Source organism: Streptomyces sp. NPDC002265, assembly GCF_040296125.1.
Taxonomy (GTDB): domain Bacteria; phylum Actinomycetota; class Actinomycetes; order Streptomycetales; family Streptomycetaceae; genus Streptomyces.
The window spans coordinates 1-53,275 of sequence record NZ_JBEOWS010000006.1 but is presented as its reverse complement, the minus strand read 5'-3'; the positions used below and the strand labels follow the sequence as shown (position 1 = coordinate 53,275).

Sequence of the window (53,275 nt, the reverse complement as noted above, 5' to 3'; positions counted from 1 at the left end):
TGATCCCCGGCAAACTCCCCCAGAACACGAGAGACCTGCTCATCGGAAACAGCAGACCCCCGCTCCCTCAACCAATCACGAACCCCAGCCTCGACACGGGACGTGCCGGACGTTGCCCTGGGCGCGTGAGCCGTCAGGTCGCGGACGTCAGACACGCCACGCTCCATAACCGCCTGCACCTGTACCTGCGCGTCGTGATCCGTCGAGGCGGCGGGGATGGCGCTCTTGGGCTCTTCGGGCCGCCCCTCAAGGGACGGGGGAAGGGAAGGGCCATCTCCGGCGGAGCCGGAGGGGTTGCCGGGCCGGCTCATGGGCTCGGGGCGGGGGGCCTGGAGATTGCCGAGCTCGGTCCCGAACCGGTCCGCATGGTGCTTCTCGAATGCGAGCCAGCGCTCTGCGTCGTGCCAAGGCGCGTACAGCTCGTCGTACTTCTTCACCCCTTCTGCCAGGTAACGGTCGCCCGCTCGGATGCGGGTGCTGTCCGCGAGGTGGAATGAAAACGCCTCGAGATCTTCGGGGTGCCCCACAATTCCGTGGAAGTCCCGTGCCAACTGGACAGCCTTGACCTGCAGGTTGCCCTCGTGGTCGGCCGCCTGGCCAAGGCCGGAGCGCAGATCGTCACGTACGGAGGTCCACTCCATCGCAGGGCCGCCGAGATCGCGGATATCGTCCAGTCGGTTGGTGAAGTGCCAGTCAGCAAGCTTCCGAACCTTGTCGATATATTCTCCGAGAACGCGCTGCGGCCCGTCATCGCCAACGAAATCCTCGTTCTTCAGGTAGGAATCGGCGTACTCCCTCTCCTCCTTCAGCCGGAAGAATATGTAATCCTCCCGCTCGATGCGGCCCGGGACTTCCTCGAAGACCTGGGCTGTCTCCTGCCTCCACCGTGCGAGCGATGCCGCGTTGACGCCGGCCGGGTACACCTCCTCATGCAGAGCCCGCAGGTCGGACCGAAGAGCCCACTCCACCCGATCCAGAACCGCTCCTGCAACCATTTCGGGGTTGTCGGACCTTATGGCTGCGAAGTGCTCCTCCATGGCCACCTGGACGTCGCGTTCCCGCACCGCCAACCGTTCGAGGTCCTGCCCCGCGCCCTCCAGCAGGCCGTCGAGCCGATCCCTCACCCACCGAGGTAGCGCGCCCCCGGTGTCCTCCGAGTTACGGTACGACGCAAAGGCCCCTTCGAACTCGGCCATTTTTTCGTAGGCCCACTGCTCAATGGGGTTGAAATCTTCTTCCTTGTTGCGGAAGACGTCAGGCTTTTCGCCGGTCTTATTGCCTCCGACCTCCAGACGGGCATCGTCCCTCACGAACATATTGAGTTCATGGTCATAGACGCGAGGCTGTGCCAAGTCGCCCAATGACGGTAGGTCTTCGCCGTGGAGGGAGCCGCGTGCCTCACCGACCACGTTCCTCAACTCGGTGACAAAGCGCCGGAGCTCGACGACCTGGATGTAGTGCTTGTATGCGTTCTGCCCCGCATGATCGAGAATGTGGTCAAGGGCCTCGCCGGAGACGTACGCCGAGCGGTCTACCTCTGCCTGGATCGCCTCAGAGATGTCACGGCGCCAGTTCAATCGGGCGCCGGCGATCTCGCGCTCGGAAAGCGGCTCTGTCTTATTGTACTGGGCCCACTTGTCCCGCCCCAGGTTCCAAGCCTCGTCGAGGGGCGCGCCGTCTGTCCGTGCTTCCGCCTCGACTACCGCCCCGGTCCGCGCATCATGCCCCTCCTTGAAGGCGTCCCATTCCTGTCGCAGCGTGGCTGCGTCGACAAGCCCGTGGTCGGGCACCAGGTCGTGACCGGGAGTGCCGCTTGCGTCATCGGCAGCGCCGTGGTCGGCCGTGTGCTCCGGGGCACCACCCTGGAGCGGGTCCTGGGCCCCGACGCTGTCCTCGCCGCCACGAGGCGCAGCAGCACCGGAACCGATGTCGTGGTGCTCGGCCGCAGGCGACCCGAAAGCTTCCGGAGCGGGCCCGGTGTCCGCCGATTCCTCCACCCTTGGCGTCTTGGAGCGCACACCCGTGCCACCCGGCGACACATGCCCGTCGCCGGAACCCACCTCAAGGCGCCGGTCACCACCGACACCGCCTGTGCCACTGTCCGTCGCAACCCGAGCGGCCTCTACGTCAGCGCTCTCCGACAGTCCCTTGACCAAGGCAGCGTCATCACCCACCACGCTGCCGCGGGCAGCCGCCGAGTCCGACGAGACGATTTCCCTACCGCCGCCGGCGTGTGAGGCCGGTGAGGCCGAGGGAACGTCCTCGCGGACATCGCCAGTGCGCGGTGTCACGGCCGGCTTCCCGGGGCCGGCCGTGACACCGCGGGACGGCGCGTCGAGGACCGCCTGCGGCTCATCATCCCTTCCGGGAAACTTCATTTTGGGCGGTGTGTACCCTCCTCTTCCTTCATCGAGGGACGCGGACGATGCAACCGGACGCACAGTCCTGGGCGTCGACCGGTCCGGGCTGGGGCCGGGGATGCCACTCTCGCCCTCTGTGGCACCGTGGCCGGACACGTCGTCCGTGCCCCCGCCGTGGACCTGGCGCGAGCCCTGGGTCTCGACGGTGACCCCGCCTCCACGGGGCGTCGCCGTATCGGAACCGATGTCGTGGGGCTTGCCGGCAGGCGAGCCGGACGCCGGCGACGCGAGGGAGCCCGGAGCACGTCCGGTGCCCTCGGGTTCCACTCCCGACGGCTTCGTGCGCACACCCGTGCCACCCGGCTCCGCGTGCCCGCGCCCAGCAGCCACCTCAAGGCGCCGGTCGCCGGGCGCGGGGCGTCCTCCCGCGGGCGGCGTCGAGGGGGAGGCCGCCTCCGCCTGGCTCCGCACACTGCTGGTCATGTCCGACGGACGGGCGGCACCGGCGGTCTCCGGGCCACCAGACCGCATCGGGGCGCCAGGTGCGGCATCAGCGCCACCGTGCCCGGCTACCGCAGCCAGGCCGTTGCCACTGCCCGCGGCGCCCGCGTTCGCCGCGCGCTCCTGCAGGCTTTCGAAGCCGTGTGCAGACGTGACCGTGCCTCGGCCGTTGCCGGTGCCTCCGCCTGGGGAGACCCCACGGTCGACCCCACTGCCAGCATGCATGCCGGTGGTCGCGGTCGGCGGGAGTCCATCCCGTACGGCGGGGCTGTCGGCCGGGGTCCGCAGGCTCCCCGTGTCGATGTCGTGCGAAGGCGGGGAAGTCTTGACACCGCTGGGAGTGCCTGGCCGCGGCTCGAGGAACGCGGAGCCGGGAGCACTCGGGATCCCGGACGTGGCATCGCCCTTGACGGGGTCCTTGGGAGCAGATGGGGTCCCGTTCTCCAGTGGCCCCCTGCCAGTGGTCCCGGGTACGGGCACATCGCGCCCGGTCCCGCCCGGAAGCGGCGTGCCGGGTCGTGCCGCGGCAGGTGTCGCGATGGCGCCACTGTCTTCGGGAGCAACGGCCCTCGGCGCCGATGAGCCCGTATGAAAACCCTGGGCACCGGCAGCGGAGCGCGGTACTTCGATCACCGAGTCCGAGAGGCTCCTCACAGGTATCGGCGTATGGCTTGTTGTGATCACAGAAGGGTCGAGCGAGCCCACGGAGGGGAAGCCCGGGGTCCCGGGGCGCGGTATTTCGACGTGGGCGGTGGTTGGCGGAACGTGCGGGACGGCCCCTTCCACCGATGGCACTGACGAAGGGCGCGGGGTTCCGACATGCGGCACCTCTCCGCTTGTGCCGACCTGGGGGTGCTGGAAGCCGAAGGTCGCACCCAGCCATGAGGCCAAGAGGACGCTTATGGACTCAAGGTTGTCAAGGTGGACGTCGATCGGCTCATGGGCGGCTGCCTTTGCCAGCACCTGGGAGATCACGTCGTTGACAAGCTGGATTGCCCCGTTGATGAAGGCATCGGCGGCGAAGGTGGCCGCGCGGCCGAGCGCTGCGGCAGCGGCGCCGACCCTGGAGATGGTGCTCAGGATGCTCGACGTCAGCTCACCGATGAACCCGGCGAACCGCCCCAGCAGACCTCCGATGGGGAACGTGAGGAAACCGAGGATCGTGCCGAAAATCGCGGCGAGGCCCTCGATCAGGTGGGCACGGTTGATTTCCTGGACCGTCTTCTGCAGCTCGTCGGCATAGCTCAGGATCGCTTCGCCGATCGCCTCAACGGCGGTGCCCGCCTCCCAGACGGCTTCGAAGATGTTGTGCTTGCCGTTGCCGTTCCAGACCACCTGTGCGGCGCGGCCGGCCTTGCCGGTCCATTCGGCGGCCATGGACTGCATGCTCCCGTGCATGGTCCGCAGCCCGTCGAGGAGGCTCCGACCGGCTTCGATCCACTGGTTGCCCAGAGCCCGTATTTGCGAGTCGTCGAATGCGGCCATGGGATGCGTGTCCTCACAGAGTGGGCTGCAGGTGGCGGCCGCCCACAGGTCATCGGGTGGGCGTCATACGGGAGGAGAGAGGGGACGGATCTCGGAGGGGGTGGTGTGGTGCCCCTATCCGTCCCCGGGGTCGTGGACGGTCTGGACGAGGGAGCCGCCGCTGCGGCGGGAGACGAGAACGCCGCGGCCAGGGGGCAGGCGCCGCGCGCGCTGGTCCGCCAGCACCGCGCCCTCACGGGGGTCGCCGGACAGGAGCAGTCCGCCGGAACCCAGTTCGCGGATCCGGCTGGCCACCGGGTCAGCGAGCGAGCGGCTCATCCCGCCGTTTCTGCGCGCGAGCACCACATGGAAGCCGATCTCGGCGGCGTGGGTGAGGTAGTCCCCCACCGCCGCCAGGGGCCCGCGTCCGGTCGTTCCGCCCCCGGCCACCAGGTCGTAGTCGTCCACGACCAGGTACAGCTCGGGGCCGTCCCACCAGTCACGCTGCTTCAGCTCGTGCGGAGTGATGTCCGGGGGCGGCATCCGCTCCTTGAGTTTGTCCACGACCTGTTCCATGTAGACGGCGGCGGAGTCCGCGTCCCCGGCCGCCGCGCCGACGTAGTCCCCGGGCACCGCGCCCAGCAGTCCGCGCCGGTAGTCGACGACGATGAAGCGCAGGTCCCAGGCCGACCGGCGGGCGGCCATGGCGCGCATCCATGACCGCAGGAACGAGGTCTTGCCAGAACCCGGATCGCCGTACACCAGGAAGTGCGGCCCGTCGGCGTCCAGGTCGAGGGTCGCCGGAGTCAAGTCGAAGTCCCTGATGCCGATGGGCACGGCGCCCTCGGGCAGCGAGGCCGCCCCGCCGGGGAGGGCCGCACAGGCCTGCTCCAGCTCCTGGGGGGTGACCACTTCGGCGAGCACGCGCAGCGGCGGGGCGACGGCGCCCTTCCAGCCCGCGACCAGCTCGTCCACCACGGCCTCCTGGGCCTTGGTCAGGTTGTCGGTGGACGATGTGCCGTCCAGGCGCGGCAGAGCGGCGTGGAAGACGCTGCCCGGAGCCACCAGACCGCGACCGGGTACGAACGCGCGCAGTTGCCTGGCCAGCGGCCGTGAGATCTCCGACTCGGCGGGCTCGGCCAAGCGAAGCTCCAGACGGCCGGTGATGGTGTCGCGGAGGTTTGCCCGCAGCTCGGCCCAGCGGTTCGCGGTGAGCACCAGGTGGACGCCGACGCCGAGGCCACGCACCGCGATGTCGGGCACAACCTGTTCGGCCTCCTCCATGGCCGCCCGCAGCGCGGCCCAGTTGTCGATGACGAGGACGATGTCGGCGGCGTTGACCCCGGCGGGCAGCGCCTTCTCGTCGCGGAGCCGGCGGAAGTCCGCGGCGGAGTCGATCCGCAGCTCCTGGAAGAGCCGCTCTCGGTCGTCGATCAGTTGCCGGACGACGGACAGGGCGCGCCGGGTGCGCGCCTCGTCGTGCCGGGTGGTGACGCCGGACACGTGCGGCGCCCGTTCCAAGCCGACGAGGCTGCCGCCGCCGAAGTCGATGCCGAGGAACTGGATCTCGTCGGGGGTGTGGGTGAGCATGGCGCTGGTCATGAGGGAGCGCAGCAGGGTGCTCTTGCCGGACTGCGGTGCGCCCACCAGGATCAGGTGGCCCTGCTGGCCTGAGATGTCCAGGAGGAGGGCGCGTTGTTCCTGGCGGCTGGGCAGGTCGACGACGCCGACCGGGAACGCGAGGTTGCCGCCCTGCGGCCACAGACGGGAGTGGTACCCGCGCTGGTCGTCGGTGGTGAGGGGGGCCAGCATCGAGTCGAGTTCGATGGCTGTGGGCAGTGGTGGCAGCCATACCTGATGGACGGGGGTGCCGTGGGCCCGCACCCGCTCCACGGCCACCTGCATCTCGGTGCGCTGGCCGGGCAGCGGACGGGAGAGTGTCACGGACGGCTCGCTCTCGTCGGCCTCCTCGGTCCCGGCGTCCTCGGCGGTGCGCACACCGAACGGCACAGGCACCGGTGGTGGGCCGGCGACCGGCTCTTGCCGGTTGTCCTCGTCGTATGCGCCGGAGATGTGGGCGACGCGGAAGCGTTCGTAGACGGACTCGTCGACCTTGAGGTAAGCAGAGCCCGGGATCGAGGGGAGCCGGTAGGCGTCGGGCGTCCCGATGACGGCACGGCTCTCTTGGGCGCTGAAGGTGCGCAGGCAGATCCGGTACGACAGGTGCGACTCCAGGCCGCGCAGACGGCCCTCGTCCAGCCGCTGCGTTGCCAGCAGCAGATGCATGCCCAGGCTTCGGCCGACCCGTCCGATCTGGACGAAGAGGTCGATGAAGTCGGATCTCTGGGCCAGGAGTTCACCGAACTCGTCAACGACGATCATCAGATACGGCATCGGCTCCAAGGGCCTGCCGTCCTCGTCGGTGCCGCCGGCCGCCTGCAGAATCTGGTACTCGCGGACCGAGTCCACGTTGCCGGCCTCGCGCAGCATCCGCTGCCGCCGCTGCTGCTCGCCCTGTAGGGCCGTGCGGACCCGGTCCACCATCGCCAGGTCGTCGGCGAGGTTGGTGATCAGGCCAGCCACGTGGGGCAGTTCGGTCACTCCAGCGAAGGTGGCACCGCCCTTGAAGTCGATGAGGACGAAGCCCAGGTGCTCCGGGGCGTGGGTCATGGTCAGCCCCGTGACGAGGGTGCGCAGCAGTTCGCTCTTGCCCGAACCGGTCGCGCCGACCACCAGGCCGTGCGGGCCGATTCCGCCCATCGCGGATTCCTTCAGGTCCAGTACCAGCGGCGCGCCATCGCCGGTGAATCCGATCGGCAACCGCAGCAGCGCCTCATCGTCCGGCTCCCGCCACAGGTCGGTGGGATCGAACGCGCCGAGGTCGGTCACGCCCAGCATCTCGGGCAGCGCGATGGTGCGGGCGAGCACCTGCTCCTGCTCGCCGGTCAGCTTCAGCGGGGCAAGCGCCCTGGCCACCTGCTCGCCGAGCTGCGGCGGACAGGCGTCGGCGACAGCGTCCTGGACCACCTGGACCAGGCCGGGGTGACGGGTCTCCAAGCTGAGGTTGCCGTCGGCGTCCACCCGGGCGCGCGCGTCGACCCGGCTGGGCTCCTCGCTCTCCTTGGTGACCAGGCAGACGACGTGGAGGCCGCTCTCCGGGCCGGCCTCGGCCAGCAGATCGGTCACCAGCGGCGAACGCGCCCAATCCGCTCCCGGCCGGAACGCGTCCAGGACCACCACCAGGTGGCGGGACGCCCCGCCCTCCCGCCGCATGCCCAAGGAGGCGGCACGCTCCGCGCGTTCCTCGCGGATCCGGTCGACCTGCGACTGCAGGAGGTCGGCGATACCATCCATGCTCTCCGCCACCATGGGCACGAGGCCCACCCGACCGGGCTGGCGGGCGTGCGGCAGCCACTTCACCCAGGCCCAGGAGTACTCCCCGTCCTCACCCGAGGTGAGGGCGGCGACCCGGACGTCGTCCGGGGCGTGCAGCACGGACAACTGCATCAGCAGGGATCCGGCGAGCTCGGCGGTGCGCTCCTCGGGGCCGAGCAGGCTGAGGACGCCGGTGTTCGCCAGATCGACCCAGGCCGGCTGGAGACTGACGGTCTCGAAGTCCCGGGTGAGCTTCTCGGCGCGCCGGTGCGCCTCAGCGTCGTGCTCCGTCATGGGGTCGCTGTGCCGGCCCAGGGCGATCCGCATCGCTGGCATGCCGTGGCCGATCCCCAGCCGCAGCTTCAGGAAGTCCGCGTCGGCCGGCCGGCGTTCCCACACCCGCCGCGGTCCGGTGGTGGCGATCGCCCACAGCCGCTGGGGGCCGGGGTACACGAAGGCGCTGACCGCCCGCTGGGCCGTCGCCGACTCCTGCGCCTGGTGCCGGATGTCGGCGAGGTACTCGACGTACCGGTCGCGCTGGCGGTACTGCGTGCGCCGACTCGCGTTCTTGGTCTGCGCCCTGACCATCACCATGACGCCGATGGAGATCACGACAAAGCCGACGCCGAGCGCCATCATCCACGGCCGGCCGAAGGTGAACATGTACGCGGCCATGCTGACGCTGCTGAGCAGCGGCAACAGCATGTACAGCCAGGTCTGGGCCTGGTTCTGCGTGGCCTTCTGCGGCGGCGCCGCCAGCGAGACCTGCTGTTCCGGGACCGCAGGCGGGAACGTCCTGGCGGGGCGGTGGAAATCTATCCTGGTCATTTAGTTCGGGAAATCCTGAGTGATAGGGAATTCGGGCCCGGTGTGGTCCTGGGGACCCCCGCCGCCACCTCCAGACGTGGACGCGAGCGCCTCGGAAAATGAGCGGAACGCGGCTTCCCGCGCGACCTCCGCCTGGCTGCTTCCGATGGCAGCCGCCTTGATTCCCCCGGCCAGAGCAGTAAGCACGCCGTCATCGCCGAACATCTGCGCCATCACGCGATTCCAGCGGTCACCGAACGCTTGCGCCTCATCCGCGCTCTCGGCCACCCATCCCAACGACAGTCCGCTCACGGTGTCGTTAATCCGGATGATCGAGTCAGCCATTTCGCCGGCGAGTGCGATGAGTTTATCGCCCACCCCGTCAAGCGCCTGCGGGTCCATGCTCAGCACGCCGATGTCGTAGTCACCGTATTCGGGCACGATCAGCCTCCGGAGTTGTGGGTGTTGGCGATCTCGGCCGTGGCGTAGTTGTCGTACGCGGTCTGCATGCGCCGGGCCATCTCCTGCAACAGGCTCTCCAGGTCACGAGAAGCGTCCGTGAACCAAGCGGAAATCGTGTGGAGTGTGGATGCGGCCGGACTCTTCCACGAGCTGTGAGCCGCTTCGAACTGGCTTTGGATCTGGTTGATCAAGCCCGATATGTGCTCGCTCTCCCCCCGCACTACACCGATAGCCCTGCCGAGGTCGCCCAATGCGACCCGAAACTCTTCGACGGTCATCGTTGCCACGGTAACGCTCCTTTCGCCAGAACGACCGCGCTTCGCGGGTCTCCGTCGGAATATCGAATGTTTGAAACAGGGCTTCCGCCCACCGATTCCGGTATGACAAACTGGCGCCTGCTGCCGGCTGAAATACCCCCTGCCCAACCGCCAGACGCGAACTCAGGAGATGAAAATGGCCGATCCCCAGCAACCCGACGATCCCGACGCGGGAAAGGACTTCAGCTATCTCGTCCCTACCATGACGGTCGGCTGGAACAGCCTGCCCAGCTTCAACGACACCGAGACCCCCCAGCCCGGTGGCGGGCCTTCCGCGTCCACCCTTGCCGACAGTGGGCCGTTCTACTTCGCCGCGGACACGGTGCGGGCGACCGAGACCACGCTGCTGACACAGGCCCGCATCGGCGTCTCTCACTACGAGGCGCTGCGCCAAAGCGTCAACACCGTGCTGCAGGGCAAGTTTTGGGGCCCCGCCCATCCCAGCGGGGTGGCGGTAAACGTGGATCCCAGCACCGGCGGAGGAGGCTCCCAGTTGGGCGACACCATGCATCGCGATGATGAGATCCTCGCCGGCATCGGTGACGAGTTCGCCCGGCACATCAACCCGGCGATGCAGAAGGTTCTGGCCTTGCTGAGCAACTCCCTCGAACTGCTCGGCAATTACATCGCGGTGGTCAACGCCACGGGCCAGTCCTACGCCACGGTCGACCGGCACTCGCGCTTCCCCGGCCCCCCGGGAACCATCAAGAAGTGAGCCGGTTGCCACGCCCAGTCCGGCGTGCCTGCGGGGCCGGGTCATCGGACCGCCACCACAGGCACGTCGGCCGGCAGCAGCACCGTCAGGGCCTCGTCGCCGGGATCGGCCAGGTCGGCCACGCGTAGGGCGTGCTGCTCGGTCATCTGCTGGAAGGCCTGGCGGGCGGTGCGCCCGTTGCCGAAGCGCTCCGTCCGGTCGATCGCGTCGAAGTGGGTCAGCAGCGCCGCCGCCGTGTCCTCGCCGATCCGGTACTCGTGCCGGGACGCCTGGTGCTCCACGATCCGCACCAGGTCCGCCGGCGTGTAGTCGTCGAAGCGCAGGGTGCGGGTGAAACGCGACGCCAGACCGGGGTTGGAGTCGATCAGGCGCTCCATGTCCTCTGGATAGCCCGCGGCTATCACCACCACGTCGTCCCGGTGGTCCTCCATCAGCTTCACCAGGGTGGAGATGGCCTCGTGCCCGAAGTCGCTGCTCTGCCCCGCCGGGACCAGCGCGTACGCCTCGTCGATGAACAGCACGCCGCCCAGCGCCTGCCGGAAGACCGCGGTGGTCTTCGGAGCGGTGTGCCCCACGTATTCGCCCACCAGCGCGCTGCGGTCGGCCTCCACAAGATGCCCGCTGGCCAGCAGCCCGAGGGCGGCCAGGAGCCGTCCGTACAACCGGGCCACCGTCGTCTTGCCGGTCCCGGGGTTGCCCGCGAAGATCAGGTGGCGGCTCAGCGGCGGCGGCTGCAGACCCGCCTCCTGACGGCGCTTGACCATCTGCATCAGCTTGGCCATGGAGGCCACTTCGCGCTTGACGCTCTCCAGGCCCACCAGCCGCTCCAGCTCGGCCAGCAGTTCGGGCAGCTGGTCCTCGCCTACCCGCTCCTTTCGGGCTCTCTTGGCCGCCGGCCCCCCGGCTGTGCCGCGCGGCGCCCCCACCGGCATCATCTCGCCCTCGGCCGCCGTTGGCATCGTGGCGACCTTCACATTGCTGGTGCGGCACTCCTCGAAGCTGGCCGCGGCGTCCTCGGCCTGCGACAGGTCCTCATCCGTGTCGTGCACCAGGCAGCGGCGCAGCACAGGCGCCGCCTTGGCCCCTACGTACACCGCGGGATAGCCGGTGGCGGAGATCGAGCAGTCCTCCAGCAGCCCTTCGGCGCCATCGCCCGCGTACACGCCGTTCTTCGCTGCGCCCGCGATGGTCACCGACCGCACCCGCGGCCTGGCGCCGGACCAGATCACCAGCCCGCTCCCCTTGGCATCGGCGATGGTCAGGTCCTCGATCCAGGACTCACTGCGCTCGTCGAGGAAGACCCCGGCGGACCCCGGGGCGTCGACCCGGCCGCCCAGTACCACGGCGCCGGTGCCGGCCGCGATCTCGATGCCCGTCCTGGCGGGCCGGACGACCTCACAGTCCTCCAGCAGCGGCCGGTGCCGGGTGTCCAGCCTGATGCCGGTCTCGGTCTCGCCGATCACGCACCGGCGCAGCACCACGTCGGCATCCTTGACGTCGACGCCCGTCATCTGCACCCGCTCCACCCGGGTGTCCTCGGCGGTGAGTTCCGCGGAGCCCTCCACCCGCACCGCGTGCTGCGCGCTGTCCCGCACCGTGCAGGAGACCAGCTCCACCCGGGCGCTCCCGCCGAAGTGGAGGGCCGTGTAGGCCGTGGTCGAGATCTCGCACTCGGTGAGACGGACGGTGCATCCGTCCGTCGCGTGCACCCCGTTGGCGCCGGTACGGGCCACGGTGCCACCGCGTACGTGCAACTCGGCGTTCTCCACGGCGGCCAGGCCGGTCCCGGGCACGTCGACCACCCGTGTCCCGTCGATCTCCACCCGGCCGGCACCTGCGGCGATCACGCCCGCTCCGCCCGTCTCCCGCACATGGCAGTCCCGGAGCCGGACGTCGCCCGCCCCCGACACCAGCACACCTTCCCGGCCGGTGCGGAAGACCTCGCACTTCTCCAAGCGAACCCGGACTTCGTCATGACCGGACGCGACCGCGTCGTCCCGGCCTGTCGCCGAGGTGGCCGGACCGGATCCGGGAGCGTCGCCCACACGCACCCCCTCGGCCTTCGCGTCGTGCAGCCGGCACCCGCGCAACAGGGGCCGCGCCAGGGCGTGCACCAGCAACGCAGCCTCACCGACGTGCCGGACGGTGCAGTCGTCGAAGGTGCCCGACGACTCCCCCGCCATCACCACCCCGCACCCGGCGACCCGCTCGATCGTGGTGCGGCGGACCTCCGCCCTGGCGGCGTCGCTCAACGTCAGGCCGTGGCCTGCTGACTCCCGGATCACGCAGTCCTCGACGACCGCCGCGGCCGTGCCCGTGACGTGGACTCCGGAGTCGGAGGCGTCCTCGACGGTGCAAGCCCGCAGTTCGGCGGCGGCATCGTGGATGACCTCCACACGGCCGCCGGACACCTGGCAGTGGTCGAACACCGGTGTGCCTCCGGCGACCAGCACCACCGGCCCCCGGTCGGAACCACTCTCGACCGTCACGTCCCGCAGCACGGGCGCCCCGCGGCTCACACTGACCGCGGGGCCCTGCACGGCCACGATGCGCACAGTGCCCGGGCCCTTCTCCGCCACGACGGAGACATCGATGTCGAGGATCAGGGACTCGCGGTAGACCCCCGGCTGGACGTGGATCACCGCGCCCTCGCCGGCCGCGCGGACCGCGGCCGTGATGGTGCGGTAGGTACCCCAGCCGCGGTCCGCCACCCGCAGCACACCGCGCTTTGCCGGCGCTGTCACGGCGTCTGCCCCGAGTTCATCATCGCGGCGTACATGCCGAAGACGCCCACCGCAAGCGGCACGGAGGCCACCAGGAAGAACCCTGCAACCGGATCGATCCAGGAGGGCCTCTCCTCGGAACCGTCCGCGCGGAAGGCCCGGCCCAAGCCGAACGCCAGCGCGATCACCGCCGCGCCTAGCAGGGCGACGGAGCCGGCCCAGCCGGGCGCCCCGAAGGCGCCCGGGGCGTGGATCAGCGTCGTCGCGAGACCGATCGTCCCCGCGATCACCATCGGCACCACCGCCAGCGCCATCGTCAGCCGTCCCGCGCGCAGGATGAGCGCGAGGCCGAGACAGCCGGCCAGGGCCACCGCGAAGACATGGTCCGCCATACCCAGCACCACCAGGCACGCGGCGGCAACGGCAGAGCCCAGCACGTTCGTCCCAATGAGCAGCCGCTGACCTCGCTTCACCAGATGCAGGACATCCGCCTCGTCCTCATAGCCCTCAACGCCCCCAGGCGTTCCCGCCAGCACAGCGAAATGCCCCGCGAGCTTCGGCGCGGCGCCGAGCACCCCCATCATGGCGACCGCCACCACCGCCGATGCCTCCAGCAGCGAGGCGTGACCAAGGCTCAGGCACACCGTCAACAGCAGGGCGAGCCCGGTGATCGCCACCGCCATCAGCGTCGTCGCGTGGCGGAGCGCCAGCAAGCCGGCGAAGGCCCCCACCAACGCCCCCACGCTCAACGCCGTCAACACGGCCGAGGTGCTCCTGGTGGCCGCCGGCAAGGAGACGGCCGCCACCGCGAGCAGCGGAACAGCCGAGTGCGCCAGGATCAGCCGCAGGCCCAGCGGGAGGGACCAGCCCTGGCGGGTGGCATGCCAGGCCAGCAGCGCCAGCGAGAAGGCCATCACCATCGCAACGGCGCCGGTCACCGGCAGCACGGCGGTCTCCCCGCCCGTCCACGCCAGTGTCACGAGACCGGCGATGAGGCCCAGCACACCGAGCACCAGGGTCGTGTAGGCCCGCGGTCGCCAACCCCAGGCGGCGAGGTCCCCCTCGGCCTGCTCGACCGACTCCTCGAGGTCGGTGACCACGGGTTCGTCGAACTCCCCCGCGGCCGCGTCCCGCAGATACAAGGTCGCGCCGTCCACGATGCCGCACTCCCGCAGGGAGGTCTCCGGCGAGAACGGCGGGGCGCCGGGCAGCGCGAGCGACCAGACCGGCGGGAAGGTGTCGTCGAACTCCACCTGTCCCACGAGCGTGAGCAGGGACGGGGTGTACTCGGCGATGGCCGCATCCACGGGCACCGCGAGGTCCACCCGCCGCCTGGCTCCCACCACGGTCACGTGGCAGCGTTCATTCTCCACTGGGCGTATTCCTTCTCACACGTCGACTGGGGGGCGCACTCGTCTGCTCCGCCGGGGTCAGGCCGAGGACGTCCACGTCCTGATGTTGGCTTCCTCGGCCCCCACGTAGTTGCCCCAGTTCACGCGCAGGGCGTGGGCGATCTCACCGAGCACGCCGCCCTCCTGCTCGCTGCCGAAGAGGCCGACAGCGGCCATGTCCCACTCGTGCATGCGTATTTGGTAGTCGGTCGCGGACTGGGCGTTCCACGTGTCGATCAGCGACTGGATCCGGCTCTTCAGGGCGTGCAGTTCGCCCATGATGTGCGCCGCCTGGGCGTTGAGGTAATCGCCTGCCCCCTCCAGGTCCCTGCCGACGTGGATGGGCGTGCCTTCGATATCGGGCATCTCGGATCCTCCGACGAGAAGTGTCGTTGCTACGTGCGGCGTACTGGCGTTCTCTGCGTCAGGACAAACGGGCCGGCGGGAGGGTCACGCTGTTGAGATTCATGAGGTTCACGTGCTCGCCCTGAATGTAGTTGTCCGCCGTGGTGTCCAGGCCGGTCGATATACCCAGCAGGGCCTCCTGGAGCTGCGCCGCGTGCGCGTCCCACTCCCGCATGAGCTCCTGGAAGGTGTTGGCGGCGATGCCTCCCCACACGGCCTCCAGGCCGACGACGTACGACTTCAGCCTGCCGAGTTCTCCCTGGACGGTCTCCTGAGTGTTGCGGATGTCGAGGGCCTTGTCCTTCAGCTCCGCGGGCGTCGCGTTGTACAGAACGCCGTCCGAGCCCTGGAAATTGGGAATCGTATCGCCGGTCGCCACCATGACGTCCGCCTTCCTGAATTGGTTACCAGAGACCGAAAGCTCGGCGCCTCGGCCCCGGAGGGAAAAAACTAGGCCCTCGCCAACGGGCGGAGAGGCCATACGGGGTGGGTACGGCGAACCGTCCAGGCGTAGAAATGGTTCGCAGAATGAGGATGCTAATGGGCGGCAGCTCTTGTTCAGGTCACGAGTACGCATGAGGTCTTTCCGGGCCAGAAGATTGCCCTCGAGTGCAAAACTCGAACTTGCCCGCACGTTCATCAGCCGTCTGGCTTGCGCCAACTGACCGCGAACGCCCCTGTTGGTGAGTTCCGAACGGACGTGACCCTACTTGGATCGGTTACGGGGACTTCGCGGACAGCCGTCACACGACCGCAGGCGACCGTCCCCGCTGAGACAGAGACCGGTCGACCGTCGTGTCGGCCACGAGACAGGGTCGAAGTACTCACGGGGAACGGCCGGCGGCCATCGTCGCCCCTGGCTCAGGAGGAGCGTTCCTCAATGGCGAGCGCGTGCTCCAAGGCGTTGATCAGTAGCTCCTTCACCGATCGGCGCTGCCGTGCGTCACAGATGAGGACAGGGACGTCCTTGTTCAAGTCGAGCGCGGCTCGCACCGTTTCGACCGGGTACGCACGAGGACCCGCGAACGAGTTGACGGCGACCACGAACGGCAGTCCGCGGCGCTCGAAGTAGTCGATGGACGGGAAGGACACCGTCAGCCGCCGAGTGTCGACGAGCACCACGGCACACAAGGCTCGGGCGGAAAGCTCGTCCCACATGAACCAGAAGCGATCCTGCCCCGGGGTTCCGAACAGAAACAAGTCGAGACTGTCGTTGATGGTGATGCGGCCGAAGTCCATGGCGACCGTGGTCGTGTCCTTCAGCTCCACCCCTGACGTGTCGTCGATCCCGATGCTCGAGTGGGTGAGGGTTTCCTCGGTGTGTAAGGGGATCACCTGCGGCACGACCTCCCGCACGCTGTCTTGCCTTCTTGTTCGGCGTCGGCCGGTCCACTCTTTACCCGCGGCGCTGTCGGGAAGGAAGACGTACTTGGCCGGCTCAGCGGAGCTGCGCGGCCCTCGACCGGCCTGGCCTGCGTCTACAGGCACCGGCCGACGTGTTCGCCTGCGCCCCGCCCAGGCCCAAGTCATCGAACCAGGCCTGGACGCCACCGAAATCCACGTCCGCCGACCCATCGCCGGCCAGGCCGCGGCGGACGGCGCCGCGTTCGTCTCCGGCAAGAAGGAGCAGAACACCGTCAAGGGCACTGCCCAGACAAGCTGCCCGCCACCTGCAGTGCCACCGCCGGTCTGGTGTCCGACGGCACCCGAGCGATCCACCACACGCCACTCCACCGCGCCCTCACCCCCTATCACGCACCAACTCAGGACGGTGCCGTAAGAAGCTGACGGTTCTCGTCCTGACATCGGTGGACTACAGGGACACTCACGTTGGAGTCTCACAGTGGACAGATCCTTCTGGGATCGGTACACAAGTGCATGAAGATTCGGAGGACACCCTGCGGCCGCAGACACGCGTCAATGGGACTTCCGTCCCCGAATACCCGTGGGTCAATTAATCGCTCAAAACGCCATCGACATGGACCGACCGGACACTGAGGTCGCTTCATTACTCCAGGGATGATCAATTTGCCACATCTGGCACACGCGGAAGATGATTCCAAAGAGATCACAACCGTCGAAATAAATTCAGGCCCGAGTGACCCAATCGGAGATGTTCTACGGCGGCTTACACAATCGCTTGAATCCCCCGACCCGATCGAGCGCGACCTCGATCGGCGCGAGATCCTACTGACCGAACTTGCCGATAAGTTCCTGCAAAATATAGCCACGCAAGGGTTCCCTTGGGCTCGCGAGAGCCGTATACCCGAAACCACCAGACTCGAAGTCAGGGTAAGCTCCGATTTCCCGTTCACTGTGGTCATCCTCGCAGCCCAACACCTCGTCACTTCACTCAATCACGGCATGTGGCTGACATATGGAAACCACAACAGCCCGCTCCATCTCTGCGCCCAAACTGTCGCTATATGCATATAGCGATTAAATCCGCTGGATAAGTATCGCCCGTACCCTGGGACGGTCGAAGTCAGACCAGTATCGGTGGGACATCACGGCTTCGGATCGCGGTACCAAAGACCCACTCGTCCGGCCCGTTCTGCCCGGTGGCCCGGAGGCAGACAGAGGTCTGCACCCCACCGCCTCGATCTCACACGCGAACGCCGCGGCGCCTTGTTTCATCGCTGCTGTGACAGCTTCGCAGCATGCCGCCTGAGCGAACGTGCAGTTCTTGTGCCCTTTGGGGAAGACGCCGCAGACGGTCTCCCCGGGCGAGTGGAAGACTCACCCCCGCACGGTTGGCGCTTCCGCTGATATCCCCGCTCCGTGAACCGAAGGCCGCCGTCGCCGTCAAGACCGGTTCAGGCGCATCCGGTTGTGCACGGACGTTCCGGGCCGCTTCCAATTCAGTGAGCAAGACCGCGAGCGAGCGCATGACCGCGTACGCCGGCCTGTCAGGAACTACACGGGTGCTGGCGCGAAGTCCGTGCGCCGAATGCCCGTCCGGCCACGGAGTGTCGCCAACCGCCCCACAAAACGGAGCGCCGCAGGCGGCAGGCTCACAGCTGACGAACAAGGGCGCGGACAGGGCCTCATTGAACGTCGTCATAGAATCCGCATGCCATACGATCACGTCGGACGGAACGGCATGACTGACATCTTGGCCCCGGTCGCAACGCCAGAGGATGCCGCAGCGGGCACTCGTCCTCAGCCGGATCGGCGGCTCGGCGTGATCGTAAACGGCCGCTCGCCACATCCGGAACCGGCAGGACGATGCGCCGCAGTGGTTCATCCCCGGCCGCCTCGCGGCGCTTTGCCATCACCACGAACGTGCCCTCCGCCGGACGGAAATGTAGCCGATGCCGCCACGGGTAATGGAATACCTGCGACTGCGTCAGTCTTCCCGTCACTCTCCGGCACCGCCAGGCGTCGCGTGCCGCAATGGCGTCACCCGGTCAGACATCCTTCGCGAGCCGCAGGACGGCCATTCCTGTTGTGTCGTGCCATTCAGTCCGGGACATCCGCCTTCACGGGCGGGAGTACCGGCGAGTACCACATCGACGGCCGTGACCGGCCTCGCCCTAACGCGATCACGGATGGCGGAAGAGGGAACACCGCATGAGCCGTTTCACCGGCGCGTTCGCCCGGCGGGCCAAGGCCGGTTCCGCGTCGCCCCAGAGTCGGTCCGGTGGGACCAACGTCAGTGCGCAGCGTGTAGTCGTCGAGGACTACGACGGGCTTCTTCTGCTCCGCCTGCCCACCGACGACAGCCTGGACCCGGCCGACATCAACGACTTGTCCCGCGCCATGGTCTCGCATGACGGCACGACCACCATCATCGCCGCCGTGGACCGCACCATGGCCGACGCTCTGTGGACGAAGCTCCGCGAGGTTCTGGACACCGTCCGGCAGGACGGCATCCGTTCCATACGATTGGTGATGGCGGGTGCGGGCGATGACCGGCCCGGTCGGGCGGCCACGGCCCGACGGATCGCCGAGATGTGGAATCTGACGGTCGAGGCTCCCGACGGAGCGGCGCTCGTGGTGCCGGGGGGCTCGGTGTTCGTCCCGCCTGGCACCGACGGATGGTTCCGCTTTGAACCAGGGCGGCAACCGGTTCCGCTCGGGCCACGCCTGCCGTCGCCGCGATGGCAGCCCGCCCTCCGCAAGATCTCCGCGAAGGCAGTGGCAGGGTGCGTGGTCGACCAGATCCCGGCCGGGCTGCTGATCCGCCCCATGGATTCGGTTCCCCCTCAACCTGGTGACGTGTTCCACGCCGTTCCAGTCGACCCCAGGCGGCCTGCCGTGATCGTTGGCGTCCCATGGGGAGAGGACGTCGCGGTCTCGGACATCGTCGAGCTGTTGCGTCCTCTGCACGCCGAGGCGCGCGCCAGCGTACGGCTTGTCCCGGGAGGCAGATCAGATCTGCTGCGCCTGGCACAGTCGCTCGCCTCGGCATTGGACACCGAGGTCGAAGTCACCACAGGTTTGCCGTTGTTCGCCGCCGATGGCCCAACAGGCCGCTACGGCGTCCGGTCGGTACTGTTCGGTGCCGACCAGGCACCCCAGTGGCTGCCGTTCGTCGACGCAGTGGTCTGCTCTCCCGCAGGTGAGAATGAACGCCCTCAACCACCCCAGCTGTCACGCTGGTTCACGCCCCTCGGAGAGGTCGGCGCACCCCCAAGCGGGGACGCCGGGTCTCCCGAAGGACTTCTCCCGCTGTCTCCGGAATGGCACGCGGTGGTCACCAGGGCCGGTTTGTGGATTGGCGGTCCCGGCTCCGCAATACCGCACACAGGCCGCCCCGTGACCAGTGACGGCCCTGTCATAGATATCGGCCGTGCCGGGGATCGGCTCACTTCGACGCTGTGGCCGGTACTGTCCCGCCTACTCGCGACGTTGTCCCCCGGCCTCCGGGCCCTCACCACACTTCACGTTCACGCCACCACGCCCGATGGCGGCCGTGCGCTGCGCGCATTGGCAGCCGAGCACGGCCTGCGTGTCATCCGGTTTACGCGACCCACACCGCAGCACTCGCCGCCACCAAGGTCTCCCAGACCGCCGGTCGCCGTGGCCGACGCCGGCACCGCCGGCCCGGTCGTGGCACCACCCTTCCGCGGCCCTCTGCCGACAGCGCTGCCAGCATCCCGAGCAACGCCGGCGGGGCTCCCCCCAGACGAAGTACGGCAACATGCGGCAGGCACACGGAAGCTGCGACCACGTCATCTCAGCAATCCGGAGCAGCGGAAAGCCCTGCGCATGTTTGCCGGCACGGCATGGGAGCGGCACAGCACCGCCGTGGCCCAGGCGCTGACCGCTCTGCCTGGCCTATGGGGACAGGACAACGAGGCCGTCCACGACGATCTCGTAGCCGTCCGCATGTACCTCCAGCAGTCCGACGAGCTCACCCTGCCGCTGCGAACGGGCGAGACACGCCTGCTGCCGTTTGCCGCTTGTCTGGCGTCGGGGTTGCAGTGGTTGCCGCCTTACCGCGGATTGGTTCTTCGCGGAGCGAACGGAATCAACATGGCCCACAGTACGCGTCCCGGTCAGTTGCTGACCGACGCGGCGCCGGTCAGCGGTCTGCTGCTGGATTCTCTCGAGACGACTGTCGTAGCGGGTGCGGCATACGCGATCTGGTCGATCACGGGCCGCAGCGTGCGCGCCCTGCAAGGGGGCGGAAACGAGGTCGTCTTCGTACCGGGCACGAAGTTTCGGGTGCTGGATGTACGCACGGAGAGCGGCAACCCGCTCATCCTGCTCCGCCAGTTGCCCGACAGGCACACCGCGACCAGCGAAAGCACTCTCGAGGACGCCGACGACACCGCGCTGGCCCGCCTTGAGCAGGCGCTCGCGGGCCGCATCGACTCCGGCCCCGGCACATGGCCGGAACGCTGCGCGGGACCTATAGGCCCATCGAGCTGACGAACACGACAAGGCAGGACCCATGTCCGTGCAGAACAAGCAGGTTCCGGCTCCGTCGGTCACCATTCGGAAAGCCACTTGGCTGCCGGCCGCCGTAGGCGATCCTGGACCGGATTTCATTCAGGCTTCCGCGGAGAAGCCTGTGGCGAAGAGCCAGCGCCCAACCATCAGGCCCACCGAGGCCGACCTGCCCATCGAGCCGACCTCCTCGGTCGTACGTCCCGAAGCTGCCACCAGTGAGCACGGGGACCCCCTGCCCACCGCCGCACCAGACGTCACCAGGGTTCGTCACCCCGACGCGGCCATGGAGAAGGTGAAGCCTGTGTCCGCGCTCAATGCGCAGGCTCCTGACACAGCCGAGGCAGCTGCTACGGCGACCGACAGCAGCGGACAGACCGTGCCTTTGGTAACCGAGCCGCCAAGGAAGTCGGAGGTCGAGGTCGCCGTGCAGGCCGCGCTGCAACGAAAGACCTCCGGCCTGCCCGGTGCCACGGCTCCGCCAGCCGGAACTCGGAACGCCCCGAAGACGGCAGTCAGACACAGTCGTCCGACGGGAACGCGAGCCTCGCGTCCGAAGGGCAGTGCCTTTGGAGGAGTGGCCATCGTCGTATGCGCTGTGATCGCAACGGCGGCATTCCTCGTGATGTCACACGAAATCGACTTCTCGTGGAGCACACCGGCAACCAACGACCTGCCCGGGAACCCAGGAGGAACCCCGACCTCCTATGCGCCATCGCCGGCCACGACGTCTTCGCACACCAGGTCCCATGCCCGCTCGCCTCGGCATCCCCAAGAGCATGCCCTGTGGCGTTAACGGTGCAAATGTGGTTCTGGCTCATTTTTGGTGCTGAAGTGACGGAGGGTCACCGCTGGTGTCGACGCCGGCCCAAGGTCACGCGGCCAGGAGGACGCGCTCGCGCAGGAGGTCCAGACCCGCTCGGCCGAACATCTGCCGCTTCAGCATCTTGATCCGGTTCACCTGCCCCTCCACCGCCCCTGAACTGAACGGCAACGTCAGCCCCGCCGTCACCGCCCCCTGATCACCAACGACCCCATTCACGAACGAAAGCAGTTCGGGTAGGCCCTGGGCCTGGACCTTCTCGATCCAGCCAGGGAGATGGTGGCCGGTGCGGGCAGTCATCATCTCGGCGAATACGTGGATGTGGTCGGCGGTGGCGTCGAGGTCGGGGCATCGCGCGAGGATGGCCTTGAGCTTGAGGGTGTCCTCCGGGGTGAGGCTGTCGGGGTGGCGCGTGATCCAGCCTGTGACCTCCCGTACTGAGGGTGGCCGGACCTTTGCGCGGGGCGGGGCGCCTGACCGCAGTGGGCGCAGGTAGTCGCGTAGAACGGTGAGGCCACCGCGGTAGCCAGCGGCCGTGATCTCCTCGAATAGGGTGACGGCGGTGGTGCAGCCCTCGTTCCAGCGCTGGTGGAGGTAGGGCTTGAAGTCATCGAGGATGCTGGGCAGGCCCTGCCACTTGCCGGTCACCAGTTCCTGCCAGATGGTGGCGCGGGCGAATCGGCCGACGGTGTTGCGAGACAGGCCCAGTTCCCGGGCGATCGCGCGTTGCGGGCGGCCCTGGTCGACCAGGGCACACGGCCCGGTGGCGCTCGCGGGTCCGGTCCGCGTACCGGTGGGCGGTGCCGGCCGGCTGGCCCGCCATGGCGATCTTCTCCAGTTCGGCAAGGGCGGCGGCCGATGCCTCGGGAGTCGGGGGTGGTTCGGGTTCGCGCAGGTGGGCGGCGTGCCGGGTGACGCAGCGCTCGACCGCCTCGACGAGGTTGTGCCAGACATGCCAGCGATCGGCAACGTGCGTGGCGTCCGAGGCGCCCTCACGGGCGCCTTCCGCGTAGGCGGTGGCCCGGTCGCGGCAGATGATCTCGACACCAGGGTGTTGGGCAAGCCAGCGGGCAAGAGTTGCGGCCGCGCGGTCGGGCAGCAGGTCGATCGGCCGGCGGGTCTCGATGTCGATCAGGACGGTGCCGTAGACGTGGCCCCGTCGCAGGGCGAAGTCGTCAACACCTAGAATTCTGGGCGTAGTTGTCGGCGGATCGGGCATGGCCCGGATCAGTCGCAGGAGTGTGGAGCGGCTGGCAGCGGCATCGAGGACGCCCGCCAGCCGGGCGCCGGCCCGGCCGGCCAGCATCAGCGCGACGACCTGCAGGACGGCGTGCAGGCGTGCGCTGCATCGGCCGTGCCGGAAGGTGAGTCCGGCGATCTGCTCGGCGAAGGTGCTCTTGGGGCACGAGCGTCCGGTGCACCGGAATCTCCGCACCCGCAACTGGATCACCACCGGTCGTCCGCCCACGGCCGCGTCGGCGAGCCGACGCTCATAACCGCTGTGGACACGCCCGGACGCCGCACCGCACTGCGGGCAGACCGCCTGCGAGGCGACAGCCCGGGCGGCGACGCGGACGTGGCCCTCGCCGAGCTCGACCTCCTCGATTGCCAAGCCATCTACCTGCGGGAACAGTGCGTCCCCCCACTCCACGTCCCTCACGGACGAGCATGCTCACAGGGTTGGCTCCCAGGCGTGCGGTGATCAACGGATCCGATCGGAAGCCACTGCTTTCGTTCGTGAATGGGGTCGTTGGTGATCAGGGGGCGGTGACGGCGGGGCTGACGTTGCCGTTCAGTTCAGGGGCGGTGGAGGGGCAGGTGAACCGGATCAAGATGCTGAAGCGGCAGATGTTCGGCCGAGCGGGTCTGGACCTCCTGCGCAAGCGCGTCCTCCTGGCCGCGTGACCTTGGGCCGGCGTCGACACCAGCGGTGACCCTCCGTCACTTCAGCACCAAAAGTGAGCCAGACCCTCATTTCAACCGTCGCCGACACACCGGCGCATCGGACGCCTCGGTCTGATGCGGCGAATACCGGCCGGAACCCGGGAAGCGCGCAGCGCCGTCCACCACGGCCTCCAACCGCAGCGGCGGCACAGGCCCGGCCGGGACGCCCCCGGCCGGGCCTGTGCGTGACCTGTTACGCCGTTCCGACAGGGCAGGTGGGTGTTGCGGCGGTCCGTGCCCGGTTAGCTCTGCCTGTGTGGGTGGCTACCAGGTCTGGATCCACTGGTCGCCGCCTTCCCACCCTTCTGCTCCTGTGCCCAGTCCGGACTCGTCGCCGTTGTACCACGCTGTGCCGACGGTCGCGCCCGACCAGGCGTCTACGACGTCAACCGGCTCCCAGCGGTGATCGGACGGGACATTCCACCACTGACACTGTCCGGGAGAGACGATCGTGCTGGTATAACCCCCACGCCAGGGGAAGGAGAGATAGGCAGGGTAGTTGCCCTGGGCGCACAGCTGGATCCACTGCTTCTGGATCGTGGACGCGGATGCCGAGGTAGCCGTGCCGGCAAGCAGGCCGGTGGCCATGCCACAGGTTATGACTGCGGCGATGGCAGCCCGCTTGGCATTCTTGAGAAAACGCACTTATGTCCTCCGGGATGAGTGCCTTCGAAGGCTGTCGTCCGGGCACTCTAATCTGGGCCGTTCCAGTTGGCCCTCGTGCTGCCGGAGTCTAGGAGGGTCCTTGAGAGCGCGGATAGTTCAACTGCCCTTCTGACGCAGCTTTCTGCCTTTCCGTCACCGGCAGCGAATCCACGGAACGACCCTGTCTCACATGCGATTTGATAATGGAGAGTTGCGAGGTCGTTGACTTCCATGTGATGGATGTCAACGTTCTTGTGTAGACGGTGTTTTCGGGTCTGTCCCCGCTGGTCGTCGAGGATGTGGCCGACGAGGGTGAGCGGACTGTAGTGCGGGCCCGGACGCCGCTGGACACCGCGGTCTGGCAGGTGTGTGCACGGCTATCACTGGCGGACGGTGCCCGAGGGCGACGGGGGGTCCGTGTGCGGGTGCGGCAAGGTCGTCTGCCGCGACGGCTCAGCCACCTACGCCGAGGCCATCCGCCCCGTTCCGCCCGACGCGGTCCAGGTCGCGGACAGGCGGCATGTGTGGCATAACCTGTGCGAAACCGCCCTCAGCGAAGCGAAGGCGCACAGCAGCTGCTGGGCCACACGGCACCGCAGTCGCTCATCAACGGCAACGGTGACCCAGGTATCTGTGTTCCACCGAAGCGGAGCACGGAACCCGCCGGCGGATCCCGAGACCAAGGGCGGAAGCGAAGCGACCGTCCGCATCGCGAAGGCGGACCTGGTGCCCACCTCGGCGAACCTACTGCCCCAATACAAAACGATGGGCCAACTCGGATCGGCCTGCCGGGAGTTCTGCGACACGGTCAACAACCGGGTCCGCCGCGCCAGCCGCCGCAAGCCCGCCGAGGCCCTGCTCAAGGAACAGCAACGGCTGCACCCGCTGCCCAAGGAGCCCTTCACCGTCGCCTTCGGCACCACGCGGCGGGTGAACTGGGAGGCCGCCGGTGTCTCGAGGACCACGACGGGGCTGGACGCCAACAAGAGGATGTCGGGCCGCAAGCGGGGACTGGCCGTCGACGTTCTGGGGCTGATCATCGGCGTCGTCGTGCTTGCCGCGTCCGCCCACGACAACGCCGCCGGCACCGCCCTGCTCGACCAGGCCGCCGAGCGGTGCGGGATGCGCCTGGAGAAGGCACTGGTGGACCAAGGCTTCAAGGGCGAGGTCCTCATCCACGGTGCCCTGCTGGACATCGACGTCGAAGTCGTCCGCCGCAACCCGGCTGACCAGGGCAAAGGCTTCGTCCCTCAACCGAAGAGGTAGATCGTGGAGCAGGTCAACGGCACATTGATGCTGCACCGGCGTCTGGCCCGGGAGTACGACCACCGGCCCGACACCTCCACCTCGCGCGTCTACTGGGCCTCGATCGCGAACATGGCCCGCCGCCTCACCACACCGAGTCCGGCCTGGCGCGACACCCTCGGGCTGGCCGCGTGAACGTCATCGAACTCCTGGCCGACCTCCAGGCCCAGCACGACGAGACCGCAGCCCGGGCCGGTGAACTGCCTGGCCAGATCCAGCACTTGACCGCCTCCCTGGCCGAGACCGAAGCCCGACTCGCGGACCTGGCCACCACCCGGAAGGTCATCGCCGAACTCGCACCGGCTGGAAGCCAACCCGCACCACCCGAGACGAACACCGCGTACCAGGCCATCGTGAACACCTTCAACCAGCACCCCGACCAAGAGTTCCGAGCCCGTGAGCTGCACGAACTCCTCGGCATGCCTACCGACGAGGCATCCGTCAACATCACCCGCAGCCGCCTCGGACACCTCACTCGCCAAGGCTTCCTCACCCAACCCGGACGAGGCCGCTACCAGAAACGGACTTAACGACCGCCGAGTGGGCGTTCACATAGAGTTCTTCCGGTATGCGGGTTTTACCCATGCCCCGCTTTGGCTGTCTTCACCACGTGCAGGCTATTCGTTCCCTGCAAGGTCCAGCACTCGGCTGTCCGTCTCGTGCGGCTCCATACCCGGAAACCCGTCTAATTTGAAAATGCCCTGGACCCGCCCGGGTTCGAGCGGAACCTTCCCTCCGCCGTCCTCGTGATCGCGCTACGGCGTGAGCGAGCGCAAGCCGTACCCCAGTGACCTGTCCGACGCCCGATGGGCCCTGATCGAGCCGACGTCGACGGCCTGGAGAAAGGCCCGCCTCGAACGCCGGCCGACGGGGCAGCCGGCCAAGGTTAATTTACGCGACGTATTCGACGCACTCCTCTACATCAACCGCACTGGAATCCCCTGGAAGTACCTCCCGCACGACTTCCCGGGGCACGGCACCGTCTACTTCTACTACGCCGCCTGGCGCGACGAAGGAACCCTCGCCCAGCTCAACCACGACCTGACCGGCCTGGCCCGCGTCAAGGACGGACGCAAGCCCGAACCGACCGCCTCCGTGATCGACACCCAGAGCGTGAAGACCTCCACCAATGCGCCCCTGAACAGCCAGGGAACCGATGCCGCCAAGAAGATCGTCGGCCGCAAGCGCGGCATCCTCACCGACACACTCGGCCTCATCCCCGCCGTGACCGTCACCGCCGCCAGCCTCTCGAAAAACGCCCTGGGAATACGACTGCTCGACCAGGCCAACAAAACCTACCCGACCATCGCCAAAAGCTGGGTCGACACCGGCTTCAAGAACGCCGTCGACGAGCACGGCGCACGCCTTGGAATCGACGTCGAAGTCGTCAACAGAAACCCCGGAGTTCGCGGATGGGTCTGCCGCACGATTGGGTGACATCTGAACTGGCTTGCCCTGTAGGGCGGGTGGGGAGGGATGTCGCTGTGCCAAAGCCTTGTCCGAAAGAGTTCCGCCAGGACGTGCTGCGGGTCGCGAGGAACCGTGGTCCGGGCGTGACGGTGGAGCAGGTGGCCGCCGACTTCGGTGTCCACGCGATGACGTTGTGGAAATGGATGCGTCGCGCGGACATCGATGACAGGACCAAGCCTGGGGTGACCAGCCAGGAGTGCGCGGAACTGCGGGAAGCACGTCGGCGGATCAAGCTGCTGGAGCAGGAGAACGAGGTCCTGCGCCGGGCCGCGGCCTACCTGTCGCAGGCGCATCTGCCGGGAAAAGGATCTACCCGCTCGTGAAAGAGCTGGCCGGAGACGGTGTGCCCGTCACGGTGACGTGCCGGGTCCTGAAGCTCGCCAGACAACCCTACTACCGCTGGCTGGAGCGGCCGGTGACCGATGCCGAGTTCGAGCAGGCCACTCGCGCGAACGCGTTGTCGGCCAGGTCGGGCACGCGGTTCTGCGTTCGGCTGGCCGGCTCGTCATCACGAGCCGCCAGGGCTGTCGGGGCAGATGACGAGGCGGTCCTGGGGCGTGAGTTGGACCTTGACGCGATGGTCGAGTTCGTTGGCGAGTTTCTGAGTGAACACGAGGACGACTTGGGGATCCTCGTTCGTGATGGTGAGGACGAGATCGGAGTTGTCCAGGCCCAGATGTTTGTCATGAGGGCGATTGGTGCGGAGGTGGTGATGGATATGATGGGCGGCCGCTGTCACGAATGGGGCAAATACTTCGGCGACCAGGAGAGCGTGTTCCTTCTGCGCGTTGGCGGTGTCAGCCCGGGGTGCCTTGAGCACCGCGCCTAGTTCTGACACAACACGCGAGGTTGCCTCGCCACCGAGTAGGTCGTGTAGAAGCAACCCGACCACGTGCCGGACTGCCCGCACAGGCAGAAGCCACGGCCCTCCCAACATGGTCTGTGCTGGGCTCGTAGATTGCTCGTTGGCGGCTACCGAAGGCTCCGGTCCCGCCTGCTGTTCATGAGCGATGACCGCTGTCGGATCCCCAGAGAGAGCACTGTGCGAGGTAGACAGCGCAGCTTCGAGTGCCGGCGTTCCCAACCCGTCGAGTATTTCCCCGTTCACCGTCTCCTCGCTGCTCCGCTTCGGAGACTGCTCCTCCGGTCTAGCCTCCCTGGAACCTGATGCAGGTTGGGTCTCGGCGACGACGTCGGACTCATTTGCCTGTGCGGCTGCGCTGTTGTGTTCGTCGGGAAGGGATTCAGAGGGGTCGATCACCGGCCGCTTTCCCTCTTGCATCTCGAAGTATGCGATGAGAGCGGCCACCCGAGCCCCGGGACCGGGCAGTCCCCATATATCGTGTGCAACCTCCGAGGGCACTGTGAAGCACACCACTTCGTTGGGAAGGCCAGCCATCTTGTCGCCCCTTACCAGGTGAGACCCGAACCGCGACATGAAATCAGATCATGCCCGCACCACATACCATCGGACGTCCGTCAATAAGTCGATTGTCCCGCACAGAACCGACGCACAACCTGGCGGTTCCACGGGTTTCCGGCCGGATCCGTGCTGCGAGGAGCGTGGCACTCGATCGGTGGCGGTATGCCGTACGGGATAATGAGCTACCACTCCCAGGTGTGAATGAATCCTCTGGTTCAGCAGGTGTGATCGGCAATGTTTTGCGGCTTGTCCAGCAGGATATGGCCAGGTGGCAAGTGCACGCCCCTGCGCAGCGGCAGTCGATGTCTAGGGAATCGACGATGGTTCGCCGTCCAAGATCGGTCGGACATGGGCGGCATGGCCTTGCCGAGTAATCTAATGGGAAGAATCTCCGCATGCGCACGATCCGGCGATGTTGGGGTTGTCGATGGTGAACCCCTGGTGATCGCTTGTGTCGGCGTAGTCGATTTCTGCGCCTCTCAGGTATGAACTGCTCGCCTGATCAATAGCCACTTCAAATCCGTTGAATGTGATGAGCGTGTCTCCGGATAGCGTCCGGTCGTCGAGGGAAAGCTGGTAATTGAGCCCGGAACACCCGCCAGGCTGAATCGTGATGCGTAGTCGGAGACCGGACCTGTCCTCTGTTGCGAGCAGCTCCTTCACTTTCTTGGCCGCCTCGTCGGTGAGTCGGACCACATCGCTGCTGTTCATCGCAATCGCGTCGGGTCGAGTTGTCATTTCTGCGTCCGGCTGAGGGGCTTCCGAAACGGTCACGAATTAGTTCCTTTGATCGAATTCTGCGAGGCCGCGAATTGATGTCATCGGCGATACAATGGGTAGCCTCTGAAATGGCGATCGCCTGGAAAGTTTCCCTGAAGGATAAGTCCGCGAACTCCGGGTTCCTTTCATGGCCTTGTGCGGCCTGTCTCGGCAATAACTCTATGACGCGTCCCTCGTCCGCGAAGGCGTGGGCACGTCGTATGCGCCTAAGAGGCAAGAACTCTGCCCTTAAGTTTTCTCGATGAGGTGATCGGGAGTGTCATGAATTAGGTGGGTTCCTTCCACGAAGGAGTCATCTGATGGGTACGACGACGGGTCACACGATCGGGCTGGTCGACGGTGTTTCGCTTGCCAGGACTGATGAGGCTGCTGAGGGTTCCGGTGTGAAGTCGATGCCGGTGCCGGAGAACGGTCTGTCGGTCGAACTACTCGAGGAGCTGGCCGCGCTTGCGGCGGAGAAGACGGCTGCCGGCGACCTGCGGCTGATGGGCGAGGGCGGGATTCTTCCGGCTGTCAAATCTCCTCACAATACCCGAATATCCCCGAGTGCGTATGAAGCAATGCCGTATTGACTCTCATTCCTGCCCGAAGGGGCGCGATGTTCGCGTCTCTCGGCGTGGCAGCTGTGGTCGAGCCCGCCCTGACGCCACAGCGTGAAGTAGTAGAACACCGCCGACCGGGCGGGAAGGTCATGGGGCAGGTAGCGCCACTGACAGCCCGTCCGATTCTGATAGAAGATCGCGTTCACGACCTCCCGCAGGTCGCAGGACCCGGGATCACCCGTCGCTGACCGTGCCACCCTCGCCTGCTTCCAGGCCATGATCATCGGCTCGATCAACGCCCACTGCACGTCAGATCAGTCACTGGGGTACGGCTGTCTCTCCATGCCCGCATATCAGCATGGACATGCCCAGCGCGCGACTGCGCAGCGGTGAGTACCACGATCGAGTGATCAAGAACCGAGAAAGTTCGGACTTAACGTCCACTCAAGGACAGATGGTCAGACGCGAAGTGGCTGTAATCTCCAGCATAATGCGGTGATTGAGTTCGTCGGCGAGTTTCTGGGCGAACGTAATCCCGACGTAGAGGTCCTGGATGGCGGTGAGGACGAAATCGGAGTTGGCCATGCCCAGGACGCTGCGGGAAGTGCTGCGGTCATCGAGGTGATGGCGGATGTGCTGGGCTGCCAACTGTGCGAGTTCACCGAATGTCCGATTGACCAGTCCGGTGTGTGCTTCCCGCGCCACGTCGGTACCGGCTGGCGTTTGTTTCAGTAGATCGGCCAGTTGTGCCATGGTATGCGTGGTGGCCTGGTCGCCGAGCAGGCCCTGTAGGCGGAACTTGATCTCGTGCAGGACCGGCGCCACCGGCAGAGTCCGCCAAGGTTCTCCCCAAGCAATTCCGGGAGCTTTTGGGACAGTGATCTTCTCGATTTCGGCCGGTCCGAGCGACTGTGACCTCCCGTGTGTTGCAGGCTCACCGTTGCTAGCGACCGCCGCCGGCGCGGCTGCTTCTGCAGTTGTCAATTCTTGCGCGCTTGGTACTGGAGCCGGTGTGGCGGCTTCGATGACATCCGGCGCGCTATTCCGGGACGATTCACCGGGCTTGCCGCTGGCTAGCCCTCTCACTGCTGCGGGGCGCTGGCTCCTGTCGACATCGGTTTCGAGTTCCCTGCCGGGCGCTGGCCGTTCCAGCCCTCCTTCGGAGAGGGTCTGCGGGTTGCGCCAGCCCAGTGGGGCGTCAAGGTGCGCCTTCGATGCGCCGTGAGAGCCTTTGGCGTGTGCCTGCGAGGGCGCAGCCCTGTGGCGCTGGATGTGTGTGGCCGAGGGGTGGATCTGAGTGCTGGCGCGTGAGTTCGCGTTCTGGTTGCGTACAGCGCTGGGGAGATGGTGCGCCGAGCGTGTCTGGTCGGCCTGTCTGATCAACTCGGCCCAGATGCGGTTGGTGGGTTTTACCGTGTTCGGGCTCGGCCTACGAACCGGGGCAGCCGAGGACCTGGGGATTTGGCTGTTGTGCGTGGATTGGGGACGCTGCCGTTCTCTGGGGCCCCCGCTGAGGTCCTTGGCGGCGGCCAGCAGTGCCCTCTTGCGGAGTTCGCTGGTGACTTTGCCGGAACCCAGGACGGTTCGCACGTATCCGTCGAGGATGTTTTCAAGCTTCTGTGATGAGAACGGTTCAGTAAGGCCGTTCCCGCGCCACATCGTTTCGACGGCCGTAGCACCACGCAGTAGAGCTGCGTAATCGCGGGGCACCTGACCGATGTTGTAGCCGAAGACCTGGCGCAGGGCTCGGACTCCGCGCAGAGTCTGGGCACGAACCGTGTCATCAGCGCGACCCGTGCCCCTGTGGAGTCCGGCGTCGCGAGCCACACTGTCCAGTTCGACCCCCTCCGGTTCGGGCAGACACGCCTCCCACCGCGGTGGCTTCCCGTCGGGACTGTTATCGGTCAGCACCATCGACCCGTCGGTGTAAGCCGCGACCTCCGTCGTGGGGGCGAAGACCTTACGGCCTGTCGCGTTGGCCACGTGCTGCGCGGTGGACACATTGTCGAGCCCTCCCTCGATGGGGGCAGCAGCCGCAAAGCAGACGTGGAGTACCAGGGGTTTCGTGTTCTGGCTGAAGCTGGGGCGGCGCTTCAGGTAGCCGCCGAGTTCCTTACCGTCCACTTGGTGGATGGTGCTGCCATCGCGCTGCGCTAGGTATGCGAAACCCGGTGTGCCGTGGGCGGAGAAGAAGTATGGCTTTTGGCCCAGCCAGGGGACGGGCGCGGTCTGCGGAGGGTCTATTGCCTTACCGTCGGCATCTTCAAGCCCGGAGTCGGTGATGTTCCGCCATCTTGCGTGGGCAATTTCTCGCACCCTGGCGAGATCGCCTGAGGCCGCATAGGACATGCGGCCAACGAGTTCCTTTGTGATTCCGTCGATGACTGTGTGGCTGTGAATGTACTCATCGGCTACTTCGTCGCCGTCGGCGGTACGCACATGACCGGTGGCCATCAGAAGAGGCGAGCCCGCCGGCGATTGGAGCAAGTCGTAGGGGCCGGATTCGATCCACTCACCCCGGGTCCTGTCGATGGATTGATGGTCGATCAGGGCAAGCATAGGGAAGGGATCTTTGGTGACGAGGACTTCGCCACTGGCTGCCCACACCTTCCGGCCTGTGATGGCGGCAACCGTGCGAGGAAGCTCGAGTCCTCCGGAACCTGCGTGAGAGAAGGCCAGAACAATAGGTATTTCCGGTGCGTCCGGTACGTCCAAGCGATCGAGAGTATTATCCAGGTCCCATTTGAGGATTTCAGCGAATACCCACCGGTTCACATTCATGGTGCCTCGCTCTGTACGTACCGAGATGAGACCCCCCTCGTCCATCCTCGTTCGCACCGCATAGATTTTTGACCCATCCCATTGGGCTACAGTCTTGCGACCGTCGATCAAGGAGCCGTCCGCTTTTGAAAATCCGACCCATTCCAGGTCGAGTTCGTCGAGTTCGGTATCCCAGTTGCGGACAATCCAGTCGTTGTCTTCTGGATCACCGACCGTGAATTTCGAGTCCAGGGCCTTCAGATCCTGGATGATATACCTGGCTGCGATTTTCGCGATACTTATCGCGCCACCCTCCGCCTCCACTTCCCTGTATGTGCTCATCAAGGAAAGCAAGAGCTCATGATCTGAGTTGCCGTCGTCGGGCCGAAGTTTCGCTTGATCGGTCCAAACATAGGGGTCGAACTCTCCAGCTCTGGTGTCCCAGATTTTTTCCAGGCCCTCGAGAGAAGCTATCCACTTCGCATAGTCCTCATGTTGATTGGCCGGCTTGCCATGGAGGGCCGTCGACATCGCATCCAGTATGGTGTCGTACCGTTCGGTGGCTGCGGTTTCCCCGGAGATCAGGGGAACTCCCTCGAGAGGGCCGTCGGACTCACCGCGATTGGCGATGTGATGAGCGATTTCTGCGCCCTGTTGTCCGGGAGGTTGTTTCCCGGAGTGAGAAGGAAAATTCCTCCTGTACCCCTGCACAGCATCGGTTTCTGTCCGTTCGGGCGAGCCAACGGCTTGCAGCTCGGGATTGACCTCCCCTTCCGGCAAGGTCAACCACTCAGCTGTCGGTTCGGTGCTCGTGGTGCGGCTGGCGATGAGGCGTTCCAGGCCGCCAGGGGTCGCGGCGGCCGTGGTGACATGGTGCGAGGGGACGAGCCGCAAGGTTTCCAGTGTTTGTTCCGACGTCATCCCCATGATCGCCTTTTTGGCGGCACCTTCATATACGTCGACGGCTTGGCGTATATGTGCCAGGGTTTGCCAGACGTCAGCTCCGGGCGGGGGAACAAAGCAGATCTTTCTCTGTATGTTCATCATCGCCTCCTTGGCCGGCGAGTCACTATGTACCGGCACCGGACGGCGCCCGAAAGAGCCCGCAGATTTTCGCCGGATTATATCTGAAATTCCTGATAATTTCCGCCGTTCCGGAAGCTGGGCGTCTTTCGTGCTTCAATCCTGCCCGTAAGGGCGACCAGCCCCTTCCGTGCGATCAGCTGTGCGCCCGGAGTCGATGACTTCACGGTTTTGCATCGTGCTGGTGCCACCCCTCACCGCCACGGGAGTGGATTGTGCCGGGCGGTCATCACGGAAGGTGCCATCGGGGGTCATGGCTGGCGCGCTGATCAGCACGCTGCCGCTGCTCCTGGTCTTCGTGATCTTCGGCAAGCAGATCGTCGGGGGCATCATGGCCGGCGCCGTCAAGGGCTGACACCAGGGTCATCGACCGAACCCTCGGTCCACCATCCGTACCTTTTTTGGAGCCGTTCACCATGACCGCCGTACAGCCCGAGACCCACACCGACCCGGCTTCGGTCACCGCTTTCCCCACGGACTTCGTCTGGGGCGCGGCCACAGCCGCCTACCAGGTGGAAGGCGCCGCCACCGTGGACGGGCGCACCCCGTCGATCTGGGACACCTTCAGCCACACCCCCGGAAAGGTCCGCAACGGCGACACCGGTGACATCGCCGCCGACCATTACCACCTCTACCGCGACGACGTCGCCCTGATGAAGGACCTCGGCCTCAAGGCATACCGATTCTCCATCTCCTGGTCGCGGGTCCAGCCCACCGGACGCGGCCCCGCCGTCGAACGCGGTCTGGACTTCTACCGCCGCCTCACCGACGAGCTGCTGGAGGCGGGGATCACCCCCGTCGCCACCCTCTACCACTGGGACCTGCCCCAGGAACTGGAGGACGCGGGCGGCTGGCCGCACCGCGAGACCGCGCAGCGCTTCGCCGACTACGCCGACATCATGGCCCACGGCCTGGGCGACCGCGTCGGCATGTGGACCACCCTGAACGAGCCGTGGTGCTCGGCCTTTCTGGGCTACGGATCCGGCGTGCACGCCCCGGGGCGCACCGAACCGGCAGCCACCCTGCGCGCCGCCCACCACCTCAACCTGGGCCACGGCCTGGCGATCGGCGCACTGCGCGCTGCGCTCCCGTCGTCCGCGCAGACCTCCATCACCCTCAACCTCCACCAGGTGCGACCGCTCACCTCAAGCGCGCAGGACGCCGATGCCGCGCGTCGCATCGATGCCGTGGGCAACAGGGTCTTCACCGGCCCGATCCTCGACGGCACCTACCCCGCCGACCTCCTCCAGGACACCGCGCACATCGTCGACTGGGACGAGCTGGTCCACGACGGCGACCTGGCGGAGATCTCCCGCCCCATCGACGTGCTGGGCGTCAACTACTACTCGCCCACCGTGGTCTCCCACCCCGCCGACGGTGCCGCCACCACCAAGAACGACGGCCACGGCGCGAGCGACCACTCGCCGTGGACGGGTTCGGACCACGTGGCCTTCCACCTCGCCAACGACAACCTCACCGCCATGAACTGGGCCATCGACCCCAGCGGCCTGCACACACTGCTGACGGACCTCGCGGCCTCCCACCCCCGGCTGCCCCTGATGGTCACCGAGAACGGCGCGGCCTTCGACGACTACGTCTCGCCCGAGGGCAAGGTCAACGACCCGCAGCGCGTCGCCTATCTCCACGCCCATCTGGACGCGGTGCGCCGGGCCATCGCCGACGGCGCCGATGTCCGCGGCTACTTCCTGTGGTCGCTGCTGGACAACTTCGAATGGTCCTACGGCTACTCGAAGCGCTTCGGCGCCGTCTATGTCGACTACCTGACGCAGCGCCGCATCCCCAAAGCCAGCGACGTGATCCGCAAGAACGCACTGCCAGACGCAGTCTGACAATGCCTGGGGCCTGGTGCCGATCTGGCGCCAGGCCTCATCGACAGACCTGGACCCGTCCCCGGCGTCCGCCGCCAACGGGTTCTTCACAGCACCGTCGCGTTCGCTCGTCCCTAGGCGGAGCCCGCCGGGTACCGAATCGTGGCGTGTGGGTTCGGGCCCAGTGCCGGAGGCGGGTCTTGCGCCGGCAGCCGACGCACTGGCTGATGCGGTCGACGGCGTCGCAGCGTCCACGGCCGTCGGAGTCCGACCGGCCGGGTCAGCACGTCTTCCGTCCCAGTGGACTGATGATCAGCATCCATTGCATGCGAGACATGCTCGAAGCCGTTGAACTCGGGAGGCCGTCGGCTCGGACAGGGCGACGTGACCTTCGACGACCCCGGAGCTCCAGGGCGGCGCCAGGCCGGCAGTGACGGCAGCGAGATCCCTTTCGAGCCTGTTGACGAAGGCGTGGAGGCTGGGCAGATCGTCGACGCGGACCGCGCGAACTCCGCCCCCCGCTTGGGCTTGCGCCCGATTTTGCCCACCGGACGCGGTGGGGACGATCGCGTCGTCCCGCGGACGCAGCCGGACCACATCCGGCACCGCCGTCCATGACGTCCGCCCTGGTTCCAGAGCGGCGATGAAGGAGTAGGGCCACCCGGGGATCAGGCGCAGTTCGACCGACGTCCTCACCGGCGGCTGCAGCGCGAAGCCCCTGATCCACCACTCGGTGATCTTCGTAGACAGACCTCAGGCGCCCGGACAGCGGATTCGTGCGGATCCGTCAGGAATCACTCCGCCGCAGACCACACGCTGAGATAGCGTTCGCCGGTGTCCGGGAGAATGGTGACGACAGTCCGGCCCGCCTGCTCGGGCCGCCGCGCCAGACGCAGCGCCGCGTGGACGACCGCGCCCGAAGAGATCCCGGCGAGCACACCCGCACGCCGGGCCAGCCAGCGCGCGGTCTCCAGGGCCTCATCGTCGGAGACGGTCAGCACCTCGTCGATCAGCGAGAGGTCGGTGACCGGGGCCACGAAGCCGCCGGTGAGCCCGGGGATCGCGTGCTGACCGGCGAACCCCTTCGACAGCAGGGGCGAGGAGGCCGGCTCCACTGCTACCGCTTTCAGGCCCTCGTTGTGCTCCTTGAGGAAACCGGCGGACCCGCACAGTGTGCCTCCCGTGCCGATCCCGCAGACCAGCACGTCCACCCTGCCCCCGGTGTCCGCCCAGATCTCGGGGCCGGTCGTCTCCCGGTGCGCACGGACGTTCTCCGGGTTCTCGTGCTGTCGGGCGTACCAGGAGCCGGGGGTGCCGCGATGAATCTCCTCGGCTTTGTCTATGCAGCCCTGGAAGCGCAATTCACGTGGCGTGAGGACGACTTCCGCACCCAGGGCGCCCAACAGACCGATCCTTTCCTGGGTAGCACTGTCGGGCATCACGATCACGCAGCGGTAGCCGCGGGCGGCGGCCAGGGCCGCCAGGGCGATACCGGTGTTCCCGGACGTCGCCTCGATCACGGTTCCCCGGCCGGGCACCAGTTCCCCGGCCGCCTCGGCCGCCCGGAGCATCCACAGCGCCGGCCGGTCCTTGATGCTGGCCAGCGGATTGGCCGACTCCAGCTTGGCCAGGACCTGGACGCCGGGGGCGGCGTCGCCGTCGAGGGGCAGCCGCAACAGGGGCGTACCGCCTATCAACTGGTCGATGCCGTCGGCGATGCGGGGCACGGCCGCCGCTGACACGGCGGACTCGGTGGGGATGGACATGCGGGGTCCTTAAGAATGTTGGCGGTCCGGGAGGACCGGGTGTGGCTGATGCGAGGTTGCCGCTGATGGCTCAAGGAGAATGGCCGCCCGGTCCTTCGGGACGCTCCGACCACTGATTGAGAACTGCGGTCATCGCTGCTTAAGGGCCTGTCGGCGGGGTGTTCTTCGGGCCACGGAAACGCTGGTCCCGACGGAACGGAGCGACTGACTTGAGCACGCCTCACACGCGGATATGGGTCGGTGTCGATGCCGGCAAGGGGCATCACTGGGCGGTGGCCGTGGATGCCGCCGGCGAGACACTGTTCTCGTCGAAGGTGATCAACGACGAGGCCCAGATCCTCACGCTGATCGAGACCGCTCGCGAGCGGGCGGACGAGGTGAGGTGGGCGGTGGACATCTCCGGCCGGGCCTCCACCCTGCTGCTGGCCCTCCTGATCGCCCACGGCCAGCAGGTCGTCTATGTGCCCGGCCGCACCGTCAATCGTATGTCGGGCGCCTACCGCGGCGAGGCCAAGACCGACGCCAAGGACGCTCGCGTCATCGCCGACCAGGCGCGTATGCGCCGGGACTTCGCGCCGCTGGAAACGCCCCCGGAGCTGGTCTCTACCCTTCAACTGCGGACGAACCACCGCGCCGACCTGATTGCCGACCGCGTCCGGCTGATCAACAGGCTCCGCGACATGCTGGTCGGCATCTGCCCCGCCCTGGAACGGGCCTTCGACTATTCCGCGGCCAAGGGCCCCGTCGTGATGCTGACCGAGTACCAGACCTCGGCCGCCCTTCGCCGGACCGGCGTCAAACGCCTGACCACCTGGCTTGAACGCCGCAAGGTCCGTGGCTCCGCAGACGTCGCGGCCAGGGCGGTGGAAGCCGCCCAGTCTCAGCAGACCGCCCTGCCCGGCGAGAAGCGAGCCGCCAAACTGGTCTGCGATCTCGCCCACCAGCTCCTGGCCCTCGACGAACGGATCAAGGACAACGACCGGGAGATCCGCGAGACCTTCCGCACCGACGACCGCGCCGAGATCATCGATTCCATGCCCGGCATGGGGCCGATCCTGGGCGCCGAGTTCGTCGCCATTGTCAGCGACCTGTCCGGCTATCGCGACGCCGCACGCCTCGCCTCCCACGCCGGCCTGGCTCCGGTCGCCCGGGACTCCGGCCGCCGCACTGGCAACTTTCACCAGACAAAACGCTACAACCGACGCCTGTGCTACATCTTCTGCATGTCGGCGCAGACCGCCATGATGCGACGGGGCCCATCGCGGGACTACTACCTCAAGAAGCGATCCGAGGGCCTGCTGCACACCCAGGCCCTGCTCTCGCTCGCCCGCCGCCGGGTGGACGTCCTGTGGGCGATGCTGCGCGACAAGAGGCTCTTCACCCCCGTCCCGCCGGTCACGCAGGCGGCTTGACACGGTCATTGAGATTCTCCTGATCGGGGGGCGGGGGGCCGACGGGCGGCGTCGGCCCCCCGCGTTCTCTGACGGGACTGCGGTCGTTGGGTGAGCGCGGGTGGGCGGCGCGCACCGGACCCGGCCCTACCTCCTCACCGCGAGCCCGCGGAGGCGGTGTGCCGCGGCATCTCGACGGCCTGAGTACTGTCCGTGCGGCAGTCGATCACCGCGGCGGGGGCCAGTGCCCGGGCTCCGGCCGGGACGTCCTTGACGACCAGAGCCCTTGCCCCGACAATCGCGCGGTCTCCGACCGTCACCGGACCCAGCACCGTGGCACCCGTGCCCAGGATCACCCCGTTGCCGACCACCGGATGCCGTCGCTCGCCCGGCGATCGGCGGTTGTCCCTCCACCAGCCGACAGCACCCAGCGTGACCTGGTGGTACACGGTGACGTCGTCACCGACCCGCGCCGTCTCCCCGATCACCACCCCGGCGCCGTGGTCGATGAAGACCCGGCGGCCGAGCACCGCACCGGGGTGGATCTCCACCCCGGTGACCGCGCGGGCAATGACCATGAGCAGGCGGGCGGCCAGTCGGCGGCCGCGGCGGTGCAGACGGTGCGCGACGCGGTGTCCCCACAGCGCGGGCAGCGCCGGATGCAGCATCGCCTCCGCCCGGCCGTGGACCGACGGATCGCGCTCGACGACCGTGCGGAGGTCCTCGGCGAGAAGGCGCGGCAGCGAGGTCACCGGTCAGCCCGTGCGACCTGGCCGGGCGGGAGTTCGGCCTCCCGTGGGATCTGCGCCATGGTCTCCTGGTCGAAGTTGACCGCGCTGCACCAGCCGCCGGCGGACAACCGCAGCCAGATGTCGCTGACGATGACGCCCTCGACGACCTCTTCGCCGACCGTCCACACCTCTGCCCGGTAGTCGGCGCCGTCGTCGGGCAGCAGCAACTCGATGATGGGACTGTCCAAGGACGGGCCTGTGCGCACATTGGCGTCCCGCCAGATGGGGCCCGCGCGGAAGGTCGCGATCTCCTGCTGCTCAGCGCTCATGATGGTGTCTCCTCAGTGGTTTTGCGTCGGGGGTTCCGCGAGGGGGTTCAGGGGGAGTCCAGGCGGCGATGTCGAGGATCGCCGCGTCCTTGCGGCCGCGCAGCCGCATGGAGACATCACGGGCGAGCGAGCGCAGACGCCCGGCGCCCTGGTCCAGCGAGCCCTGCCGTCGTGAGCGCAGGACCACGTGGGCGGTCCGCTCGGTGCGCTGCCGCTCGTACGCGACCAGCGGCGCCGTCAGCCCGCCGCCGGCCGCAACGCGGTACTTCAGCAGTTCGTGGGCGAGCACCGCCGCGTCCTCCAGGGCGGTGTTCGCCCCCTGGCCCAGTGCCGGCACCATCGGGTGCGCAGCGTCGCCGAGCAGGACGACCCGGCCGTCGACCCAGCGCCGCACCGGGTCGCGGTCGTGGATGTCACTCACCACGATGTCGTCGGATCCGGCGACCATCCGGACGACCGGTTCGTGCCATGCGGTGAGGGATTCCACCAGTGCGCGCAGTGCTCCCGCCGGGCCCTTGGCCGGCCAGACACCCCGCGCCGCGGTGATCTTCGCCGTCCAGTACAGGGTGTCGTCTCCCACCGGAGCGACGAAGAGCTGGACGCCGCGCCCGTTGACCACGAAGCCCTGCTGAGGAAGGCCCGAGCCGGAGCTGCGCCCGCGCACCGAGGTGTAGCCCCGGTACAGCGGCGGGCCGTCGCCCAACATCTGTCTGCGGAGCTCCGAGTTGATGCCGTCGGCGGCGACCAGAAGATCGGCTTCCAGCGTTCCGCCGTCTGACAGCTGCACCGACGCCCTTCCCCTGGCGTCGCGGTACGCCCGTACGCCGGTCCCCAGGATGAGCCGGGCCCCCGCTGCGGTCGCCTCCTGCACCAGTGCCGTCTGCAGGTGGCTGCGCAGGATGGGGATCTGGGGCCTGCCGAAGCGCTCGTTGTCGTCGCCGATGGGCTCGCGGGACAGCACACGTCCCGAGGGATCGAGGAGCAACCGGACCTCGCCGGGGCCGACGATGTGCCCGGACTCGCGGAGGCGGTCACCGAGCCCGGGGCTGACGGCTTCGGCGGCGGCCACCCCGTTGGGGTACAGGACAAGGCCTGCCCCGGCACCGGCGAGGCGTTCGGTGCGTTCGACCACGGTGACGGCGAGTCCGGCCCGGGCCAGCGCGGTCGCGGTGGCCAGTCCTCCGATGCCACCGCCGGCGATCACGGCCGTGATCCGGTCGGACATCACAGACCTCTGTGCTTGTCGGCAGGAGTCAGCCACCGGCCGTCGGGCTCTCCGAAGGTGCCGTCCTCGGCGTCCCAGACGACCCGTCCCGCCCGCAGGGTGCGGGTCACGCGTGCGGCCATCGTCCAGCCCTCGTAGGCCGACCATCCGCACTTGGAGCGGACGTCGGCAGCGGACAGCATCCAGGTGTCATCGGGCCTGAGGAAGGCCAGGTCGGCGTCGGAGCCGGCCTCGATGCGGCCCTTGCCGGTCAGGCCGAAGAGATCGGCGGGGCCGCTTCCCAGCAGCCGGACCAGTCGCTCGGCGGCCCGGTCCGGGTGTTCGCCCGGCCAGCGGCGGCGCATCCCGGTCCACACCGCGACCGCGAGTTCCTGCACGCCGGGCAGACCCGGCGGGGACTGCCGCACGCCACGGGTCTTCTCCTCGACCGTGTGCGGGGCGTGGTCGCTGCCGATGGCCGCCGGCTGCCCGGCCCACACGGCCTCCCACAGCCGGTCCTGGTCGGCGCGGCTGCGGATCGCGGGCGACAGCCGGGTGCGGGCACCGAGGCGGTGTGTGTCCTCGTCGGTGAAGGACAGGTGATGCCCGGTCACCTCGAAGGTGACCGGAAGGCCGGCGTTCTGCGCGGCGCAGACCAGGTCCGCCTCCTCACGGCTGGACAGGTGCAGGATGTGCGCCTTGGTCCCGTGACGCCGTACCAGTTCGATGACCTTGGCGACCGCGACGATGCCACCGCTGCGCGGGCGCCGCGCCTCGTACTCCGCGTAGCTGCCGGGCTCACCCCACCAGCCGTCGAGCAGCGCGAAGAGCGAGTCGTCCTCGGCGTGCAGCACCAGTTGCACGCCGCCCTCGGCGGCCGCGGCGAAGGCCTTCTGCAGTTGTGCCGGTTCGCGGAGCACGGTCGGCGCGGTGTGATGGCCCGCCATGAAGATCTTCGCGCTGCGGGCGGCCGCCGGGTCCAGCGAGGCGAGCAGTTCGGGACGTTCGGGGTCGACACCGAGGTGGAAGCCGTAGTCGACGAGCGTGCGACCGTCCACCAGGGCGGCCTTCTGCCGCAGCGCCTGTTCGGTGAGCGTCGGCGGCACCGTGTTGGGCATGTCCAGCACCGTGGTCACACCGCCCGCGACAGCGGCCCGGCCGCCGTGTTCCCAGTCCTCCTTGTGCGTGAGGCCGGGCGTGCGGAAATGCACATGGGAGTCGATGAGGCCCGGCAGGACATACGCGTCCCCGGCATCGATGCGCTTCGCGAAGGGCGGCGCCGTGTCGGTGTCCGACACGGCCAGCACCCGGCCGGCGGCGATCAGCACATGACCGGCGCGCACGCCCTGGGGTGTCACCAGTCGGCTGCCGCTGACCACGAGTTCCGCGGTGCGGGAGATGTCGTTCGTCAACTCGGCCATGTCGTCGCCACCAGTTCTCGGCACAGGTCGTTGGTCGGGCCCATCAGCGCCACCGCCCGGGCGTCCGCGAGCATCCGGTTCAGGGCATGGCCGGTCGCATAGCCAGCCGATCCGAGCAGCCGGGCCACCTCCAGGCAGATCTCCTCGGCGGCCTCGGAGGCGTGCAGTTTGCTGTGCAGGGTGGTCAGTCCTGGCGCGGGCGAGGTCCTGGCGCCGGCCCGCTCGACGATCGCGCGCGCCGATTCGATCCGGGTCTCCAGATCCACCAGGCGGTGTCTGACCGTGGGGCGGGCCAGCAGGCCGCGCCGCGCGGCGTGCTCCAGCGCCAGATCGAAGGCCGACTGGGCGACGCCGAGTGCGACCGCGCCCAGGGTCGCCCCCGACTCCCGCACGCCCGCGATGATCTGCGCAGCCCTGCCCTCAGGGCCCAGACGGTCACCCTCGCCGACCAGACAGTCGCGCAGAGTGACGAACCCGGTCGCCGAGCCGCGCATGCCCGCCAGATCCAGGCCCAGGTCCGGTACGAGTCCGGGGTTGGCTCCTTCGACCAGGAAGAAGGTCTGCCCCGACGCGCCGTAGACCCCGCCGGTCCCCGTTTCGGGCCGGGCGGTCTGCACCAGCACCAGGTAGACGTCGGCGAGCGAGGCACCGGTGGTGAAGGACTTCGCCCCGTTGAGCACCCACCGGCCGTCGTCTAGCCGCTCCGCCGTGCTGGCGAGATTCTGCTTGGCCGCGCCGGCTGCGGGCTCGCTCCACGCGGACGCGGCCAGCCAGGTGCCGTCGGCCAGTCGTGGCAGGATCGTGGCGCGCTGCTCCTCGCTGCCCCACTCGGTGATTCGCGCGGTGACGGCGAAGTGCTGGAAGGCGATGATGGCGATCGAGGGGTTCACGGCCGCCAGCTGTTCCACCAGCCGGTTGACCTCCGCGGAGTCGCAGCCCGCACCGCCGTACGCGACCGGGACAGCGGCGGCCAGCAGGCCGCAGGCGCGTACTTCGGTGAGCAGGTCCTTGTCGGGTGCCCCCGTGGTCGCGGTCCGTGCCGCCGACTCGCGCAGTGTGGTGCGCAGTGCCGGGGTGAGCCGCGCCACGGCCGCTCCTGGACCGGTCGCCGGGATGTCTTTGACGCTGCCAGTCATCGGGCTAGCTCCTCGCAGTGCAGGGGGCCGACGGTTGCATCGCGAACGAGCCGTGGAAGTCGACTCGTTTGCGGCTGACGGAGACCCAGGTCAGCGCCGGTTCTCCGGCGACATCCGGAGTCGCCGCGGTCACCGCGGTGTTCCCGCCCGGGGTGACGATGTCGATCAGGCCGTCGATGCAGCCGACCTCCTGGGCCAGACGCCACGGAATGGTGCCGGGTGTGCGGATCGCGGTGCCGAGGCATACCGCGCCGGTGAGCGCGATGGTCGGATGCCAGCCGGGAACGGAGATGGCCCGTGCGGCAATCCGACCGGCCTCGACCGGCATGATCGCCGCGATCTTCGGGAACGCCCCGTCCGCGGGCCACCCCAGGTGTGCGCAGGCGGCGGCCCGGATCTCGGCCAACGTGGCGAAGAACTCCGTCCCGGCCATGAACAGTTCGCTGTGGTCGCGGATTCCGAGCGTGCGCGCGTCGACGAACGCGTAGGGGTTGCCTGACGAGATCAGTGACACCTCGCGGCGGGCGCCGCTGGCCTCCAGTACCGTCGTGACCTCGCCGGTCAGCAGCAGCCGGGCGACCGGGACCGCCCGCGGACGCACGAAGTAGGCGGTGAACTCCCGCTCGTCGCCGGAGATCTCGTCGATCTCGCAGACCACGCTGTCCCCATTGTTGAGGACATTCACCCGCACGCGGTCACCGACCTCCAGGGCGCCGAGCATTCCGGAGCGCTCCGCCGCGGTCACCGCCGACAGGATCGAGTGCCCGCAGGAGCCGCGCAGCTCGAACCGGTCCAGGCCCCCCGGCAACGCCTGCACGAAGCGGTAGTCCAGGTCGTACATGGGATGCTCGGACGGCCGTATCAGGGCCATCTTCAGTACGTGGCCCTCCCCCGCGGCTCGCAGGCATCGCCTGATGTCGGTGAGCGCCTCCGTCAGCGCGCGGTCGTCCTGGGGAAGTTGCCGGGCGTCCAGCACCACCGTGGGGCAGGGGCTGCCGTGCGCGTAGGCGATGTGGCCGATCATGCCGCCACCCCCAGCGGGTCGGTCCGGCGCACGCCGCTCTGGAACTGCTCCCGCCACACCTCGTGCACCAGCAGCGCCCACAGCGTGAGAGCCGTGGTGTCGTCGGGCTTCTCGGCCTGCGCGGTGAACAGCGTGTCCACCACCGCCGGTTCCAGCTGCCCGGCCGCGGTCAGGCGCCCGGGGGCCAGCATGTCGCGGGCGTAGAGCCACAGCGGCCTGCCGGGGGCCAGCATCGCGGTGACCGGCAGGGTGAAGGGTTGCTTCGGCCGGTCGAGCACGGACTGTGGGAGCATTCCGACCGCCGCGGCGTACAGGACGCGCTTGACCTTGCCGTCGCGAATCCGCAGCGCGTCGGGCAGCCCCGCGCCCATGGCCATCACGTCGCGCTGGCAGAAGGGAAGCCGTGCCTCGACGCTGCCGGCCATGCTCAGGTGATCCACGCGGCGCAGGTGATACGCGGGCAGTCGGTGGCTCGTTTCGAAGTCGGTGATCCGTCGCAGCACCGTGTCCGGGCCACGGCGCAGGCGCTCCAGGGCCTCCTCGGGGATCGGGGAGGACGCACGGACGAGGTCTTGGTAGGCCTCGGTGTACAGGTCGTGGCGCAGGTGCGCGGGCAGGACGGCCAGTTCGTCGAGATACGTCTGGTACCAGTCGCCGTCCGCGGTCGGGTCCTCGGTCGCCGCCCGCATCCGCCCGTAGCCGCCGAAGACCTCGTCGGCCGCGTCGCCGGTGAGCGCGACCTTGAACCCCGCGTCGCGCACGGCCGTGAAGAGCGCCAGGGTGCTCAGGGCTATGGGGTCGGCGTTGGGCTGGCCGAGGTGCCAGACGACGTCCTCGAGGAGGGCGGGGAAGTCGGCCGGGTCGATCTCCACCTGGTGGTGGACGGTACCGGCGTGCTCGGCGACCTGCCGGGCGAAGTGCCGCTCGTCGAACGGCCACCGGCCTCGGTAGGCGATGTTGAAGGAGTGCACCGGGCCGTGCTCGGCCGCGAGCGCGGTGACGAGGCTGGAGTCGAGCCCGCCGGAGGTGATCACGGCGACCGGGACGTCGGCGACCAGGAGCCGGCGCACCTCGGTGCGCAGCCGCTCCCTCAACTCGGCCCCCGCGGCGGCCTCCTCGGCCGTGCCGGAGAAGGGCGGGCCCTGCCGTTCCGGCAATCCACGACGCACCGTCCTCGGCACCTGGCCCAGATCACAGACCAGAGTGGTTGCCGGAGGCAGCACGGTGATGTCGGCGAACATCGTCTGTTCGCCGAACGGCGTCTTGCTGCTGAGGTAGGAGTGCAGGCCTGGCTCCCAGGGGGCGCCGGAGACGGCCCGGAAGCCGAGCAGGGCCGGGATCTCGGAGGAGAAGTGCAGCGACCGTGCGGCCGCGTCCCAGCGCAGGTACAGCGGCTTCATCCCGGCGTGGTCGGTGGCCAGCACCAGCTTCGGCACCGCGCCTCGGTGGTCGAGCACGGCTACCGTGTACATGCCGTCGAGAAGATCGACGAACCCCTCGCCGTAGGTCTCGTACAGCGCGGGGATGATCCCGCCGTCGCTGCGGTCGGCAAAGCTGTAGCCGTGCCGCCGCAGCCGGCTGCGCAGTTCGTCGTGGTTGTAGATCTCGCCGTTGAAGACCACCGTGATCCGCTCGCCCAGGCGGAACGGCTGCTGCCCGCCGTCCAGGTCGACCACGGCGAGCCGGTTGTTGCCGACCCCCCAGGTGTCGGTCAGAGCCCGGCCACTGCCGTCCGGGCCGCCGTGCCGCTGCAGAGCGGCAACCGCCCGTACCTCGTGGGCGGACGCGGTGGCGTTGAAGTATCCGTAGATCCGGCACATGTCAGATGTCCTCGCTGCTCGGCCCGGAAACGGTCGGCGCGCCCAGGGCAAGGGAGAGGTAGCGCTCCCCGGTGTCGGGGAAGACGGTGACGATCGTCGCGTCCGCCCAGCGCCGCTGCCGGCTCAGCCGGCGGGCGGCGTGCGCGGCCGCGCCCGAGGAGATCCCGGCCAGCAGACCGCAGGAGCGAGTGATCTGGCGGGTCGCCTCGGCGGCGTCCTCGTCCGTAACGGCGAGCACCTCGTCGACGAGGCCGAGGTCCGTGATCTCGGAGACATAGCCGGCTCCGATCCCCGGGATGCCGTGCGGACCGCCCTCACCGCCGGAGAGGACGGCGGAGCGCTCCGGTTCCACGGCCACCACATGCACGTCGCGGCGCTCCTTGAGGTATCGCCCGGTGCCGGTCAGGGTGCCACCGGTGCCGACGCCGCACACCAGCACGTCGATCTCGCCGCCGGTGGCCTCCCACAGTTCGGGACCGGTGGTCGCGTAGTGCGCCGCGGGGTTGGCCGGGTTGGTGTCCTGGCGGGGCATCCACGCGCCGGGGGTCGCGCGCCGCAGATCCTCGGCGAACGCCCAGGACGCGAGCAGCCCGTCCTGGTGCGGGCGCAGTACGACCTCGGCACCGAGGTCCCGGAGGATCTGACGCCGTTCCTCGGTCGCGTTGTCCGGCATCACGATGACGCATCGGTGGCCGCGCACGGCGCACAGGGCGGCGAGCGCGATACCGGTGCTTCCCGACGAGCACTCGATCACTGTGCCGCCGGTCGCCGGGAGCGCGCCGGAGGCCTCCGCGGCACGGAGCATGTGCAGCGCGGCGCGGTCCTTGACGCTCGAGAGCGGGTTGAACATCTCCAGCTTCGCGAGGATCCGCGCGGTGTCCGGTACTCCGGGCAGGCGCAGGTCCAGCAGTGGTGTGCCGCCGACCAGCTCCTCCAGGGAGCGGACGATCCGGGAGCCGGAGGCCGTGGACTGTGCGGGTACCAAGCTCTTGCCCTCCGTCATCCCTGCTCGCCGGTCCGCGCGGCGGCGAGGTGCTCCGCGGCGATCTGCTGGAGGTGGGTGATGTCGCTGGAGACGGTGGCGAAGGTGAAACCCTGCTCCAGCCGTGCGGCTGCGCTCGCGCCGTCCAGGCAGTGGATGCCGCAGGCGATCCCGGCCCGTTCGGCGGCGGCGGTGATGCGGTGCAGCGCCTTCTCCAGGGCCGGCTGGGCCTCGGGGTCGCCGAAGAACCGGGCACCGAGCGCGACGGACAGGTCGGCCGGGCCGACGTACACCGCGGCGAGGTCCGGGGTGGCGCAGATCTCGTCGAGTTCGTCGAGCGCCGCCGCGGTCTCGATCATGACGATGCAGACGACCTCGTCGTCGATCTCGGCGGGTACCGCGCCGAGCCGCAGTTCGGCCCGGACCGGGCCGCTCAGGCTGCGCGTACCGGCCGGCCAGTGCCGGGTGGCGCGGACCGCCACGGCGGCCTCCTGCGCGGAGTTCACCATGGGCACGATCACGCCGCGGGCGCCGGTGTCCAGTGCCGTGCCGATCGCGATCGGGTCGACGGACGGGACTCGGATCACGCCGGCGGATCGCTGTCCCGCGTCCACGGCGAGCATCGCCGACTGCCAGCCCGGCTGGGACATCACGCCGTGCTGACCGTCGACACCGACGTAGTCGTATCCGAGGCGGGCGATGCGCTCGGTCCCCGCCGGGTTGTCCAGGGCGATCCAGTAGCCGACGAGGCGCTCGCGTCCGCGCAGTCGGTGGGCGAAGGTCTTGGTGGCCGTCACAGCGTGCCCTCCTGGGGGTTCTCGAGCGGGTAACTGGTCCGGCCGTCGAGACCGCGGGGCAGGTCGCCGGTGATCGAGACCCGGTGCAGCACCCGCCTGTGGTCGTCGTAGTCGTTGACCGCGTAGTGCTGGGTGCTCCGGTTGTCGAAGATCAGCACATCACCGGGGCGCCAGTTCCAGCGCGCCTGGTTCTCCGGACGGCGCACGTAGGACTGCAGGACGTCGAGGACCGGCCTGGATTCCCGCAAGGTCATGCCGACCAGGCGCTGCGCGAACCCGCCGAGGAACAGCACCGGCTCTCCGGACTCGGGGTGCACGCGCACCACGGGATGCGCGACCTCGTACCGCTTCGCCAGGAAGGCTCTGCGGACCGCTTCACCCCGCTCGGTGCCGAGGCGGGGTTGTTCGGCGTGGTTGGTGTGTACCGCCCACAGCCGGTCGGCCACCTCACGCAACTCGGACGGCAGGTCCCGGTAGCCCGCGGCGGCGTTGGCCACCAGCGTGTCGCCTCCATAGGGCGGCAGCACGACGCTCCGCAGCGAGGTGCCGAGCGAGGGCGTCACGGTGAAGCTGATGTCGGTGTGCCAGTGGTCGGCGCGCTGATCCTCGCCGTCCACCGGGATGACCTGCGGATTCTCCTGCGTGGTCCGCATCGTCGGGTGTTTCTGGGTGAGCGGGCCGAACCGTCCGGCGAAGGCCAGCTGCGCCTCGTCGGTCAGCTCCTGGTCACGGAAGAACAGCACCTTGTGGGCGAGGAACGCTTCCCTGATCTGAGAGAACACCGAGTCGGAGAGCTCGGTGGAGAGATCGACGCCGGTGACTTCCGCGCCGATACGCCCGCCGATCCGGCGTATGTCGAAACTGCACATTCCTCGAATCACCTATCCGGCGGGAATCCCAGAGGTATTCCTGCTCCGTTGATCACCAGTGGGGCGTCGGCTCTGCCTGCGGCTCCCGCTGCCCTACGGGCCCGGACCACGCTGTCCGTACCCGCCGGGTCCCCTCCGGGGCACCTTCCGGTCCTGCGGAGCCGGACCGGAGGCTGGATCCGCCCGGTCGCGGATGTGTCTCCGGAACGGGGCGTCCTCGCCGACCGCACGGCGGCTTCACGGCGACACCACCAACTTAGTCCAACGTTCAACCATCAGCAACGCGTGCCCGGCGTGATGCAGGACGCGCTGCACATATATGGAACGTTCGCTACACTATTGCGTTCGCACTGCCCTCACCTGCGCTCTCTTCCCCGCCCCCGGCACCCAGCCGCAGATCACAAGCGCCACGGCCTTTTCCGAGCATCGGCCCAAAGGAGCCCGAAGGGACGACGGCCGTGACCCGCGGGACAAGGCGACCGGACATCGGACATCCCTCTTGCCCGATCGGGCACGCCCTGCCGCATCCCAGCCACCGCCAGCGCTGGTCCTGAGAACATTTGCCGGGTATTCAGTCCGACAGAGCGGCGCCACGGAGCGAGCGTCGCTCAGCGGGGACACTCGGGAGGCCGACCGGCCTGCCGAATGCCCGGTCGCTCACCGGCGTCACTCGATGTCCGCCGCTCCTCACGCGACGCGAAAGCTCCCACGAACTCCCACCACCCACGGCTCGGGCGGCGGGACAAGGGTGGCCGCTCCGACGGCGGAGCGGCCACCCGCACGCCTCAAGGCTGTGAACGCGCCTCGCCCGGCACATCATTGACGACTTCACGAACTGGGAAGACCGCCTCATGGAGCCACCGGTATGAGCACCTTCGTTGCACCTCCCACCCCCACCTATGCCGAAGCCACTCCTCGGGTGAAAGCAGCGAAAGTCCTCACAGACGCCTTCGCGCCGGGCAACCTGGTCATCGTGCTGCTCCTGCTGATCGGCTGGCACAGCACAAACAGTTTCAGCGGAGCCGGATGGGGCCTGTTCGCAGCATTTTTCTGCGGCATCGTCCCCATGGGGGTCATCCACTTCGGCATCCGTCGCGGAAAGCTCACCGACAGACACGTCCGCGTACGCAAGCAGCGCATCGTGCCCCTCACGGCCACTGTGACCTCCGTGGTGACCGGCATCGTTCTCCTGAACCTCGTGGGCGCGCCCAGAGAGGTCTTCGCGCTTGTCATCTCCATGCTCGTCGGCCTGGCCACCGGGCTGACGGTGACGGTGTGGTGGCAGATATCCGTACACAACGCCGTCGCCGGCGGCACCGTGACCATCCTCGTCCTGACCTTCGGCCAGACACTGCTCCTTCCCGCAATCCTTTTCGTCGCCGCCATGGGATGGTCCCGTCACGCCCTCAAGGCACACACCATGGCCCAACTCGTCTGCGGCACCGCATTGGGTGCCACTGCTGCCCTGACGTTCGCACTTCTGCGATAACACCCTGCCAGGCACGCCGTGTCGGGGCCGCTCGCAGAGGCCCAGACCAACATCCGGCTCGCTGTCGGCGCGGCCCAACACGGCGTGCACCCGGCGCGGCAGCCAGTGGCGGTCAGGGCGGCGCGCAGCAGGTCTAAAACTGCCGATCATCGTTGACACCTGGGTCTCTGATCACTAGGAGATCCACATGTCGAAGACACCCCCGCTCCATCGCGAGGCCAAGCGGCGCCTGGCCGTCATACGCCATGTGGAAGAGGTCACCGGCAACGTCGCCATGAGTTGCCGGTACTTCGGCATCAGCCGGCAGGCGTACTACATCTGGTATCGCCGCTACCAGGCCGAGCTGCCGCACCGCAAGGGTCCCCGACGAGCGGGAGTTCGCCACCAAGGGCGAACTGGCCCGGCACATGGTGCTGCGGGCCATCGCCTCGCCGCTGCCCATCACCTGGGTCACTGCGGATTCCGCCTACGGTCAGGACAACCGATTCCGCCGGCTGCTGGAGCAGTCAGGCGTCGGCTACGTACTGGCTGTGCCCAAGTCCCAGTTCAGCGTGGGCTGTTCACGGATCGAGGGACTGTTCACGCAGGCCCCGGACGAAGCGTGGGAGGAGATCTCCTGCGGCGACGGCGCGAAGGGGCCCCGCATCCACCACTGGGCAGCAGTGCGGCTGCCAGCCGTCGCCGAGTTCGACTATCAGGGCGAGGTCCCCCACCGGATGCGGTGGGCACTGGCCCGACGCAGCATCAGCAAGCCCGACGAGATCGCCTACTACCTCGCTTACGCACCCCTTCAAGTCACCGTCCAGGAGTTGGAGCGGGTTGCCGGGGCACGCTGGGCGATCGAGGAATGCTTCCAGGCCGCGAAGAACGAATGCGGCCTGGACCAGTACGAAGTCCGCCGCTACGTGGGCTGGTATCGGCACATCACTCTGGCCATGCTCGCTCATGCCTTCCTGGCCGCCACAGCACACCAGCCCTGGGAAAAAGGGGCGGAACAGATGAGACATCCGGGGTCATCGGGCTCACAGTGGCGGAGGTTCGGCGACTCCTGGCAGCTTGCCGTGCCCGGCCCCCGCACCTGAGCGGACATCGCGGACGACACCACGCGCTGAGCTGGTCGAACTGGCGCCGCCGACGCCAAGCAGTCGCTCGCCGCTGTCACTATGTGCGGCGTTGTCCCACGATCGAGGGGCGGTCCCCGTGAGACCGCCCCCGCACGTCCGAGGTCCCGCTACACCCCCGCCACCCGGCGAAAAGGCCAGGTCAAACATCGAAATCCTGCTGGAGTACTAAGTGGCAAGAACACCGGCTACGCATGCTCCCGTACGCCCAAAATAGCCCGACATGCTATCCGGGACAACCGCCCTCTCCGGGATCAAACACGCAATGCATAAAACAATGGCTGGAAACGCCGCTAAACGGGAAGAAAAATACGCCCCATCTCAATGAAAGGCTATGGGGAATAAACTATGCCCGAATTTCCCGTAAGGGCATTCCGCATTTGACATAACTTGACAGATGTTGCCAACATGCGAGGGTTCGTTTCCTTCGATTGATAAAAGTCGAAGCCCTTCATGACATCTAAAGATAGGTTCCATGAAAAATACGCGACTCGCCAAGCGGCTCTCGGTCATCGCCGCGACCGCTGCACTCACCGGCATCGCAGCCATGCCGTCGGCCTCCGCTGCCCAACAGTGGGCCTGGTATGACCAGACTCAGGCTCAAGTAGACACCGCGCCGAACAACGGAGCTCCCAGTTGGGTCTGGGGATATGTAGCTGACAACGGCAACATCTCTCTGGTCAGAGGAAGCGTCGACTACATGTACGCGGATGGCAGCGTAAACTCGGTCTGGATCGGCAAGGGGCAGTCACTCGCCATAAACACCAGCCAGCGAGTCATAGGTATCCGTGCCTGCGAAGAGAAGCGCAGCTGGGACGGCACCTACTCGCAATTCTGGTGGGAGTGCGGAGACTGGTCCTGGGTCTGACAAACCCAGCGGTCAAGGCCGATAAAAAACCACGGACCACCTTGCGCCAGGCGGGCAGCTGACGCTTAGAAGCCCACCCGACACGGTCTCAGATCGGTCATCACGCCCAGCCGCTCGCGATGCCACCAGACGGCCCGCAGCAAGGGCAGCCTTCTCGTATACAACACATCACGGGCACAACGAGGCCTGGTTGCAGAACTCTGCAACCAGGCCTTCGCACGTATTAACCAACGGAATCCCAATCCGCCCGAGCAGATACGCCCCCTCTCGGAGAAAGCCATCTACCCAATCCCACACAGAAGAGACCTAATAGCGACGGATGATGTAAAAGAGCTGCCGCTAGAGGTTGTCCCGTAACCGGTGAGGCGGTTGGTGCGTTGGTTGGGCATGGGTGGGGTGATCTCAGCAGGTGATCCGAAGTGGATCGAGCCGTTCTCGGGTCTGAGCGAGGTGCATTTCGGCAGGTTGGTCGCGTTGGTGCGGCGCCGTGGTGGCGACGTGCAGCGTGGCCGGCCCTGGCGGCTGTCGCTGGAGGACCGGGTGCTGCTGGTGGCGACGTATTGGCGTACGAACCTCACGTTGCGGCAGGTGGCGCCGTTGTTCGGGGTGTCGAAGTCCGCGGCCGACAGAATCCTGGACCACCTCGCACCTCTGCTGGCGATCTCGCCGGCGCGTCGGCCGCGCAAGGACACCGTGTACATCGTCGACGGCACCCTGGTACCTACGCGCGATTGTGCTGTCGCCGCTTCCAGCAAGAACTACCGGTACTCGACGAACCTGCAGGTTGTCATCGACGCGAACAGCCGCCTGGTGGTGGCGGTAGGCCTGCCGCTGCCGGGCAGCCGCAACGACTGCCGGGCGTTCACCGAATCCGGCGTCGACCAAGCCTGTCGGGGTGCACCGACCATCGCCGACGGCGGCTACCAGGGCACGTGCCGTGTTGGTGAACGCGGCACGCGTCGTCACAGAGTTTTGGGGTGTCCCATACACCGTGGTTCAGGACACTGCTAAACAGGCCGACTACGGCACACCCGATGACCGGAAGGTCAACGCTACTTAGTAGCGGTGGAAGACATACGGGTACGAGCTGTCATTTGTCGGAGAGACATAAAAGTAGTCGCTGGCCTTGTAGTTTCCCGCGTCGTCGTACCAGTTGACCTGCATGTCCCCCTTCCACCATCATGACTCGACGTCGTAGGCGTTCATGCACCAGTGATTCCTAATGCGGTCCGTCAAGCCGCGAGAGCGGTGGGCGGCATGAGTTCGTAGGTCCGTCCGTCGCGTAGGAGGGCCCAGAGGACGTTG

The 53,275-nt window shown here is 67.7% G+C and carries 33 protein-coding genes and 11 pseudogenes; 19 read left to right on the top strand and 25 right to left on the bottom strand.

Going from position 1 to position 53,275, the window contains the following annotated elements:
- From ABT085_RS02245 to ABT085_RS02230, 4 genes and pseudogenes are all read right to left on the bottom strand, one after another.
- Nucleotides 1–4,346 (bottom strand): annotated as a pseudogene (locus ABT085_RS02245) (hypothetical protein); the annotation flags it as partial.
- Between the two features lie 114 nt (nucleotides 4,347–4,460).
- The gene (gene eccCa / locus ABT085_RS02240) at nucleotides 4,461–8,528 is read right to left on the bottom strand and encodes a type VII secretion protein EccCa (RefSeq protein ID WP_351600606.1); all 4,068 of its coding nucleotides are present in this window, start codon (nucleotides 8,526–8,528) and stop codon (nucleotides 4,461–4,463) included.
- Complete coding sequence (locus ABT085_RS02235; RefSeq protein ID WP_351600604.1) at nucleotides 8,529–8,948, bottom strand: WXG100 family type VII secretion target; 420 nt, start codon at nucleotides 8,946–8,948, stop codon at nucleotides 8,529–8,531.
- A 2-nt stretch (nucleotides 8,949–8,950) separates the two neighbouring features.
- Complete coding sequence (locus tag ABT085_RS02230; protein ID WP_238426472.1) at nucleotides 8,951–9,247, bottom strand: WXG100 family type VII secretion target; 297 nt, start codon at nucleotides 9,245–9,247, stop codon at nucleotides 8,951–8,953.
- A 175-nt stretch (nucleotides 9,248–9,422) separates the two neighbouring features.
- Here ABT085_RS02230 and ABT085_RS02225 point away from each other — a divergent pair, with 175 nt between their 5' ends.
- On the top strand, nucleotides 9,423–10,001 hold the full coding sequence (locus ABT085_RS02225) for a hypothetical protein (RefSeq protein ID WP_351600602.1): 579 nt from the start codon (nucleotides 9,423–9,425) through the stop codon (nucleotides 9,999–10,001).
- Nucleotides 10,002–10,042: 41 nt separating this feature from the next.
- Here ABT085_RS02225 and ABT085_RS02220 read toward each other — a convergent pair whose 3' ends face one another.
- From ABT085_RS02220 to ABT085_RS02200, 5 genes are all read right to left on the bottom strand, one after another.
- Nucleotides 10,043–12,745 carry a right-handed parallel beta-helix repeat-containing protein gene (locus ABT085_RS02220; protein WP_351600600.1) on the bottom strand — a complete coding sequence of 901 codons (2,703 nt, stop codon included), beginning with the start codon at nucleotides 12,743–12,745 and terminating at the stop codon, nucleotides 10,043–10,045.
- Nucleotides 12,742–14,070, bottom strand: coding sequence for a type VII secretion integral membrane protein EccD (eccD, locus tag ABT085_RS02215; RefSeq protein WP_351600641.1), 1,329 nt, complete (start codon nucleotides 14,068–14,070; stop codon nucleotides 12,742–12,744). The genes ABT085_RS02220 and eccD overlap by 4 nt, the downstream gene beginning before the upstream one ends.
- Before the next feature lie 84 nt (nucleotides 14,071–14,154).
- Entirely contained in the window at nucleotides 14,155–14,481 is a 327-nt protein-coding gene (locus tag ABT085_RS02210; RefSeq protein WP_351600598.1) for a WXG100 family type VII secretion target, read from the bottom strand.
- 58 nt (nucleotides 14,482–14,539) lie between these two features.
- Nucleotides 14,540–14,902 (bottom strand): WXG100 family type VII secretion target, encoded by a 363-nt coding sequence (locus ABT085_RS02205; RefSeq protein WP_152885574.1) that lies wholly within the window; start codon nucleotides 14,900–14,902, stop codon nucleotides 14,540–14,542.
- 479 nt (nucleotides 14,903–15,381) lie between these two features.
- A complete protein-coding gene (locus ABT085_RS02200) occupies nucleotides 15,382–15,876 on the bottom strand; it encodes a GTP-binding protein (protein ID WP_351600596.1) in 495 nt (164 codons plus the stop codon).
- Nucleotides 15,877–18,093: 2,217 nt separating this feature from the next.
- Here ABT085_RS02200 and ABT085_RS02190 point away from each other — a divergent pair.
- On the top strand, nucleotides 18,094–20,400 hold the full coding sequence (locus ABT085_RS02190) for a hypothetical protein (RefSeq protein WP_351600594.1): 2,307 nt from the start codon (nucleotides 18,094–18,096) through the stop codon (nucleotides 20,398–20,400).
- Nucleotides 20,401–21,292: 892 nt separating this feature from the next.
- On the opposite strand, the pseudogene ABT085_RS46615 reads toward ABT085_RS02190, so the two are convergent.
- Nucleotides 21,293–22,901 (bottom strand): annotated as a pseudogene (locus ABT085_RS46615) (ISL3 family transposase).
- Nucleotides 22,902–22,939: 38 nt separating this feature from the next.
- On the opposite strand from ABT085_RS46615, the gene ABT085_RS02175 reads away from it, so the two are divergent.
- Nucleotides 22,940–23,146 (top strand): hypothetical protein, encoded by a 207-nt coding sequence (locus ABT085_RS02175; protein ID WP_351600645.1) that lies wholly within the window; start codon nucleotides 22,940–22,942, stop codon nucleotides 23,144–23,146.
- A gap of 303 nt (nucleotides 23,147–23,449) precedes the next feature.
- On the opposite strand, the gene ABT085_RS02170 is transcribed toward ABT085_RS02175, so the two are convergent.
- A complete protein-coding gene (locus ABT085_RS02170) occupies nucleotides 23,450–23,830 on the bottom strand; it encodes a hypothetical protein (RefSeq protein ID WP_351600586.1) in 381 nt (126 codons plus the stop codon).
- A gap of 432 nt (nucleotides 23,831–24,262) precedes the next feature.
- On the opposite strand from ABT085_RS02170, the pseudogene ABT085_RS46610 reads away from it, so the two are divergent.
- The 7 genes and pseudogenes from ABT085_RS46610 to ABT085_RS02135 all read left to right on the top strand — a co-directional run.
- Nucleotides 24,263–24,415 (top strand): annotated as a pseudogene (locus ABT085_RS46610) (transposase); the annotation flags it as partial.
- 78 nt (nucleotides 24,416–24,493) lie between these two features.
- A pseudogene (locus ABT085_RS02160) lies at nucleotides 24,494–24,775 on the top strand (IS21 family transposase); the annotation flags it as partial.
- Nucleotides 24,773–25,270, top strand: a pseudogene (locus ABT085_RS02155) (transposase); the annotation flags it as partial. The pseudogenes ABT085_RS02160 and ABT085_RS02155, both read left to right, overlap by 3 nt.
- On the top strand, nucleotides 25,267–25,665 hold the full coding sequence (locus ABT085_RS02150) for a hypothetical protein (RefSeq protein WP_351600584.1): 399 nt from the start codon (nucleotides 25,267–25,269) through the stop codon (nucleotides 25,663–25,665). The pseudogene ABT085_RS02155 and the gene ABT085_RS02150, both read left to right, overlap by 4 nt.
- 232 nt (nucleotides 25,666–25,897) lie before the next feature.
- A pseudogene (locus tag ABT085_RS02145) lies at nucleotides 25,898–26,551 on the top strand (IS5 family transposase); the annotation flags it as partial.
- A 137-nt stretch (nucleotides 26,552–26,688) separates the two neighbouring features.
- Nucleotides 26,689–26,928, top strand: a complete 240-nt coding sequence (locus ABT085_RS02140) for a hypothetical protein (RefSeq protein WP_351600582.1) — start codon at nucleotides 26,689–26,691, stop codon at nucleotides 26,926–26,928.
- Nucleotides 26,925–27,434, top strand: coding sequence for a hypothetical protein (locus ABT085_RS02135; protein ID WP_351600581.1), 510 nt, complete (start codon nucleotides 26,925–26,927; stop codon nucleotides 27,432–27,434). Before ABT085_RS02140 ends, ABT085_RS02135 begins: the two co-directional genes overlap by 4 nt.
- 969 nt (nucleotides 27,435–28,403) lie before the next feature.
- Here the strand turns inward: ABT085_RS02135 and ABT085_RS02130 are convergent.
- Nucleotides 28,404–28,766 (bottom strand): HesB/IscA family protein, encoded by a 363-nt coding sequence (locus ABT085_RS02130; protein WP_351600638.1) that lies wholly within the window; start codon nucleotides 28,764–28,766, stop codon nucleotides 28,404–28,406.
- A gap of 341 nt (nucleotides 28,767–29,107) precedes the next feature.
- On the opposite strand from ABT085_RS02130, the gene ABT085_RS02125 reads away from it, so the two are divergent.
- Nucleotides 29,108–29,380 (top strand): hypothetical protein, encoded by a 273-nt coding sequence (locus tag ABT085_RS02125; RefSeq protein ID WP_351600579.1) that lies wholly within the window; start codon nucleotides 29,108–29,110, stop codon nucleotides 29,378–29,380.
- Between the two features lie 23 nt (nucleotides 29,381–29,403).
- Here the strand turns inward: ABT085_RS02125 and ABT085_RS02120 are convergent.
- Together ABT085_RS02120 and ABT085_RS02115 are read right to left on the bottom strand one after the other, a co-directional pair.
- Nucleotides 29,404–29,658: pseudogene (locus tag ABT085_RS02120) on the bottom strand (transposase); the annotation flags it as partial.
- Between the two features lie 136 nt (nucleotides 29,659–29,794).
- Nucleotides 29,795–33,157: a lonely Cys domain-containing protein gene (locus ABT085_RS02115; protein ID WP_351600577.1), complete on the bottom strand. Its 3,363-nt coding sequence runs from the start codon at nucleotides 33,155–33,157 to the stop codon at nucleotides 29,795–29,797.
- Nucleotides 33,158–33,443: 286 nt separating this feature from the next.
- On the opposite strand from ABT085_RS02115, the pseudogene ABT085_RS02110 reads away from it, so the two are divergent.
- Nucleotides 33,444–33,548, top strand: a pseudogene (locus ABT085_RS02110) (carbohydrate ABC transporter permease); the annotation flags it as partial.
- Between the two features lie 61 nt (nucleotides 33,549–33,609).
- Nucleotides 33,610–35,043 carry a GH1 family beta-glucosidase gene (locus tag ABT085_RS02105; protein WP_351600575.1) on the top strand — a complete coding sequence of 478 codons (1,434 nt, stop codon included), beginning with the start codon at nucleotides 33,610–33,612 and terminating at the stop codon, nucleotides 35,041–35,043.
- A 773-nt stretch (nucleotides 35,044–35,816) separates the two neighbouring features.
- Here ABT085_RS02105 and cysK read toward each other — a convergent pair.
- Complete coding sequence (cysK, locus tag ABT085_RS02100) at nucleotides 35,817–36,788, bottom strand: cysteine synthase A (RefSeq protein ID WP_351600573.1); 972 nt, start codon at nucleotides 36,786–36,788, stop codon at nucleotides 35,817–35,819.
- A 209-nt stretch (nucleotides 36,789–36,997) separates the two neighbouring features.
- Here cysK and ABT085_RS02095 point away from each other — a divergent pair, with 209 nt between their 5' ends.
- Nucleotides 36,998–38,200 (top strand): IS110 family RNA-guided transposase, encoded by a 1,203-nt coding sequence (locus ABT085_RS02095; RefSeq protein ID WP_351600635.1) that lies wholly within the window; start codon nucleotides 36,998–37,000, stop codon nucleotides 38,198–38,200.
- Between the two features lie 134 nt (nucleotides 38,201–38,334).
- Here the strand turns inward: ABT085_RS02095 and epsC are convergent, their stop codons facing one another.
- Genes epsC through ABT085_RS02045 form a run of 10 tightly spaced genes read right to left on the bottom strand, consistent with a single transcriptional unit; the run spans nucleotide 38,335 to nucleotide 48,492 of the window.
- The gene (epsC, locus tag ABT085_RS02090; RefSeq protein WP_502982595.1) at nucleotides 38,335–38,931 is read right to left on the bottom strand and encodes a serine O-acetyltransferase EpsC; all 597 of its coding nucleotides are present in this window, start codon (nucleotides 38,929–38,931) and stop codon (nucleotides 38,335–38,337) included.
- Nucleotides 38,928–39,239, bottom strand: coding sequence for a hypothetical protein (locus ABT085_RS02085; protein WP_351600571.1), 312 nt, complete (start codon nucleotides 39,237–39,239; stop codon nucleotides 38,928–38,930). Before ABT085_RS02085 ends, epsC begins: the two co-directional genes overlap by 4 nt.
- The gene (locus ABT085_RS02080; RefSeq protein WP_351600569.1) at nucleotides 39,229–40,464 is read right to left on the bottom strand and encodes an FAD-dependent oxidoreductase; all 1,236 of its coding nucleotides are present in this window, start codon (nucleotides 40,462–40,464) and stop codon (nucleotides 39,229–39,231) included. Before ABT085_RS02080 ends, ABT085_RS02085 begins: the two co-directional genes overlap by 11 nt.
- Nucleotides 40,464–41,864 (bottom strand): dihydroorotase, encoded by a 1,401-nt coding sequence (locus ABT085_RS02075; protein ID WP_351600567.1) that lies wholly within the window; start codon nucleotides 41,862–41,864, stop codon nucleotides 40,464–40,466. Before ABT085_RS02075 ends, ABT085_RS02080 begins: the two co-directional genes overlap by 1 nt.
- A complete protein-coding gene (locus ABT085_RS02070; protein ID WP_351600566.1) occupies nucleotides 41,852–43,000 on the bottom strand; it encodes an acyl-CoA dehydrogenase family protein in 1,149 nt (382 codons plus the stop codon). The genes ABT085_RS02075 and ABT085_RS02070 overlap by 13 nt, the downstream gene beginning before the upstream one ends.
- 4 nt (nucleotides 43,001–43,004) lie before the next feature.
- On the bottom strand, nucleotides 43,005–44,024 hold the full coding sequence (locus ABT085_RS02065; RefSeq protein ID WP_351600564.1) for a PrpF domain-containing protein: 1,020 nt from the start codon (nucleotides 44,022–44,024) through the stop codon (nucleotides 43,005–43,007).
- Nucleotides 44,021–45,844 (bottom strand): asparagine synthase (glutamine-hydrolyzing), encoded by a 1,824-nt coding sequence (gene asnB / locus ABT085_RS02060; RefSeq protein ID WP_351600562.1) that lies wholly within the window; start codon nucleotides 45,842–45,844, stop codon nucleotides 44,021–44,023. The genes ABT085_RS02065 and asnB overlap by 4 nt, the downstream gene beginning before the upstream one ends.
- 1 nt (nucleotide 45,845) lies before the next feature.
- On the bottom strand, nucleotides 45,846–46,847 hold the full coding sequence (locus tag ABT085_RS02055) for a PLP-dependent cysteine synthase family protein (protein ID WP_351600560.1): 1,002 nt from the start codon (nucleotides 46,845–46,847) through the stop codon (nucleotides 45,846–45,848).
- Nucleotides 46,844–47,623 (bottom strand): HpcH/HpaI aldolase family protein, encoded by a 780-nt coding sequence (locus ABT085_RS02050; protein ID WP_351600559.1) that lies wholly within the window; start codon nucleotides 47,621–47,623, stop codon nucleotides 46,844–46,846. The genes ABT085_RS02055 and ABT085_RS02050 overlap by 4 nt, the downstream gene beginning before the upstream one ends.
- Nucleotides 47,620–48,492 (bottom strand): TauD/TfdA dioxygenase family protein, encoded by an 873-nt coding sequence (locus ABT085_RS02045; RefSeq protein ID WP_351600557.1) that lies wholly within the window; start codon nucleotides 48,490–48,492, stop codon nucleotides 47,620–47,622. Before ABT085_RS02045 ends, ABT085_RS02050 begins: the two co-directional genes overlap by 4 nt.
- Before the next feature lie 865 nt (nucleotides 48,493–49,357).
- On the opposite strand from ABT085_RS02045, the gene ABT085_RS02040 reads away from it, so the two are divergent.
- The 5 genes and pseudogenes from ABT085_RS02040 to ABT085_RS02025 form a co-directional block, all read left to right on the top strand.
- Nucleotides 49,358–49,981 carry a hypothetical protein gene (locus ABT085_RS02040; protein ID WP_351600555.1) on the top strand — a complete coding sequence of 208 codons (624 nt, stop codon included), beginning with the start codon at nucleotides 49,358–49,360 and terminating at the stop codon, nucleotides 49,979–49,981.
- A 187-nt stretch (nucleotides 49,982–50,168) separates the two neighbouring features.
- Nucleotides 50,169–50,324, top strand: a pseudogene (locus ABT085_RS46605) (IS481 family transposase); the annotation flags it as partial.
- Nucleotides 50,317–51,063 (top strand): annotated as a pseudogene (locus ABT085_RS02035) (IS701 family transposase); the annotation flags it as partial. The pseudogenes ABT085_RS46605 and ABT085_RS02035, both read left to right, overlap by 8 nt.
- Nucleotides 51,064–51,577: 514 nt before the next feature.
- Nucleotides 51,578–51,970 (top strand): hypothetical protein, encoded by a 393-nt coding sequence (locus ABT085_RS02030; protein WP_351600553.1) that lies wholly within the window; start codon nucleotides 51,578–51,580, stop codon nucleotides 51,968–51,970.
- A 387-nt stretch (nucleotides 51,971–52,357) separates the two neighbouring features.
- Nucleotides 52,358–52,903 (top strand): annotated as a pseudogene (locus ABT085_RS02025) (transposase family protein); the annotation flags it as partial.
- Nucleotides 52,904–53,275 lie beyond the last annotated feature (372 nt).

Excerpts from the sequence above, each read along its gene's own strand:
- ABT085_RS02230 (WP_238426472.1), bottom strand. The coding sequence starts at position 9,247 with ATGACCGTCGAAGAGTTTCGGGTCGCATTGGGCGACCTCGGCAGGGCT.
- asnB (WP_351600562.1), bottom strand. The coding sequence starts at position 45,844 with ATGTGCCGGATCTACGGATACTTCAACGCCACCGCGTCCGCCCACGAG.
- ABT085_RS02130 (WP_351600638.1), bottom strand. The coding sequence starts at position 28,766 with ATGACAACTCGACCCGACGCGATTGCGATGAACAGCAGCGATGTGGTC.
- ABT085_RS02075 (WP_351600567.1), bottom strand. The coding sequence starts at position 41,864 with ATGGCCGAGTTGACGAACGACATCTCCCGCACCGCGGAACTCGTGGTC.
- ABT085_RS02210 (WP_351600598.1), bottom strand. The coding sequence starts at position 14,481 with ATGCCCGATATCGAAGGCACGCCCATCCACGTCGGCAGGGACCTGGAG.
- ABT085_RS02115 (WP_351600577.1), bottom strand. The coding sequence starts at position 33,157 with ATGATGAACATACAGAGAAAGATCTGCTTTGTTCCCCCGCCCGGAGCT.
- ABT085_RS02040 (WP_351600555.1), top strand. The coding sequence starts at position 49,358 with ATGAGCACCTTCGTTGCACCTCCCACCCCCACCTATGCCGAAGCCACT.
- ABT085_RS02105 (WP_351600575.1), top strand. The coding sequence starts at position 33,610 with ATGACCGCCGTACAGCCCGAGACCCACACCGACCCGGCTTCGGTCACC.
- ABT085_RS02080 (WP_351600569.1), bottom strand. The coding sequence starts at position 40,464 with ATGTCCGACCGGATCACGGCCGTGATCGCCGGCGGTGGCATCGGAGGA.
- ABT085_RS02190 (WP_351600594.1), top strand. The coding sequence starts at position 18,094 with ATGAGCCGTTTCACCGGCGCGTTCGCCCGGCGGGCCAAGGCCGGTTCC.
- ABT085_RS02125 (WP_351600579.1), top strand. The coding sequence starts at position 29,108 with ATGGGTACGACGACGGGTCACACGATCGGGCTGGTCGACGGTGTTTCG.
- ABT085_RS02070 (WP_351600566.1), bottom strand. The coding sequence starts at position 43,000 with ATGACTGGCAGCGTCAAAGACATCCCGGCGACCGGTCCAGGAGCGGCC.
- cysK (WP_351600573.1), bottom strand. The coding sequence starts at position 36,788 with ATGTCCATCCCCACCGAGTCCGCCGTGTCAGCGGCGGCCGTGCCCCGC.
- ABT085_RS02205 (WP_152885574.1), bottom strand. The coding sequence starts at position 14,902 with ATGGTGGCGACCGGCGATACGATTCCCAATTTCCAGGGCTCGGACGGC.
- ABT085_RS02030 (WP_351600553.1), top strand. The coding sequence starts at position 51,578 with ATGAAAAATACGCGACTCGCCAAGCGGCTCTCGGTCATCGCCGCGACC.
- ABT085_RS02225 (WP_351600602.1), top strand. The coding sequence starts at position 9,423 with ATGGCCGATCCCCAGCAACCCGACGATCCCGACGCGGGAAAGGACTTC.
- ABT085_RS02045 (WP_351600557.1), bottom strand. The coding sequence starts at position 48,492 with ATGTGCAGTTTCGACATACGCCGGATCGGCGGGCGTATCGGCGCGGAA.
- ABT085_RS02085 (WP_351600571.1), bottom strand. The coding sequence starts at position 39,239 with ATGAGCGCTGAGCAGCAGGAGATCGCGACCTTCCGCGCGGGCCCCATC.
- ABT085_RS02055 (WP_351600560.1), bottom strand. The coding sequence starts at position 46,847 with ATGACGGAGGGCAAGAGCTTGGTACCCGCACAGTCCACGGCCTCCGGC.
- ABT085_RS02065 (WP_351600564.1), bottom strand. The coding sequence starts at position 44,024 with ATGATCGGCCACATCGCCTACGCGCACGGCAGCCCCTGCCCCACGGTG.
- eccCa (WP_351600606.1), bottom strand. The coding sequence starts at position 8,528 with ATGACCAGGATAGATTTCCACCGCCCCGCCAGGACGTTCCCGCCTGCG.